This window comes from Oryzibacter oryziterrae, from assembly GCF_021864535.1.
In the GTDB taxonomy this organism is placed as follows: Bacteria; Pseudomonadota; Alphaproteobacteria; order Rhizobiales; family Pleomorphomonadaceae; genus Pleomorphomonas; species Pleomorphomonas oryziterrae.
In genome coordinates this window covers 1-57,671 of the sequence record NZ_JAKJIC010000006.1, presented here as the reverse complement: position 1 = coordinate 57,671, position 57,671 = coordinate 1, and the positions used below count along the sequence as shown (strand labels likewise).

Sequence of the window (57,671 nt, the reverse complement as noted above, 5' to 3'; positions counted from 1 at the left end):
GGAAATGGCGGACATCGGGGGTAACGAGCACAACAGGGGCAGACATACTCAATTCCTTCAAGCGGGGCGCCAGTTTCAGCAGGCCGGCAGCGCTTCGTCAAGCCAGCCCGAAGGGTGAAGTGTGCGGCACAAGATGTCGTCTTGAGTCCCGTTGCGACTTCGGCTTTTATTGCGGCGGGAGAGTGACCAGCAAAACGCGAAATGATTGCGATGCAAAGACTCCGGCTTCAACGGGCCGGGGCGCTCTGGCCAGACGTTCAAAGGAGGGGGAACAGCACATGGATCGTCGTTCATTCATCAAGAAGGCCGGTATGGTAACCACCGGCGCCGCCGTCGGCACCGCGCCGCTCGCAGCGCCCGCGCTGGCCGAGGACATGCCCACCATCAAGTGGCGCCTGACCTCCAGCTTTCCGAAGACGCTGGACACCATCTTCGGCGCCGCCGAAGTGATGGCCAAGGCCGTGTCGGATGCCACCGGCGGCAAGTTCCAGATCCAGGTGTTCCCGGCCGGCGAACTGGTGCCCGGCCCGCAGGCGCTCGACGCCGTGCAGAATGACACCGTGGAGTGCTGCCACACCGCCTCCTACTATTATGTGGGCAAGGACCCGACCTTCGCCTTCGGCACCGCGCTGCCCTTCGGCCTCAACGCCCGCCAGCAGAATGCCTGGATCTACGAGGGCGGCGGCCAGCAGCTGCTCGACGAGTTCTATGGCAATTACGGCGTGGTCTCCATGCTCGGCGGCAACACCGGCACGCAGATGGGCGGCTGGTTCCGCAAGGAGATCAGCACCGTGGCCGACCTCAACGGCCTGAAGATGCGCATCGGCGGCATGGGCGGCAAGATCCTGGCCGCGCTCGGCGCCGTGCCGCAGCAGATCCCCGGCGGCGACATCTATCCGGCGCTGGAAAAGGGCACCATCGACGCCACCGAATGGGTCGGCCCCTATGACGACGAGAAGCTCGGCTTCTATCAGGTCGCCAAGTTCTACTATTACCCGGGCTTCTGGGAAGGTTCGGCCTCGCTGCACTTCATGTTCAACAAGGCCAAGTTCGACGCCCTGCCGGAAAGCTACAAGGCCATCCTCAATGCTGCGGCCGCGCTGGCCAACGCTGTCATGCAGGCCAAGTATGACGTGAAGAACAACACGGCCATCCGCTCGCTGGTGGCCAAGGGCGTGCAGCTGCGCCCCTTCAGCCGCGAGATCCTGGATGCCGCCTACGACGCGTCGTTCAAGATCTATGACGACCTGTCCAGCACCAATGCCAACTTCAAGAAGATCTATGAACCCTGGAAGCAGTTCCGCACGGAAACCTACCAGTGGTTCCGCGTGGCGGAATACAACTACGACTCCTATGTCTACGCCCAGCAGGCCGCCGGCAAGTAAGCCGGACGCGTCCACGGATCTGAAGACAGGCCACGAAACGAGCCGGCCCGGAGCAATCCGGGCCGGTTTGCCGTTCAGGGCTTGGGTGGGGCGCCGAAATCCGGGGCGGGCAAGCCGGATGGAGGCGTTGTCGGGGCGGACGGAGCGGGTGCGCCAAAATCAGGTGCCGGCAGGCCGGACGGCGGCGCCGCCGGAGCCGCGGGCGCAGGCGCTCCGAAATCCGGCGCGGGCGTTCCGAAGCTCGGCGCTGCCGCTCCGCCCGGCGGCGCAAAGGGATTGGCCCCGGCTCCGCCACCAAAGGGATTGGACCCGGCGCCGCCGGCCGGCGTCGGAAGATCGATGCGAACCGTCGCCGGGTCGACCAGCGGCGCGTTGGACTTGTAGTCGACGATGCCCGGGAAGGCGATCACCAGCGCCACCATCAGGATCTGGATCAGCACGAAGGGAATGGCCCCGTAATAGATCTGCATCGTGGTGACCGGGTTGATCATCTTGCCCGTCACCTTGTCCGGATAGGCCCGCTCCGGCGCCACCGAACGCAGATAGAACAGGGCAAAGCCGAAAGGCGGATGCATGAACGACGTCTGCATGTTGACGCCCAGGAGCACGCCGAACCAGATGAGATCGATCCCGAGCTTGTCGGCAACCGGCGCCAGCAAGGGAACGATGATGAAGGCCAGTTCGAAGAAATCGAGGAAGAAGGCCAGAAAGAAGACGATGACGTTGACGACGATCAGGAAGCCCAGCTGCCCGCCGGGAATGGCGGTCAACAGATGCTCGACCCAGACGTGGCCGTTGATGCCGTAGAAGGTGAGCGAAAAGACGCGCGCCCCCAGCAGGATGAACACCACGAAAGCCGACAGCCGCGCCGTGGTGTCGAGCGCCTGCCGGATCATCGTCATGTTGAGGCGCCGATTGACGAGCGCCAGCAGCAACGCGCCGGCGCCGCCCATGGCCCCGCCTTCGGTGGGCGTGGCAAGACCGATGAAGATGGTGCCGAGCACAAGAAAGATCAGGACCAGCGGCGGCACCAGCGTGGTGACCACCTTGAAGAGCAGCTTCATGCCCCTGAGCGTCCGCGCCTCCGGCGGCAGCGCCGGCACATAGTGGGGACGGAAGATCGAGACGAGGAGAATGAAGCCGGCGTAGAAGCCGGTGAGCACCAGACCGGGAATGAAGGCGCCCTTGTACATGTCGCCGACCGAACGGCCAAGCTGGTCGGCCAGAACGATGAGCACCAGGCTCGGCGGGATGATCTGCGCCAGCGTGCCCGAGGCGGCGATGGTACCGGCGGCGATGCGGCGGTCATAGCCATAACGCAGCATGATTGGCAGGGAGATCAGCCCCATGGAAATGACCGACGCGGCGACCACGCCGGTGGTGGCCGCAAGCAGCGCGCCGACGAAGATCACCGCATAGGCGAGACCACCGCGCACCGGCCCGAACAGCTGGCCGATGGTGTCGAGCAGATCCTCCGCCATGCCGGATCGCTCGAGGATCAACCCCATGAAGGTGAAGAAGGGGATCGCCAGCAGCGTTTCATTGCCCATGGTCGCCCAGATGCGATCGGGCATGGCCTGGAACAGATTGGGCGACAACAGGTCGAGCTCGATGCCGACGACGCCGAAGAAGAAGCCGCAGGCGGCCAGGGCGAAGGCAACGGGATAGCCCAGCAACATGAACAGGACGAGCGCCGCAAACATGATCGGCGCGAGATTTTCAGCCAGGAATGCAAGCATCGGGATGGTCTCACCGGCGGTTGGCTGGAAGATGATTTCCGAGCGACAATGGAAGCGGGGCCTGAAAGGTCAGGTCGACGGCCGCTTAGTGGGACTTGATCTGGTCGCGCAGGGGATCCGGCCCATCGCCGGTCAGGAAGGCGATCCGCTTGATCAGTTCAGAGACCCCTTGCAATCCGAGCAGGGTGAAGCCAGCCGGGATCAGCGCCCAGGCCGGCCAGAACAACAGCCCCCCCTCGTTGGGCGAGGTTTCGCCGGAGTGGAACTTGTCGACCACGACCGGCCACACGAGATCGACCGTGATGACGCAGAAGGGCAGGAGAAAGACCAGCGTGCCGAAGATCTCGATCAGGATCTGCGTCCGGCGCGAAAGACGACCGTAGATGAGGTCGATGCGCACATGCTCTCCGCGCAGCAGCGCATAGCCGGCGCAGAGCAGGAAGACAGCGGAGAACAGATACCACTGCAGTTCGAGATAGGCGTTGGAGCTGATCGAGAAAAGCTTCCGCATCAGCGCATTGCCGACGCTGACGAAGATGGCGACCAGCAAGAGCCACTTCGCAAGACGGTTCACTTGTGTGTTCAGGAGATCAATGCCCCTGCACAGCTGCAACAGCCCCCTCATCCCTGCCTCCCCCCGCTTTTTCTGACCGGAACCTCCTCACGGCGCCGGCCTTTGTCTGGATCTTACGGCACAATGCAATCAAAATCACGTAGTCTCCCGTAGTAGAGCCGGCAAAGTCGGTCCTTTGATCGCACATCCAGACACCGCGGCAGGTTGACGCAAGTGTGCGCTGCTGGGGCCGAAGTGCGGCAAGCCGATGCGCCACGAGGCGTCGGGTCCGCCCCTGCAACCGCGGCAGGATGCAATCCTGCGGGGAAATATTGGGTTGAATGATGCTATACATGGCAAATATATCGCAAAAGGCATGTGTAGTTTGGCAATCGCATTGTGAGATTTTATAGATGAATGGCACATACTGTCGCCAGACCTGCGAATTCCACGCAACGAAACAACTTTCAACAGCCAAGCTATTTCAATTGAGGTAAATTTCATGTAGCATATAGATACATGGCGTGTATAAATCAACTATTGAGTGCAATTTTGCAATCGATAGGCCGGAAATGAGCTGACGTACAACCTTGACGACCCTGGACTCGGATCAGAAATTTTTACGACCTAACGATAGTGACGCGCGCATTCTGATCGTCGAGGGCAGCCAAAACGACTTGCGCGTGATTTATCGGTTGCTATCACAATCCCCGATATCCCTGGCCATATCAACAGCGTCCAACGCGGCAGAGGCCATGGAGCAGATCGATCGTGGCCAGACCGACAAGTCGTCCAGCCCCGACCTTGTGATTCTCGACTTCGACCTGCCCGGGTCCGACGCCCCTCGCCTGCTCACCCAGATGCGGCGCGATCCCCGTCACAAGGCCCTGCCCGTGGTGGTTCTGACCCGTGGCACCGATCCAGGCGCCATCCGGCGCGCCTATGACTTCGGGGCCAATGCCGTGATCTCCAAGCCGGAAACGCAGGAAGGCATGGGCGAAATCGTTCGCACCATCGTCGACTTCTGGTTCAAGGTCGCCGACCGCTATCTCCTGGACTGAGCCCGATCCCCTCCGAAGCACTCTTGCGAGCGCGCCTAACTCCGCCTATCTCGGCAGGATGAAAGTCGTTTCCGGCTTTTGCCTGACCCTGGGATGACGCGCGCGATGGACATGACGGCCCCTGCCAAGACCCACGCCCTGCCGGCGGGACACCCGCCCGTAGCCTTTGGACGCATCGGCGTGTTGCTGGTCAACCTCGGAACGCCCGACGGCACCGACAAGAAATCCATGCGCCGCTATCTCGAGGAGTTCCTGACGGACCGCCGCGTCATCGAGGTGCCGCGCTGGAAGTGGTATCCGGTGCTCTACGGGATCATTCTCAATGTCCGCCCGGCCAGGAAGGGCAAGGACTACGACACCATCTGGAACCGCGAGCGCAACGAGAGCCCGCTCAGGACCTTCACCCGCTCGCAGGCCGAACAGTTGCAGGGCCGACTCGCCGACCTCGCGGGCGTCGAGGTGGACTGGGCCATGCGCTACGGCAATCCCTCCATCGCCGAACGCATGGACGCGCTGAAGGCCAAGGGCTGCGAACGCATCCTCGTCTATCCGCTCTATCCGCAATATGCGGCAGCAACCACGGCGACCGTCAACGACAAGGTCTTCGAATATCTCCTTAAGCAGCGCTGGCAGCCGGCCCTGCGCACCGTGCCGCCCTATCACGACGACCCCGCCTATATCGACGCCGTCGCCGGGTCGATCGAGAGCCATCTTGCCACGCTCGACTGGGAGCCGGAGGTGGTGCTGACCTCGTTCCACGGCATCCCCCAGAGCTATTTTGCCAAGGGCGACCCATACTATTGCCATTGCCAGAAGACGGCACGGCTGCTGCGCGAACGGCTCGGCTGGGACAAGGACAAGCTCAAGATCACCTTCCAGTCGCGCTTCGGGCCGGAGGAATGGCTGCAGCCCTATACCGACAAGACCGTCGAGGCGCTGGCCAGGTCCGGCGTCAAGCGCATCGCCGTGGCGACCCCCGGCTTCGTGTCGGACTGCCTGGAAACGCTTGAAGAGATCGCCGGCGAGAATGCCGAGATCTTCCGTCACGCCGGCGGCGAGAAGTTCAGCCACATCCCCTGCCTCAACGACAGTGCGCCGGGCGTCGACGTGATCGAGGCCGTGGTGCGCCGCGAGCTCAAGGGCTGGGTCTGACCAAACCTTTCGAATGTTCTAAGCCGGCGGACCGAGGCGTTCGCCAGCTTTTTCCGTCAAGGCCGGGCCGCACGCCCGGCCTTTTTGCTTCCCGGCCAAGGAAAAGTCTCAGTCAAACGCGCCGATTGATCCGGCAAGATACGGAATTTTCGCGGCAATCTTGACTATGACCGTCGCACTCTATGTAATGACAACTCTATGGTCCGGCATGAAATGGCACCAGGCGCCGCCGTTGACCTTTTTTCCCGCAATTCCCGTTGACCTGAAAGACGTGGAGATGAACCGGCACCCGGGGTGCCGATTAAGGAGAGGTTTGAATGAACGCATGGACCGTGCATGGCACGATTTCCGGTCCCATCGTAATGATCGGTTTTGGATCCATTGGGCGCGGCACGCTGCCGCTCATCGAACGGCATCTCGACTTCGACCGATCACGCTTTGTGGTGATTGACCCAAGCGACAAGGGCAAGGACATTCTGGCCTATCACGGTATCAAGTTCATCCAGGCCGCTGTGACCGAAGAGAACTACCGCGAACTGCTGACCCCGCTGCTCACCGAAGGCGGTGGCCAGGGCTTCTGCATCAACCTCTCGGTCGACACCTCCTCGCTCGACATCATGAAGCTCTGCCGGGAGATCGGCTCGCTCTACATCGATACCGTGGTCGAGCCCTGGGAAGGTTTCTATTTCGACAAGGACGCCCACCCGAGCGACCGCACCAACTACGCCCTGCGTGAAGCCGTGCGCGCCGAGAAGCGCAGTAATCCCGGCGGTTCGACGGCGGTGTCCTGCTGCGGCGCCAATCCGGGCATGGTCAGCTGGTTCGTCAAGGTGGCGCTCACCAACCTCGCCGACGACATGGGGCTTGCCTATGACAAGCCGAAGAACCGCGCCGACTGGGCCGCGCTGATGCAGCGCGTCGGCGTCAAGGGCATCCACATTGCCGAGCGCGACACTCAGCGCACGCGCATTCCCCATTCCATGCACGTGTTCCGCAACACCTGGTCGGTGGACGGCTTCGTCTCCGAAGGATTGCAGCCGGCCGAGCTTGGCTGGGGCACGTTCGAGACCTGGGAGCCGGACACCGCCCGCCATCACGACGCCGGTTGTCAGGCCGCCATCTACCTGCTGCAGGCCGGCGCCAACACGCGCGTGCGCACCTGGTGCCCGACGCCCGGTCCGCAGTTCGGCTTCCTGGTGACCCACAATGAGGCCATCTCCATCTCCGACTATTACACCGTCGGCGAGGGCGCCAAGCCGGCCTACCGTCCCACCTGCCACTATGCCTATCACCCGGCCAATGTGGCGGTGCTGTCGCTGCATGAAATGTTCGGCCAGGGCGGCCAGATGCAGGCCGACACCCATGTTCTCTCCGAAAAGGACATTGTCGACGGTTCGGATGAACTGGGCGTGCTGCTGTTCGGCCACGAGAAGAACGCCTACTGGTACGGCTCGCAGCTCTCCATCGACGAGGCGCGCAAGCTCGCCCCCTATCAGAATGCCACCGGCCTGCAGGTCACCTCGGCCGTGCTGGCGGGCATCGTCTGGGCGCTGGAAAACCCCGACGCCGGCATCGTCGAGACCGACGAGATGGACCACGAGCGCTGCCTCGAGGTGCAGATGCCCTATCTCGGGCCGGTGAAGGGCTATTACACCGACTGGACCCCGCTCGAAGGGCGCCCGGGCTTCTTCCCCGAGGACATCGACGAGGCCTCGCCCTGGAGCTTCCGCAACATCCTGGTGCGCTGAGTTGCGAAGGATCGAGAGCTGCGGCGCGCGCCGCAGCTCTCCCATCTCGAACGTCTCATGCCCCTGATGCAGATCAGAAATTCGAACCGGATGCAACGAGCCGATGCGTCAGCATCTTGGCGCTGAGCATCATGTCTGCGACGGGGTGAAACGGGCGACCAGTTCGTGCGCGTCGCCGGGATAGATGAGCGAGACGGCGGTGACCGGCTGCTCGGCCCGCCAGGTATGGCGATCGATCACCAGACAGGCGGTGCCCTCGGGCAGGTCCAGCGCGGCGGCGGCCCTGGCGTCGGCGCCGACGGCGCGGATGCGATGTTCGGCCTCCGTCCAGGGCACCTGCCGCATCAGCCAGGTGCCGGGGGGCGCATCGTCGAAGGTCTCGTCCGCCGCCTCGGGAACGACAGAGAGGTTGATCAGCCGGCTTTCGAGACAGAAGGGCCGGCCACCGGCAAAATGCCGGCATTCGATGTCCAGCACCTGATCGCTGATCCCGACATCGAGACGCTTGCGGTCGGCGCTCAGCGCCCGGCGGCGGCTGCGCTTGGTCAGCTCGAAATGATAGGGCAGCCCACGGCTCGACACTTCCGCCTTGATGTCGTGGATGTCGATCACCACCGCCTGCGAATGCGGCCGGGTGACAAAACTGCCGGCCTTGCGCCGACGCTCGATCAGGCCGGATTTGGCAAGCTCCGTGAGCACCTTGTTGACGGTCATGCGCGAGCAGCCATAGAGCGCGGTCAGCTCGTGCTCGAAGGGAATGCGGTGGCCGGGCGGCCAATCACCGGAAAAGATATGCTGTTCGATCTCGGCCCGAATTTGCTGATGCAGCGACATGGACACTCGCCAGATTGCATCCGGGCTCTGCCGGACGATCGAAACAGGGTGGATCGAATTTGATCCCGTGAAGGCGCTGACTGTCAACCGCCGGTGCAGGGATTTTCCGCACCCCGGCCGTCAGGCGCTAAGAACAGCCTGCAGGGTTTGCCTAAAACGGGCTTCGATCGCCGGCCGGGCCACATGCCGCCCGCCCTCGACGCATTTGCGACCGCGGGCATAGACGCAATCCACAAGGCCGTTGCCGGCCGAGAAGATCCAGCCATCGACAAGCGCATCGCCGCCGCGCCCCACCACGGCGGGATGATCGGCGCGCAGCGTGACGAAGTCAGCCGGTGCCCCGATCGCAAGACCCGCCTCGACGCCGAGCGCACGGGCGCCGCCGGCGAGCGCCGCATCGAACAGCTGGCGTCCGGTGGAGCCTTCGCGAAGCGACATGACGTTGCGTGCCCGGGCGGCGAGACGCTGCGAATATTCGAACATCCGCAGTTCACCGGCGACAGATAGCTCAACATTGGAATCCGAGCCGATGCCCCAGGCACCGCCGGCACCGGCAAAGGCAGCGCCGGAGAAGATGCCGTCACCGAGATTGGCCTCGGTGATCGGGCAAAGGCCGGCCACCGCGCCGCTTCTGGCAAGGCGCGCCGTCTCGTCCGCGGTCATGTGGGTGGCGTGCACCAGGCACCAGCGGGGATCGACCGCCGCATGATCGAGGAGCCACTCGACCGGGCGGGCGCCCGTGGCGGTCAGACAGGCCTCGACCTCGCCCGTCTGTTCGGCAATGTGGATATGGACAGGGCCCGAACCGGCCAGGTCCGTCAGCGCTGCCAGTTCCTCGGCCGTCACGGCGCGCAGGCTGTGCGGGGCAAGGCCCACCGCGCCGCCGGGAAGCGCGGCCACATGTCGTCGGGCACCATCGAGCAGGGCGGCAAAGCCATCGAGATCGTTGAGGAACCGCCGTTGACCGGACGCCGGTGCGGCCCCGCCGAAGTTCGAATGGGCATAGAAGACCGGCAACAGGGTGAGGCCGATGCCTGCCGCGCCGGCGGCAGCGGCAATGCGGGCGGCCATTTCGGCCGGATCGGCATAGGCGCGGCCGTCGAGATCGTGATGCAGATAGTGGAACTCGCCGACCCGCGTGAAGCCGGCTTCGAGCATCTCGATGTAGAGTTCGGCCGCCACCGCCTCGACCTGCTCGGGCGAGAGCGTCAGGGCGAAGCGATACATCACCTCGCGCCAGCTCCAGAAGGAATCGCGCGAGGCACCGCGCGTCTCGGCAAGACCGGCCATGCCGCGCTGGAAAGCGTGGCTGTGCAGGTTGGGCATGCCGGGGACGACAACGGCGTGGCAGATGTCGCCAGCCAGCGCTTCGCCGGTCTCAAGGGCCGAGATCAGGCCGTTCTCGACGCGGATGCGCAGGTTTTCGCGCCAGCCGTCCGGTGTCAGCGCCGCCTTTGCGTGGATCGTCGTCATGCCCCAAGCCTTCCCCTGCCGACAGGCCGGATGCCCGGAGCGGATGCGCTCGGGCGTCCTCTTGCATTTGTCGATATTATGTCTATACATTTGTGTATGTCTAGACATAAAATGGCGCCGGACAGGACGAGGACCGCACCATGGCGACGAAGACACCGGACAGGCTGATCGTGAACGCACGCCTCGCCACCCTGGCGGGGCCGGATGGCCTTGGCATCGTCGAAGACGGCGCCATCGCCATGGCCGACGGCCGCATCGTCTATGCCGGCCCCGAGGCCGATCTGCCGGGAAGTTTGCGCGGCTCAGCCGAGGTGATCGACGTCGGCGGGCGCTGGGTGACGCCGGGCCTCATCGACTGCCACACCCATCTGGTCCACGCCGGCGACCGCGCCCATGAGTTCGAACTTCGCCTCGCCGGCGCCACCTATGAGGAGATCGCCCGCGCTGGCGGCGGCATCGTCTCCTCGGTGAAGGCGCTTCGGGCAGCCTCGGAGGCCGAGCTGATGGCCGAGAGCCTTCCGCGGCTCGACGCACTGATCGCCGAGGGCGTCACCACCGTCGAGATCAAGTCGGGCTACGGCCTCGACCTCGAGAACGAAGCCAAGACGCTGCGCGTAGCGCGCGAACTCGGCGAAATTCGCCCAGTGGGCATCCGCACCACGTTTCTCGGCGCACACGCGCTGCCGCCGGAATTTGCCGGCAACAAGGCCGGCTATGTGGAGAGCGTCATCAAGGACATGCTGCCGGCACTGGCCGACGAAGGCCTTGTCGACGCCGTCGACGGCTTCTGCGAAACGATCGCCTTTTCGCCCGAGGACATGGAGCGCGTCTTCGCCGCCGCAGAACAACGCGGGCTCAAGGTGAAGCTGCACGCCGACCAGCTGTCCAACCTCGGCGGTGCCGGTCTTGCCGCCCGTCACGGGGCGCTATCGGCCGACCATCTCGAATATACCGATGAGGCAGGCGCCGCCGCCATGGCCGCCGCCGGCACCGTCGCCGTGCTGCTGCCGGGCGCCTTCTATTTCATCCACGAGACCAGGAAGCCGCCGGTGGACCTGTTCCGCCGCGCCGGCGTCAAGCTGGCGCTGGCCACCGACATGAACCCCGGCACCTCGCCGCTCACCTCGCTGCTGCTGACCATGAACATGGGCGCAACGCTGTTCGGCCTGACGGTGGAGGAGTGCTTGCGCGCCGTCACCACCAACGCCGCCCACGCCCTCGGCCTCCACACGGAGACCGGAACCATCGAGGCCGGCAAATGGGCCGATCTCGCCGTCTGGTCCGTCAACCGCCCGGCGGAACTCGTCTACCGCATGGGCTTCAACCCGCTTCACCGTCGCTTCTGGAGAGGTCAATGACCGCGATCCGTCTCATCCCCGGCCAGGCAACGCTCGCCGACTGGCGCGCCATCTATCAGGGCGCCGTGCCCACGCTCGATCCGTCCTGCCGTGCGGCCGTGGCGGCGAGTGCGGCGGCCGTCGACCGCATCCTCGCCAAGGGCGAGCCGGTCTATGGCATCAACACCGGCTTCGGCAAGCTGGCGAGCGTGCGCATCGCCGCCGAAGACCTCGAAACGCTCCAGCGCAATATCGTGCTGTCGCATGCCGCCGGCACCGGCGCGCCGCTGTCCGCCGCTATCACCCGGCTGATGATGGCGCTGAAGCTTGCGAGCCTCGCCCAGGGGGCCTCGGGCATCCGCCCGGCGACGCTGGACCTGCTGGAAGCCATGCTCGCCCGCGACGTGATCCCGCTGGTGCCCGAGCAGGGATCGGTGGGCGCCTCGGGCGATCTGGCGCCGCTGTCGCATATGACCGCCGTGATGATCGGCGTCGGCGAGGCGCTGCATCAGGGCAAGCGGCTGAGCGCCGTGGACGCCCTCACCGCGGCCGGGCTCGCCCCGATCACGCTCGGTGCCAAGGAAGGTCTGGCGCTGCTCAACGGCACGCAATTCTCCACCGCCAACGCGCTGGCCGGCCTGTTCGAGGCGGAGATCGTCTTCCAGTCGGCGCTGGTCACCGGCGCGCTGTCGACCGACGCGGCGCGCGGTTCCGACGCGCCCTTCGATCCGCGCATCCACGCCCTGCGCCGCCATCGCGGCCAGATCGAAACCGCCGCGGCGCTGCGTGGCCTGATGACGGGCAGCGCCATCCGCGCCTCCCACGTCGAAGGCGACGACCGGGTGCAGGATCCCTATTGCCTGCGCTGCCAGCCGCAGGTGATGGGCGCCGCGCTCGACGTGCTGCGCCAGGCGGCGGCGACGCTGGAGATCGAGGCAAACGGCGTCTCCGACAATCCCTTGATCTTTGCCGAGGACGACACCGCGCTGTCGGGCGGCAACTTCCACGCCGAACCCGTCGCCTTTGCCGCCGACATGATCGCGCTGGCGCTGTGCGAGATCGGCTCGATCGCCGAGCGGCGCATCGCCATGCTGGTCGACCCGGCGCTGTCGGGCCTGCCGGCCTTCCTGACGCCCAAGCCGGGCCTCAACTCCGGCTTCATGATCCCGCAGGTGACGGCGGCGGCGCTGGTGTCGGAGAACAAGCAGCGCGCCTATCCGGCCTCGGTGGATTCCATCCCCACCTCGGCCAATCAGGAAGACCATGTGTCCATGGCCGCCCACGGCGCCCGCCGCCTCGCCGCCATGGCCGCCAATGTGCGCGCCGTCATCGGCATCGAGCTGCTCGCCGCCGCGCAGGGCTGCGGCTTCCACGCGCCGTTGGCAACCTCGGCGCCGCTCGGCGCGGTGATCGCACGGCTCCGCCAGGACGTGCCGCGTCTGGAAGACGACCGGCATTTCCATCCGGACATGGAAGCGGCCATCGCGCTGGTGGCATCGGGCGAGCTGCCCAGGCTGGTGGCGGGCTGCACCCTGCCGGCCATTGCGGGAGAGGTGGCATGACCGGCGCCTGGCTCACCGTCCGCCGTGGCAATGCACCGCTGGTCGTCAGCCTGCCGCATACGGGCACCGATCTCCGCGACCTGGAACCGCGCCTCGTCTCGCCCTGGCTGGCGCGCAAGGACGCCGACTGGTGGATCGACCGCCTCTATGATTTTGCCGCCGAGCTCGACGCCACCATCGTGCACACGGCGATCTCGCGCACGGTGATCGACGTCAACCGCGATCCCAGCGGCGTCTCGCTCTATCCGGGGCAGGCGACCACCGAGCTCTGCCCGACCACCACCTTCGACGGCGAACCGCTCTACCGCGACGGGCAGGCCCCGGACGCCGAGGAGATCGAGGCCCGCCGGCTCGCCTATCACGCGCCCTATCACGCCGCGCTGCGGGCGGAGATCGAGCGTCTCAGGGCCATCCATCCCACCGTGGTGCTCTACGACTGCCATTCGATCCGCTCGGAGATCCCGCGCCTCTTCGAGGGGCCGCTGCCCAACTTCAACATCGGCACCAACAGCGGCAAGGCCGCCGATGCCGCGCTGACGGCCGCGATCGCAGCGCTGGCCACGGGACCGAACTGGACAGCCGTCACCAACGGCCGCTTCAAGGGCGGCATCATCACCCGTGCCTTCGGCACCCCGGAGAGCGGCGTGCACGCGGTGCAGATGGAACTTGCCTGCCGCACCTACGTGAACGAGCCCGTCGGCCCGGTGAGCGAGGCCAACTGGCCGCTACCCTACGATCCCGCCTACGCCGAACCGATCCGCGCCACGCTGCGCCAGATCCTCAACACCTGCATCCTGTTCGCCGCCGCGCGGCGCTGACCTGTCCGGGAGGAACAAGCCATGACCCGTATCGACAATGACCGCGTCATCCGCGCCGACCGGGGCACCACGCTCTCGGCCAAGAGCTGGCTGACCGAAGCGCCGTTGCGCATGCTGATGAACAATCTCGACCCCGACGTGGCCGAGCGCCCCGGCGAGCTGGTGGTCTACGGCGGCATCGGCCGCGCCGCCCGCGACTGGGAGAGCTATGACCGCATCGTCGCGACGCTGAAGCGGCTCGAGGCCGATCAGACACTGCTGGTGCAGTCGGGCAAGCCGGTAGGCGTGTTCCGCACCCATGCCGACGCGCCGCGCGTGCTGATCGCCAACTCCAACCTGGTGCCGCACTGGGCCACCTGGGACAAGTTCCACGAACTCGACCGCAAGGGCCTGATGATGTACGGCCAGATGACGGCCGGCTCCTGGATCTACATCGGCAGCCAGGGCATCGTGCAGGGCACCTACGAGACCTTCGTGGAAATGGGCCGTCGCCACTTCGGCGGCAGCCTCGCCGGCAAGTGGATCCTGACCGCCGGGCTCGGCGGCATGGGCGGCGCCCAGCCGCTCGCCGCCACCATGGCCGGCGCCGCCTGCCTTGCCATTGAATGCCAGCCGAGCCGCATCGACATGCGCCTGCGCACCGGCTACGTCGACGTGCAGGCCAAGGATCTCGACGACGCGCTCGCCATCATCGCCCGCGCCACCGCCGACAGACAAGCCATCTCCGTCGCCCTGCTCGGCAATGCCGCGGAAATCCTGCCCGAACTGGTCCGTCGCGGCGTCCGCCCCGACTGCGTCACCGACCAGACCTCGGCCCATGACCCGATCAACGGCTACCTGCCGATCGGCTGGACGCTGGGCGAGTGGGAAGACAAGCGCGCCTCCGATCCCAAGGCGGTGGAAAAGGCCGCCCGCGCCTCCATGGCCGTGCATGTGCGCGCCATGCTGGACTTCTGGAACGCCGGCATCCCCACCGTCGACTACGGCAACAACATCCGCCAGATGGCCTTCGAGGAAGGCGTGACCGACGCCTTCGCTTTCCCCGGCTTCGTGCCGGCCTATATCCGCCCGCTGTTCTGCCGCGGCATCGGCCCGTTCCGCTGGGCGGCGCTGTCGGGCGATCCGGAAGACATCGCCCGCACCGACGCCAAGGTGAAGGAGCTGATCCCCGACGATGCGCATCTGCACAACTGGCTCGACATGGCGGCCAAGCGCATCCATTTCCAGGGCCTGCCGGCGCGCATCTGCTGGGTCGGCCTCGGCGACCGCCACCGACTCGGCCTTGCCTTCAACGAGATGGTGCGCACAGGCGAACTGTCTGCCCCCGTGGTCATCGGCCGCGATCACCTCGATTCGGGCTCCGTCGCCTCGCCCAACCGCGAGACGGAAGCCATGGCCGACGGCTCGGACGCGGTGTCCGACTGGCCGCTGCTCAACGCGCTGCTCAACTGCGCCTCGGGCGCGACCTGGGTCAGCCTGCATCATGGCGGCGGCGTTGGCATGGGCTTCTCGCAGCATTCGGGCATGGTGATCGTCTGCGACGGCTCAGACGCCGCCGACCAGCGCCTCGCCCGCGTGCTGTGGAACGACCCGGCCACCGGCGTCATGCGCCACGCCGACGCCGGCTATGACATCGCCCGCGACTGGGCGCGCGAGAAGGGCCTCGACCTGCCGGGCATCCTGGGATGAGCGCCATCAGGCTGATCCGCCATCGCGACCTGAAACCCACGCCCTGGAAGAACGGCGGCGGCGAGACGCGCGAGATCGCCGCCTTTCCGCCGGGCGCGGGGCTTGAGGACTTCGTGTGGCGGATCAGCATGGCGACGGTGGCCTCGGACGGCCCCTTCTCAGCGTTCCCCGGCATCGACCGCGTGCTGACGGTGGTGGACGGCGACGGCATCGATCTGATGGTTGATGGCATCAGCCGGACACTGACGCCCAACGACCCACCCTTCGCCTTCGCCGGCGACGCCCCCGCCGCCGCCCGCCTGATCGGCAGTGTGGTCACCGACATCAACGTGATGACACGGCGGGGCCGCTGCACGGCGCGCGTGAGCGTGCTGTCAGGGCAGGAGGCGCTGGTGACCAGCCAAGACGAGGTGGTGATCCTGCTGAGCCGCTCGGACGGTCTGGAGGTGATCGCCGAAGGCCAGCAATTGAGGCTCGACCGCTTCGACAGCCTGATCGGAGGCGCCGGCACCTATCGCCTCGAGGCGGGCAGCAAGGCGGCCGACGCGCTCGTCATCGAGCTGAAAATAGCCGACTAAGCTTCAAGTTCCTCCGCCTGCTGCGATCCGGCGCGGATCGCCTTCAGCACATCCTTCTGCAGGGCGATGAAATCGGCCGTGGAGATCACATCCTGGGTGCGCGGACGCGCGAGGCCCACATGGAAGGACGCCGAAATGCGGCCCGGATGCAGGCTCATGGCCAGAATGCGATCGGAGAGATAGACGGCCTCTTCCACGTCATGGGTGACAAAGAGCACGGTGAGCCGGTGCTCTTCCCAGATGCGGGTGAGCAGTTCCTGCATCTGGTGGCGAGTCAGCGCGTCGAGCGCACCGAAGGGCTCGTCCATCAGCAGCATCTTCGGGCGATAGGACAGTGCGCGGGCAATGGCGACGCGCTGCTTCATGCCGCCGGACAGCTGCGCCGGATAGGCGTCGGCAAAGCGGGTGAGTTTGACCAGCTCGATATGTTCGCGGGCGATGTCGCGGCATTCGCCCGCCGACTTGCCGGCCGCCTTCAGGGCGAACTCCACATTCTCGATCGCCGTCAGCCAGGGCAGGAGCGTATAGGACTGGAACACCACGCCGCGGTCGAGACCGGGGCCGGTGATCGGCGCGCCGTCGATCAGCACCACGCCGTCGTCGAAGTCCTGCAGTCCCGCGACGATGGAGAGAAGCGTGCTCTTGCCGCAGCCGGACGCGCCCACCAGCGAGACGAATTCATTGTCGGCGAGCTCGACGTTGATGTCGGCCAGAACCTGCACCGGTCCGGACTTGGACGGAAACCACTTTTCGAGACCGGTGATGGAGAGCTTGGGAGCGGCCATGTCAGCGCCTCGCCGCGTAGCGGAACAGCACCCGCTCCAGCGCCTTCATCGACTGATCGGTGATCAGCCCGAGAATGCCGAGGAACAGGATGTAGCCAATGATGGTCTGGGTCTGGAAATAGCGTTGCGAAACGGTGATGCGATAGCCAAGGCCCGAGGTGGCCGCCACCAGTTCTGCCAGCACCAGCCAGGTCCAGGCCCAGCCGAGCGAGATGCGCAGCGTGTCCCAGATGCCCGGCAGCGACGACGGCAGCACGATGCGGGTGAGGATCTTGAACTCGCTGAGGCCCAGCGTGCGGCCGAGACCGACGAAGTCGGGCGGCACGCGCTTCACATTGTCCATCACCATCAGCACCTGCTGGAAGAAGGTACCGATCCAGATGATGACGAATTTCTGGATGTCGGACGTGCCGGCCCACAGGATGGTGAGCGGCACGAAGGCGACCACCGGCATATAGCGGACGAAATCGACAAAGGGTTCGATCGCCGCTTCCCAGGGGCGGAAGCAGCCGATCAGCACGCCCACCGGGATCGCCATGGCGGAGGCGAGCAGGAAGCCCACCATCATGCGATAGAGGCTGGCGCCCGCATCGACCCACAGCGTGCCGTCGGCGGCAAGCGCCACCATCTTGACCCAGACGGCGTCCGGACCGGGCAGGAAGATCGGCTTGATGAGCCCCGACGCGGTCGAGGCCCACCAGAGGAGCACGAAGGCGGCAAAGACAGTGCCGGCAATGCCGACATAGGCGCGGCGGCTGAGGCCCTCACCGATCCGGAAGGCACTCCGGCGGCGCTTCACCGCCGGCTTGCCGTTGACCTTGACGTCCGCCATCTGTCTTGCCCCTTAGCCCGGCTTACTTGGACGCTGCGTCGACGAAGGACGGGTCGATGATCGCTTCCGGCGCGAGATCGGCATCGATCAGCTTGGCCTGCTTGGCAGCCTTCAGCACGTCAGCGTAGGTCTTGGTCTTGAAGTCGCCGGCGAAAGCCTTGGCCGCCTCGGCCGCCGAGTAATACTGCACGCCGTCGAAAGCGGTGGCGAGATCCTCGGGCGTGGCACCGACGGCTTCCGAGATGATGGCCCGGTCTTCCTTGGTGTTGGCCTTGTAGTCGGCCAACGCCGCATCCCAGGCCTTCAGCATGGCGAGCACCTGGCCCGGACGCTCCTTCAGCACCTCTTCGCGCACGACGAAGACGTCGGAGATCAGGCCCGGGTTGGCACCGGCGGTGTAGAGCAGCTTGATGTCGGCATTCTGCGCCTTGGCCACCGAGATATAGGGCTCATAGGTGACGGCGACCGGCACCTGACCGGCGATCAGCGCGCTGCCGGCGTCGGAGGCGGGCATCGGCACCTTCTCGATGTCGTCGATGGTCAGGCCGGCGCTGGCGAGCGCATAGTTGATGAGGATGTCGGAGGTGGTGCCTTCCTCGAAGGCCACCTTCTTGCCCTTGAGATCGGCAACGGTGGCGACGTCCTTGCCGGCGAGCACGGCGTCGGCAGTGAGCGAGAAATCCAGCAACGACACGATCTTCACCGGCAGGCCGGCCGCGACCATGCCGATGGCGGTGTGGGTGGCGATGTTGGCGCCGTCAAGCTCGCCCGAGGCCAGCGCGGCGTTGATGTCCTTGTCCTGCGTGAAGTTGACGATCTGAGCATCGGCAAGACCGGCCTTGGCGAACAGGCCCTTCTTGGCGGCCACATGCCACTGACCATAGCCGAGCCAGGGCTCGATGCCGATCTTGAAGGTGCCCGGCTCCGGCGTCGCCGGAATGTCGCCGGCCAGCGCCGGAGCGAGACCGAGGGCGAGGGCCACCGCCGCACCGGCGGCAAGCAGGGAGGCACGGCGAGACATCAGGCTGGCAATCATCTTCGTCCCTTTCATCGGCAGACGGCGTAAGATCTGACCCTCAACCGCTGAAGATGCGGCCCCACGAAGGGAGGAGGGAAGACCACGTGGCATCAGGATTTATGTATAGACTTGAGGGCAAAGCCATCGCAATGCATTTTTCTGCGGCATGATGGAAATTTCGGCACTTCGGCATCCGCACTCAAGCTGGAGGAGAAACCCTCACCCGAAGGTGAGGGCCATATTTTGAAGGCCATGGGCCGGATCAAGTCAACTGCCGCAAGGTATGCCGGCGGCAGCGGCAGAAGCGATGTCCACTCGCATCCCTTGCATGTCGTCACGCGCCCGGATCAATGGCTGCAAGGAAGGCCGTCAGGTCGTCCTCGGCTCCATCAGCCGGTTCGGAGCCGGCCATCACGGCCACCGAGAAGGCGATCGCCGAGGAGGTGGCGTCATGGGTGGCGGCACCGGCGCGCAGGTTCATCACCAGCGTGGGACAGAGAAAGAGCGCGAGCCGGATGACCCGCTGCCATTCGGCGGGCAACAGGCCGCGATCCCTCAAGGCGGCGAGAAGCGGCTTCCACACCAGCTCGCCCTTGGTCCGCAAGAGAGCCCGCCGCAAGGGCGAAAGGCGCCAGCTGGTATCGAGGGCGAGCACGCCGTCGGCATATGCAGCACACGCCGTGTGATGACGGCCCAGCTCAGCGGGATCGTAGAGCCAGAGCGGATGGGCGAGGCAATTGTGGAAGGTGGCCTTCACTTCGGCGAGCAGCGCCGGCACATGTTCGCCGGCAAAGGCCGGATCGAAGAAGGACAACACCGCCCGCCCGTCGCGCCGGCCGAACCACACATTGGCGTTGTGCGCGTCGCCATGGGCGGTGAGACCGCCGCAATTGGCAAGACGGGCGGGATCGAGACGATCGAGCGCCTCGGCGAAAAGCTCGCCGATGGACCGCGCATAGGCGACGCCGTTGACGACGATGCGGGCGGCGGCAAAGCGGTCCCACGCCAGCTGCACGCCGGGAAGTTCGACGGTCTGGCCGAGATAGAAGCTGCGATAGCGCCCGCCGGGACGGACTCCGGTGACCGGATCGACAAGGCGATCGTGGAACAATCGGTGGATCGGTTCGGCGGCCACCTGGCGCGCCGTCACCGGATGCAGCGTGTCGAGATAGACCCGCGCGATGATGCGATCGAGATCTGCCTGCGCCGCGATCGCCTCCGCCTCGGCCGCAGCATCGGGCTGAAGATCGAGCGCGCGCAGCACGTCCGACAGGCGCGGATCGCTGCGCCGGCGATAGACGAGGATCTGCTCGCCGGGCAGCGCCGACATGTGCACCGGCTGATCGACCGGCAGGCCGGCGCGGGCGAGGATGTCGGCACGATAATATTCGCCCGACATGGCCTCCTCGCCCTCCTCCTGGTGGAACTTGAAGAAGAAGGCCTCGCCGCCGGCGCGAAAGAAGCCATTCAGCGAATTGAGACTGTACTGGTCGGCGTTGAGCGCCACCTCTTCGGCCATCAGGCCGAAGAGGTCGTGCAGGAGAGCGGCCAGCAACCGGCAGGCCGCAGGCTCGTCAGTGCGGGCAAGGCGACGGATTTCCGCCGTGCGGCTATCGGTTTGGCTCATGGAAAGGACCTTGCCTCAAGTGTCGATGTCATCCCTTGAGGTAGGGATCGCGCATGTCCGACACGGCGTTGTAATGCGAGGAGAAGCCCTCGTATTGTGCCAGCGTGCGGGCGTGGCGGGCATAGTCGGGATAGGCGCCGGCCGTGACATAGCCGACCGACGAGCGCTTCATGAAGTCGTTGACCGACAGCGGCCCCCAGGTGCGCGCCCAGCGGCTGGTGGGCAGCACGGCATTGGGACCGAGGCCGAAGTTGGCGATCGAGCAGGGCGTATAGGGGCCCATCAGGATCTCCGAGGCGTCGGTGATCTGGCCGAGGTGGCTGAAGGGATCGGTGGAGAGGATCTCGAGATGCTCCGGCGCATAGTCGTTGACGAAGCGGATGCTTTCTTCGACGGACGGGGTCAGCACGATGCCGCCATAGGGTCCGCCGAGCACGGTCTGCGAGAAGGCGACGCGTTGCTCGGTCATCTTGGCCCAATGCTGCGGCAGAGCGGCGAGCGCTTCTTCCGCCACGCGGCGCGAATGGGTGACGAGATAGGCCGAGGAATCCGGGCCATGCTCGGCCTCGATCAGCAGATCGAGCGCGGCGAGGCCGCCATGCACCGTGTCGTCGGCGAAGATGAGCGATTCCGACGGGCCCGCCGGCAAGCCGGCGTCGATGATTCCGGACAGGAGCCGCTTGGCGGCCACCACCCAGGGGCTGCCGGGGCCGACGATCTTGAGCGCCGGCTTGACCGTCTCCGTCCCGAAGGTCACGGCCGCCACCGCCTGGGCACCGCCGACCTTGTAGACGGTCTCCACACCGGCAAGGCGCGCAGCCACCAGCGTTGCGGCATCGACGCCGCCATCGGGCGTCGGCGGGGTAACGATGGAGAGGTTGGGCACGCCGGCCACCACCGCCGGCACGGCGGTCATCATGGTCACAGAGGGGAAGGCACCCTTGCCGCGCGGAATGTAGAGCGCCACCGACTTGATCGGCGTGAAGCGGTCGCCGGCAAAGCCGCCGGGGCGCGTCTCCTTGAGCCACATGGGTTCGGGCTTCTGCTCTTCATGGAAGACGCGGATATTGTCGATGCCGAAGCGGATCGCCTCGATCACCTCCGGCGCCACCGCCTTGAAGGCGGCGCCGAACTCGGCTTCGGAGGCTTTGAGCCTGGAGGCATCGAGATCGGCCTTGTCGAGATCGCGGGCAAAGCGCACCAGCGCGGCGTCGCCCTCGCTCTTCACCGCCTCGATGATCGGCTTCACCCTGTCGATGAAGGAGGTGAGATCGGCCTCGGAGCGCTTGAACAGCGCCTCGCGGGCGGCGACATCGAGCGTGGCGAGTTCGTGAAAGGACACTTTCGTCATGGGATTTTCCCTTGTTCGGCACCGCGGAGTGCCGGGATCAACGTGAAGGTCAGATGGACGCCAGATAGCCGCCGTCGACGGCAAGGCACTGGCCGGTGATATAGGCAGAGGCATCGCCCACCAGGAAGACGGCGATGCCGGCGAGATCCTCGAGCGCGCCGAAGCGGCCCTGCGGGATCTTGGCGAGCATGGCCGCCCGCCAGTCGTCGGAGCGATAGAAGACGTCGGTCATGTCGGTGTGGAAATAGCCCGGCGCGATGGCGTTGACGCGAATGCCGCGCGGGCTCCACTCGGTGGACAGCGCCCGCGTCATGCCCAGAAGGCCGGTCTTGGAGGCGCCGTAGGGCACGGCGGTGGGAATGCCCACATAGCTCGTCAGCGAGCACAAATTGACGATGGAGCCGCGGCCGCCTGCGATCATCACCTTGGCCGCCGCCTGCGCCACGAAGAAGGCGCCCTTGAGATTGGTGTCGACGATGCGATCCCACAGCGCCTCGGTCACGTCGAGCGAAGGGCTGACCTCTTCATAGCCGGCATTGTTGATGAGGATGTCGAGGCCGCCGAGCGCGGTGGCCGCCTCCGCCACTGCCGCACCGACGCGACCCGTATCCTGGACGTCGAGGCCGACGGCGACCGCCCGACCGCCGGCTGCGCGAATGTCGCCGGCCACGGCGTCGAGATCGGCGAGACTGCGCGCGGCAATGGCCACATCGGCCCCGGCTTCCGCCAGAGCAAGCGCAAGGGCGCGGCCGATGCCGCGACTGGCGCCGGTTACAAGCGCCCGCCGCCCCGCCAGAGAGAAATTCACGCCCATGCCTCACCTCCCGGGTCGCCGGACCTGCGGCGACCTCCGCCATCGGCCACGCAAGCGAACCGCCCAGCCTGCGCAAAAAAGCATCATGTATAGACATGATGCAGGATCGGAACAGCTGCCGTCAACCCTGTCAATGCAGCATGAAGCTTGTTCGATGATCGACGCCCTCGGGCCGGTGAAGCCGAGCCCCGACCATGTTATGCTGCCGCCGCTTGCCGCCAACGGAGGATGCCATGATTGCCAAGCTTGTCCGCGTGAGCCAAACCACCGCGCTCGCCGCCCTCCTGCTCGGCGCCACCGGTGGCGCCAGCGCCATGGCCGCCAGTTCATCGGTCATCCCGGGTACGAAGTGCCCGAACTTCCCGGCCAACAGCTGGTGGCATGCCGACATCAGCGCCCTGCCCCGCCACGCCAAGTCCAACGCCTGGATGGCGCACATGTCTTCAGGCCGCAAGCTGCATCCCGACTTCGGCCCGAGCTACGGCGAACTGACCGTGCCCTATGGCATTCCCATCACCGTGGTGAGTGCCAGCCACGCCAAGGTGAAGGTGACCTTCGGCTATGCCGACCAGAGCGACGCCATCCCCTACCCCCTGGGAGCGGACACCAAGGTGGAGGGCGGCCAATGGACATCGGGCGACCGGCATACCATCGTCGTCGACAAGGACACCTGCCGCCTCTACGAGACCTGGGCCACCAACAAATCGGGCAGCAAATGGTCGGCCGGCAGCGGCGCCAGCTGGTTGCTGACCTCCAACACCCTGCGCCGCAAGGGCTGGACCTCGGCCGACGCCGCCGGCCTGCCCATCCTGCCGGGTCTGCTGCGCTATGACGAAGTGAAGGCGCTGAAGATCGACCATGCGATCCGCTTCACCACCGACGTGAGCGACCGCAGTTTCCTCTGGCCGGCCCGGCATCAGGCCGGCGGCGTCTCGGACAGCAACTATCCGCCCATGGGCGCGCGCTTCCGCCTGAAAGCCTCCTTCACGATCGACCCGAAGCTGCGGCCCGACACCAGGGCCATCCTGAAGGCCTTCAAAACCTACGGTCTGGTGCTGGCCGACAACGGCTCGTCCTGGTTCTTCCAGGGCACTGCCGACACCCGCTGGCCGGAGGCCCTGCTCGACGAACTGAAGTCCATCCCCGCATCGGCCTTCGAAGCGGTGGACACCTCCTCGCTGAAGGTCAGCGACGGCAGCATGCAGGTGAAGCCGTGAGCCAACTGGCCATGTTCAACAAAATTGCGGACTGTTGAACATAACCTTGGGCAAGCGGCAGCTCAGCGTCCGCCTTACCCCCGCCAGAGCAGCACGTCGCGCTCACCCGGCACGTCCAGCTCGCTCGGGAAGTCCGGGTAGACGAAGCTCTTCCCGTCCTTTTCGAAGGTGACGCGGCCGGTGGCACGGTCCCAGGCGGTGATGTGTTCGCGCCGCGCCTTGCCGACGGGACTGTCGAGCGTGAAGCGGATGGCGTTGATCCAGCTTGGGGTCGAGGCCGTCAGGGCGTCCTGCAGGGCAAGGATGCGGTCGAGCGTCAGGCGATAGGGCGCCGAATGGTGGATCGGCTCGGGCAGGTAGACCGACAGCGTGCGGACGCGGGCGTCGTCGAGATCTTCGACGAGGCGGCGGAGCACGTCCACGTGGTCGTTGACGCCGCGCAGCAGCGGGAAATGATTGTAGAGGCGGATGCGACGGGCGGCGAGGCGACTGAGTACCTCTCGCACGTCATCGCAGACCTCGTAAGGATGGGCGAAGTGGAAGACGAGACGCACGTCGGCTTCCGCCAGAAGGTCGATCTTGGCCGGATCGCCGAAGATCTTCGGCGCAAAGGCCAGCGTGCGGCTGTGGATGCGGATCGAGCGGATCTGCGGCAGTGCCCTGAGGCGGCGGAAGATCAGTTCCAGGTCGCGCAGCGGCAGGGTCAGCGGATCACCGCCCGACAGGATCACTTCGCTGACCTCGGGCTTGCTGCCGAGATAGGCAACGAGATGATCGAGCTCGCGGACGACGACGGCCCGCTCGTCGGCATGGGCGTCGGTCAGCACGTCCTGGCGGAAGCAATATTGGCAATGGCCGGCACAGACCGAGGTGGGCATGAACAGCACCCGGTCGGCATATTTGTGGATGATGGTCTGCGAGCCCGGCACCGGCATGTTGGAGCGGTCGTCGACCCAGTCGGCCACTTCGTGACCCGCGCGGGCGGTGAAGCGATCGCGCGTCGGGCGCACCATGCGATGGAGCGGCCCTTCGGTATGCCCGAGGGCGGCAAGTTCCTGATCGAGCTTCAGCTGGTAGAAGGCCGGCACCTTGATCGGCAGCAGCCGATCACGCGCGGCAAGCTCGCCATAGCGGGCGTCGAGCAACGCCTGCTCGGCCGGCGTCGTGCGGCCGGAAGGCTGACCGGTGGCAACGGCGCTCATGGACTCACCCCGCGAGATCAACGAGGCCGGCCGCGCCAGTGTCGCAACCGAAGGCGAGTTCCAGGCCGTCGCGGCTCCAGGCGAGCGCAGTGACCTGCGCGCCATTGGGGCGGTGCAGCAGCACCTCCTCGCGATCGGAGAAGCGCGACAGCAGGATCATGCCGTCCTCGTGGCCGAGCGCGACGATCTCCTCGCCGGGATGACAGGCAACCGCGGTGACCATTTCCTGGCGGCCGCCGAGTTCAAGCGGCGCCTTGCCCATCGGGCCGTCCTTGTAATGGAACGGCCAGAGCACCGAGACGCCGGCGCCCGAGGTGGCAAGGAAGCGACCCTTCACCGACCAGGACACAGACTTGACCTTGGCCGGATAGCCGGTCATGCGCATGTGCTGACCGTCGCGAAGGCGCCAGCCGTGCAGCGCCATTTCCTGCATGGTGGTGATCACGTTGGCACCGTCCGGCGACAGGGTGACGCCCACATGCGAGCCCTTCCATTCGAGTTCCTGCGGCTCGGCAGCCGTGCCGGGGAACCACAGCCCGACGCCGTTGTAGCCGGCGATGGCCACCCGCAAGCCCTTGGGGAAGAAGGCGAGACCGCCGACAGCGCGCGGGCGCGTCAGCTCGTGGCTGCGGCCGTTGCCCTCGATCACCCAGACCGTCCGGCCCGAGGCGAAGGCGACCGCACCATTGGGGCCGGCAGCGATCTGGTCGATCCACTTGCGGCCCTTCTCGGCCAGCACGGTGCTGGTACCCTCCGCGTCCGTCCGGACAACCTTGCCGTCGTCGCCACCGGTGAACACGGCCTTGCCGTCATCGGACGCCACCGCCGCGAGAATGCCGCCCGCATGCGGCCGCACCACCTTGCCCGCCGTGCCGAGCGCGATGGCACCGTCTCCGCAGGCGAAGACGGGCACATTGCCGAGATAGCCGGTCCAGACGACATAACCGGTGAGCGAAAGCGGAGTGGTGGAAGGCACGAGCGGCGAAGTCCTTGGGGCTAAGTTGAAAGGGCCTGTCAGGCCATGCAGGCCTGGAAGCCGGCTTCGAGCGCGGCCTTGTCGAGATGGCGGCCGATGAAGACGAGGCGGCTCTCGCGCGGCTCGCCGTCCTTCCAGGCGCGCTGCAGATCGCCCTCGACGATCATGTGCACGCCCTGCACCACATAGCGCAGCGGCTCGTCCTTGAAGGACAGGATGCCCTTGAGGCGCAGGATGTTCGGCCCCTGCGCCTGCGTGGTCTCGGTGATCCAGGCGAGGATCTTGTTGGGATCGAGCGTGCCGCCCTTGAGCGACACCGAGGTGACGTCGGTGGCATGCGTCGTCACATGGCCATGGTGATGGTGGTGATCATGGTCGTGGTGATGGTGATGGTGATCATGATCGCAATCGGGACCGCAGACATGCTCGTCTTCCGGCTCGAGGAAATGCGGGTCGAGTTCCAGCACGCGCTGCAGGTCGAAGGAACCGCGATCGAGAATGGCGTCGAGCGCCACCTGCGAGCGGGTGGTCTTGTGGATGGTGCAATAGGGATTGAGCTGGCGGATGGTCAGCTCCACCTCGCGCAGTTCCTCGGGCGTCACCAGATCGGTCTTGTTGAGCACGACCACGTCGGCGAAGGCCACCTGGTCCTCGGCTTCCGGCGCATCACCGAGGCGATCGAGGAAATGCTTGGCGTCCACCAGCGTCACCACGGCGTCGAGGCGGCTCATCTTGCGCACTTCCTCATCCATGAAGAAGGTCTGCGCCACCGGAACCGGGTCGGCGATGCCGGTGGTCTCGACAAGGATGGCGTCAAAGGAGCCGCGGCGCTTGGCGAGATTTTCGACCACGCGGATGAGGTCGCCACGCACGGTGCAGCAGATGCAGCCGTTGTTCATCTCGAAGACTTCCTCGTCGGTGTCGACGATGAGGTCGTTGTCGATGCCGATTTCACCGAACTCGTTGACGATCACGGCATAGCGCTTGCCGTGGTCCTCGGTGAGGATCCGGTTGAGCAACGTCGTCTTGCCGGCGCCGAGATATCCGGTGAGGACAGTGACCGGAATGGGGGCGGCGGACGTGGGTGCGGACATGAGGATCTCTCCAGAAAGGGCGCGCGGCGGCTCTCCTAACACGTCGCAGAGAAAGTTGCACGCGAGGAGAAAATCGAGCCGGAACCGTAAAAACGTTGCCCCCCTAAATAAGTGTCATAATTCCATGTGAAAAGGGGCCGCATAAAGTTGTGATCTGAGCGCCGGGCGGTAGACTAGTACGGCGCTTGGGCTGCAGAACTCGCTCCACCGGAGAAGGCCATGACATTCAATCACCGCAAGAGCGTCACCTACCGCCTGGTCCAGGCGGCCCGTGTCCAGCGCACGCGGGCTGCGGTGCATCTGAGCCGCATCGGATTGCACCCGGGACAGGAAGCGGTGCTCAAGGCACTCGCCGACAAGGACGGGCAGTCCATGTCGGAGCTCGCCGCCGAACTGGCCGTGCAGCCGCCCACCGTGACCAAGATGATATCACGCCTTGGAATCCAGGGCCTGCTGGTGCGCCAGACCTCGGCCGCCGACGGACGCCTTGCCCGCGTCTACCTCACCGAAGCCGGACGTGAGCGCGCCACTCAGGTGGATGCCATCTGGAAGAAGGTGGAAAAGGAAGCGCTGGCCGGACTTGAGGACAAGGACCGCAAGCGCCTCAAGAAGCTCCTGCGCCAGATCGAGAAGAACCTCGCCCCGGCTTCGGCTGCCGTGCAGCAGGCCGACGACGACGAGGAAGATGTGGCTCTGGTGACGCCGGAAGCCCCGGCCCAGACGGCGACCAAGGTTGAAGCCGTCACCGAGGAAGTGGCCGCCGGCGAGTGATTGCCGTCTATTGAGGCAGTTGGAGGCCCCCGAAGGGCTTCCAACGGACGCCTCGAGTGGAATAGGGTCCGGCAGCCGACACAAGACCTTGCCCTCGTCCCAGGACGAGGCGGTCAGAACTCGCCCCGCTCCAACACAAGACGCCGTCCCGCCGCTTCGCCGGATCGGGCCGGCCCCTGCCGAATGACAGCCCAGCTCCGCGCCATCTTCCTGTTCGTCCTGGCCTTTGGCCTCTTCGCCGTCCTTGACGCTTCGGCCAAATATGCCGGCCGCCACCTGCCGGTGCTCGAAGTGGTCTGGTTCCGCTACGCCCTGCATTTCCTGCTGGCGGCGCTGATCCTCAACCCGATCGCCTCGCCGCTGTCCTGGCGCATGCGCCATCCGGTGCTGCAGATCCTGCGTGCCCTGTCGCTCGCGGCAATGACCTGCTGCAACTTCCTGGCCCTCAGGGACCTGCAGCTGGCGCAGACTGTCTCCATCTATTTCCTCAACCCGCTGATCATCTCCGGCCTGTCGGCGCTGCTGCTGGGCGAGGCCATCGAGCTCAAGCGGCTCCTGGCCATCCTCACCGGTTTCGGCGGCGTGTTGCTGGTGACCCGACCAGGTCTTGGCGGCTTTCAGCCGGCCATGTTCTTTGCCCTGGGTTCGACCGGCTTCAGCGCCATCTACAACATGATGACCCGGCATCTGGCCCTGCGCGAAACGCCGGGATCGATGATCCTGATTCTGGCGGGTATCCCGACGCTCGCGCTCACCCCCGCCCTGCCCTTCGTCTGGCAGACGCCAGACAGCGCGACGCTCTGGGGCCTGCTGATCGTGGTCGGTGCCATGGGGGGCCTCGGCCATTTCCTGGTGATCCTGGCCCATCGGCACGCGAGCGCCGCCACGCTCGCCCCTTACAGCTACTCGCAAATCGTCTGGATGATCGGGCTCGGCTATCTCGCCTTCGGCGACACTCCGGACCTGTGGACCCTGGCCGGCGGCGCCGTGGTCAGCCTCTCGGGGCTTTACCTTCTGCTTCGGGAAACCCGGCAGCGCGTCAAGGCGACGGCAACGCCAGCCTGATCGTGCAACCTGCGGCTGGCGGTCCTGGAAAAAGCGTCGCCGCGAGCACAGATTATTACGGACACGCGGCTTTCCTTGTTGACCTCAGGGCGTGAATTGCCGCATCTCAGTCAAAACGATCAAACACACACTGGACGACAGATGAGTACCAACAGCAAGGACGACCTTCGTCGATTTCGACGCCGGCGCGTGACGCTCAGCCAGCTGGCGGCGCAGCTCGAAGTGTCGACGGCGACCGTCTCGCTCGCCTTGCGTGACAATCCCGCAGTGTCGGCGGAAACGCGCAAGAAGGTTCAGGCGCTCGCCGCCGAGATGGGCTACATCTACAATCGTCAGGCTGCCTCCCTCCGTACCGCCCGCACCGACATCATCGGCGTGGTGGTGCATGACGTGCTGAACCCCTATTTCGCCGAAGTGTTCCGCGCCGTGGAGCAGGAACTGGAAAACCAGGGCTTCACGATCCTGATCTGCAACCACCGCGACGAACTGGCCCGCCAGAAGAACTTCGTGCAGGTTCTGCAGCAGCAGAATGCCGACGGCCTGGTGATCTGTCCCTCGGTCGGCACCACCGCCGCCGATATCGACGCCATCGTCCGCACCGGCACACCGGTCACCATCATCTGCCGCGACGTCGACGGCGCCAGCGTGCCGAGCGTGCGCGGCGACGACGTGACGGGCATGTACGAGATCACCCGCCTGCTCATCGACAAGGGCCACAAGGCCATCGCCTTCGTCGGCGGCATCCGCCACACCTCGTCGGGCCGCGATCGCCACGCCGGCTTCATGAAGGCCATGAACGAGACCGGCCTGACGCCGGTGGCGGACATTCCAGAACTGATGACGCAGGGCGACGGCCGCCGCGCGGCCGAGCAACTGGCCGCACTCGACCCCAGGCCGACCGCCGTCGTCTGCTTCAACGACATCCTGGCCTTCGGCCTGATGTCGGGCTTCTCCAAGTTCAACATCCGCCCCGGCATCGACATTGCCGTGACGGGCTATGACGATGTCGACGGCTCCGAAAGCTGGGCACCGTCGCTCACCACCGTCAAGAACGGGTCCGAAGCCATCGGCAAGGAAGCCGCCCGCGCCATCCTGGCGCAAATCGTCGGTGACGATATCCCCTTCGACTACAAGCTCATCCCGCCGCAGATCGAGGTCCGGGATTCGAGCGGCTGACCGGCCGCAATCCCGATCGTCGCTGCATCATCCTCCCCACGCCGGAAGCTCCCATGATCGACTCCGAAGCCCTTCTCGCTGTTCTCCGTCGCGCGCCTGTCGTTCCCGTCCTGATCATTGACCGCCTCGAGGACGCCCGCCCGCTCGGCGCAGCCCTAGTGCGCGGCGGACTGCCCGCGCTGGAAGTGACCATGCGCACCCCGGTGGCGCTCGATGCCATCCGCGCCATGTCCGACATCGAAGGGGGCGTGGTCGGTGCCGGCACGGTGCTCGACGCGGCCCAGGCCCGCGATGCTGTTGCCGCCGGCGCCAAGTTCCTCGTCAGCCCCGGCGCGACGCCGGCCCTGCTGGATGCGGCGCTGGAACTTGGCGTGCCGCTGCTGCCCGGTTGCGCCAATGCTTCCGACGTCATGGTCGCCCGTGAGAAGGGCTATCGCGTGGTGAAGTTCTTCCCCGCCGGCCCGGCCGGTGGCCCCAACTATCTGAAGGCGCTCGCCTCGCCGCTCGCGGAAATGCTGTTCTGCCCGACCGGTGGCGTCAGCCTCGAAAACGCCCGCGACTATCTCAAGCTGCCCAACGTGATCTGCGTCGGCGGCTCCTGGGTCGCTCCGGGTGATGCGGTCAAGTCGGGAGACTGGGCACGGATCGAAACCCTTGCCCGCGAGGCCGCGGCCCTCAAGCCTTGAGGGCCTGCTCTTCCTGCTCGGCGAAATAGACGGTTTCCACCTGTTCGGGCGGCATTGGCCGCGCGAACAGGTAGCCCTGTCCGAAATCGGCGCCGAAATGCCTGAGCATGTCGCGCTGCGCCGGCGTCTCGATGCCCTCGGCGATCACGGCAACGCCGAGATCATGGGCCAGCGCGGTGATGCCGCGCACGATGGCCCGGCTTTCGCGCTGATCGGTCAGGTTGGAGACGAAGGAGCGGTCGATCTTCAGCAGATCCACCGGGAACTCCTTGAGATGGGTGAGTGAGGCAAAGCCGGTGCCGAAATCATCCAGCGCGATCTTGATGCCGCTGTTGGCAAGACTGACCAGCGTTGACTGCACATTGTCGGCCGCCTTGGACAGCAGCACGTTCTCGGTGACTTCCACCATCAGCGCCGAGCTGCGCAAGCCGTGCCGCTGCAGCGTGCCGAGAATCAGTTCAGACAGGTCGCCCCGGCGGAACTGGCTGGTGGAAACATTGATGGCGATGTGATCATAGGCAAAGCCGAGCGCTTCCCAGCGCGCCGCCTGCTCGACCGCCTGGGCAATCACCAGATCGCCGATGGCCTGGCCAAGCTGCGGATCCTCAAGCGCCGCACCGAAGAAGCCGGGTGAGGCCACGTAACCATCCGGCCGCCGCCAGCGCAGCAGCGCCTCGAAGCCGGTGAGCACACCGGTGCGCAGCGACAGCTTGGGCTGATAGTAGAGAATGAGCTCATTCTTCTCGATGGCGATGCGGATCGCCCTGAGGATCGAGTGGCGCAGCTCCAGTTCGTCACGCATCGAGCGGTCGAACAACACATAGCGATTGCGCCCGGCGCCCTTGGCCTCGTAGAGGGCGATATCGGCGTCCTTGAGGAGCTGATCGGCGCTGTTGCCGACCTCGCCGACCACGACACCGACGGAAATCGTCACGGGAATGGATTCGGCTTCATAGGCGATCGGCGCGATCAGCTCCCGCATCATCGCCTCGGCCATCGCCTGCATCTCGGCTTCGTCGACCGCTTCCGGCACCAGGAGAGCGAACTCGTCACCGCCAAGCCGGCCGACGACGCCCCTGCGCCCCACCGCCTGCGACAGGCGCCGTCCCACCTCGGCCAGCAACACGTCACCGGCGTGATGGCCGAGCGTATCGTTCACCGCCTTGAAGTGATCGACGTCGACCATGAACAGCGCAACCTTGCGGCCGACGTTGCGTCCATCGGCGAGAAGGGATTTTTCAAGCCGCTCCTGGAAGACACCGCGATTGATCAGGCCGGTAACCAGATCATGGGTGGCAATGAAGCTGACCTCTTCCTCGGTCTCCCGCTGCAGCGTTATGTCCTGGATCGTCCCGACCAGACGCACCACCTGGCCGCGCCGGCTCTCCGCCTCGCAGATGCAGCGGATCCAGCGCGCATGCCCCTTGGCGGTGGAGATCGGAATCTCCATCTCGAAGCCACCACCTTCGGTACAGACCTTGCGATACATGTCGCGCACTTCTTCGCGCACATCCTGGCGATAGAAGGCTGGCACCTCATGAAACTGCGGCCCGGGCTGTCCGGGGTCGAGTTCGAGAATGCGGTAGACTTCGCCTGACCAGGTCATGGCATTGAGGCGCAGATCATATTCCCAGCCGCCGATGCGGGCGAGGCGGGAGGTCTGCTCGAGCAGGACGCGCTGCTTGCCGAGTTCCCATTTCTGTGCGGCGATCTCGGCATTCTTCTTGGCCTTGCGGGCCTTGTCCTGCACGCGCTCGATGCGCGCAAGCCGCAGCTGCAGGCGATCAACGATGGCCGAGTGCAGCAGGCGCAGCCGACGGAGCGTTTCCTCGTCATAATCGCGCGGCTGCAAGCTCATGGCCGAGAGGGCGCCGATGATCACGCCCTTGCGCACCTGGATCGGCAGGCAAACGACAGAGCGAACCGGATTGGCGCACATGGCAATCGGGTGGTTGTCGTAGGTCGGTTCAGCCTTGGTATCGGGGATGATCAGCGGCACACCGGTCTCGACGACGACGGCGCTGAAGGCGCTTGTCCGCGGCACCTCTGCAAGGTCGTAGCCGCACATGGACTTGAACCAGACACGGTCGCGATCAACGAAACTGATGCAAGCGATCTCGCCGCCGACGAAAGATCGGGCCAACTCGCAGAAGCCGTCGAACTCCGGCTCCCGCGGCGTGTCCAGGATCTGATATCTGTAGAGTTCGCGCAGGCGAAGCTCTTCTTGCGCTTCCGTCAACGGCATACCGGTACCTCTTGTATGCAAGGAGTACCATAAGACGTAAAAATCAGGTTGAGATTGCGGTCTTGGTTTCAAATTGGTCGTGCATATGCGCAGATCCCCCCATCAAGGTTAGCAACCAGTAGACAAACGCCCCGGTTGGACATGGCCAACCGGGGCGCAAGCTTCTGCATGACAATCAATGGAAAAGGACTGCCCTTTGGCCGCCGATCACTTCTCGGCAAAGGCCTTTTCGATCACATATTCGCCCGGCCGGCTGCCGGAGCCCTCGTTGAAGCCGGAAGCTTCCATCAGCTTGACCATGTCGGCCAGCATGACTTCCGAGCCGCAGATCATGACGCGATCGGTGGCCGGCGACAGCGGCGGCAGGCCGAGGTCGCGGGCAATGGTACCGTCCGCCAGCATGGTGGTGACGCGGCCATTGTGCACGAAGGGCTCGCGCGTGACGGTGGGATAGTAGACGAGCTTGCCGGCGACGATCTCGCCGAGGATCTCGTCGGCCAGAACCTGCTCGTAGACCTGCTTGCCGTAAGCCAGTTCATTGATCTGGCGGCACCCGTGGATCAGCACCACCTTGTTGAAGCGCTCGTAGACGGCCGGATCGCGGATCACCGAGGCGAAGGGCGCAAGGCCGGTACCGGTGGACACCAGAAACAGGTTCTCGCCGGGCAGCAGGCTGTCCTGCACCAGCGTGCCCGTCGGCTTGTGGCCGACCCAGATGTCATCGCCGATCTGGATATGCTGCAGGCGCGAGGTGAGCGGGCCGCTCTGCACCTTGATCGAGTAGAACTCGAGGTAGTCCTCGTAGTTGGCCGAGGCGATCGAGTAGGCGCGCACCAGGAGCTTGCCGTCCACCTTGAGGCCGATCATCACGAACTGGCCGTTCTCGAAGCGGAAGCTCTTCTCGCGCGTGGTCCTGAACGAAAACAGGCGATCGGTCCAGTGGGTGACCTCAAGGACCTTCTCGACATCAAAGGCGGCCATATTCGTCTCCGGCTCGTCAAAAAATCACACACGATCTCCAGCAGATTGCTCGGCAAGGCCAGAGAGGAATTTCCGAAAAATGCGCCGCATGGGGTATGATTTTCCAAAGCAGGAAAACCGGTCCCGTGCTTCGGTCGACGCTCTATCGGATCAATGCCTACGCAATTTCGCGGGCGGGGCCGATAAGCCCAATAAAAATGCGGCTGTCAATCCGTAGACAGCCGCATTTCGGTATTTTCTAATGTACAAACTTTCCTGAAGGATCAGGCAGCGCGGCGCTTGACCGAGAGCGTGCCGACACCCTGTGCCACGGCCACGGCCAGCACGGCCTTCAGCGCGTCGCCCAGCAGGAAGGGCAGGAAGCCGAACTCGACGGCCTTGTCCCAGCCGATCAGGGCGGCGAGCCAGGGCAGGCCGAGCGCGTAGATGGCGACTTCACCGACAACGACGGCGCCGAGGGCACGCACCACACCACCGCGGCTCGCGACCAGGGCCGTCAGCACGGCGGCAGCGAAGAAGCCGGCGAGATAGCCGACGGTGGCCGGCTTGGCGATCAGCGTGAATATGTTACCGAACTGCTGGAACACCGGCAGACCAACAGCCCCTTCCAGGAGATAGGCACCGAGCGTCGCAGCGGCCAGGCGCGGCCCGTAGAGCAGGCCGACCAGCAGGACGGCGAAGGTCTGCATGGTCATGGGAACGGGGATCATCGGTACGGTGATCTGCGCGGCGGCGGCGATGAACAGCGAACCGACGACGACGGCGGCAGCCTTGATGCCAAGCGAAGACTGCGCCAGCGAGCGCGTGAAGGTCGAGGACGAAAGAGGCGCAACGGCGTTCAAGGGTGTGTCCTTTCACATCTGGGCACGGGGCGGGCTGAGCCCGCATTCATGTGGCGCTTCCCGGCCAGCCCGCGCGCCCCGCGGCACCCGCGTGAGCTCGCCGGCGACCGCAAAGGCGCCAGACCGACGCCGACATGACCATCGCATGCGCGATCCGTCAAGATGGCCGTTAGGCACATTCCCTTAGCAAACAGGCTTTTCCCGCGGAAATCCGGCGCATTTGCCGCAGCCCACGTGATCATGCGGACCTGCCATGCACGCTTAGCCAAAAAAATAATCGAAAAGGGGTTCCCCTTTGCCGGGCACTTCGCTATACACCGCCTCGACGCCGCAAGACACGGCGCTTGACGCGGGGTGGAGCAGCCCGGTAGCTCGTCAGGCTCATAACCTGAAGGCCGCAGGTTCAAATCCTGCCCCCGCAACCAAATACAAAAACCTCGTTGCCTCGCGGCAGCGGGGTTTTTTGTTTTGGGCAGCGCGGCCTTGGGTCGTCTTGCGTTTGCGCCCTCCGTCACGCAGAGGCGTCCGGTTCGCTGTGGCGGACCGGAGCAGGAAAGCGGACGCGTGGCAGGCCCTGGCTCTATCTCGGCGGCTGGATACAATCGCGCCGCAAATCAGCGAGATTGCCGTTGCGGGAACAAGGTCGTCCCCAGTTCTCCGACATCGCCACGTCGGGAGCGACCACGACGGAACTCGCGACGCGAACTTCCGGGCCATCGCCGTAAGGCGAGGACACGGAGGCGAAGGCCACCGCCAGGGCAACGCCGCCGGCGCAGATGTCGGTCCGTGTTCCGCCTCGGCGGCCCATCGCTTCAGGCCGGGTCGATGACATGTGAGCATCGCCAAGCCCTCTGACGTGTGGTGTCGGCGTTCAACCGGCCGGCAAGGGATGGGCTTCCGCCCCATGCCTCAATGCCAATTCACCGAACAGCTCGTGGACACGTTTCCATAGTTGTTCTTGTAGCTGCACAAAGTGCCCCCGGCTTCTGCTGTTGCGCTGTTGTCATTGGCGATGAAGGAGTCGCCGAGGGTGATGAAGGCATTTTGCGCATAGGCATCGACGCTCGCATTGCCACCTCGGGAATTTCCTCCGGCCTTGATCCGCAGCAGATCGAGCGAAGCGATGCTGCCTCCGGCGCCGCCAATGGCGAGGAACCCGGCCAGTCGATTGTTGACAGAGGTGGTGCCGGTCGCCGACGCCGAGATCGCGACCTTGCTCGCCGCGACGACAAGACCGTGCGCCCCGTTTTCGGTGAGCAGTCCGCCCTCCACGAACGCCGTCGGCATCGGCGTGATTGACCGCAGGACGATGCCGGAATCGGTGAAGCCGCGTGCGTCGCAGTTGCGTATGGTGATGCGTCGGCCGCTTTCCCACACAATACCCTGCAGGGCGCGGCCATAGCCATCCAGCGTCAACCCGTCCAGGGTCACCACGGCATCAGAACCGGCGTTGACGGTGACCGCAACCTTGCCGCTGGACGCAGAGATGAGGGCGATACCGTCACTCCCGTTGCGAATGGTGATGGCCTTGGTGATCGACACGGCGCCATAGGAACCGGCGTCCCGGATGATGATCTGTCCACCGTCGGTGGACGCATTATGGGCATATTGCAGCGTGGCACAGGGGCTTTTCACTGCCCCGCAACCGGTCTGATCCTTGCCCGCGTTGGCCACATATTTCGTCGTGGCACTGGTGGTGGCAGCGATCGTTGAGTCACCGGCGCCGGCCGCGTGCGACGGCTGCGCCAACAACAGGCCGACCAGCGTCGCGGCCAGACAGAGGATCCAGAAGCCCCCTGGTCTCCATGGTGTTGATACCGGTTGCATATTCTGGCTTGGCAAGGTGGTCATTCGGGGGACTCCAAAATGAAGATCGACCTCTGGACGGAGACGGCCAGTCCGATCGTGAACGGCCCCTTTCCAAATTCCGCACTTTCCTGCGGCGCTGCCGACCGAAAGGCCGAGGGGTGCTCAAACTCTCGAATCCGGTGCGATTTCTTGTCGACCTGACGAATCCGTCAGGTCGAAGGGCGCTCTAGTATTGCAATTTTGTATCGTCAATCAGGCCGAGGAGTATTCGGCTCCGGCAAGTCTTGCAGCAAGAGGTCGTTTGTTCGAGGTCACTTGCAGTGACATTCGGCTCAGGTTCATCCCGTTGGCCAGCCAAGAACCTGCTGCCGCTGTGCCGCAGAAGCCTCGTCTTCAAGAGGAAAACATCTGGAACGCCTGGTCACATCACCCGAACGGGTAATGATGTGGAAATATGCAGGCAACACGATTTCATTTTGCTACAGTGTTGCCTCGGCTCACTGCAATCCATGTCGCGGATGTCCCTATGAGGTTTTCGGAAAGAGAAGTTCACGACATCTCCGATGTCATTGGGTCCATTTATGAGACGGTGGTCGACGCCGACCGCTGGCCCGAGGTCGTCGAAACGGTCTGCCGGTATCTGGAAGGCAAGGCATCCAGAATCTACTGGCGCGACGCCAGCAGTTCAAAGACGCAAACCTTCTATTCCTGGGGGTTTGACCCCGATTTCCTCAAGGTCTACCCCGAGAAATACCTCACCATGAACCCCATCTACCCGGCCTCGATCTTCGTGAAGCCGGGCGAGGTGTTCGCCAGCCATGATCTTGTGCCGGCGCCTGAGTTTCAGGCCAGCCGCTTCTTCAAGGAATGGGTTGCCCCCCAGGGCTTTCTCGACGCGGCGATCTTCAACATCGAGCGCTATCAGGCAAGCGCAGCGGCCTTCACGGTCATCACCGGACAGGACTATGGCCCGGTCGACGACAAGCTCCGCAGCCGTCTCGGAATCCTGGCGCCGCACCTGCAACGGGCGGTGTTGATCGGCCGGGAAATGAACAGGCAGAGCCTTGAGGCGCGCTCACTGGAGGCTGCGCTGGATCTGGTTGAAGCCGGCGTCTTCCTGCTCGATCACACCGGCCGTGTCGCCTGGTTCAACGCTGCAGCCGCGGACCTCATCGAAAAGGGCGACATGGTCCGAAACGGCGCGTCGGGCCTGTCGCTTGCGGGCCAGCAGGCTGACAGGCAGCTGCGCGAGGCACTTTCCACCTCGCAAGGCGAGCAAGACGACCTGTTGCTGAGGCGCCCGGCGGTCATCAAGATGACGGACGGCGAAGGTGGCGACTGGTTCGGCTGCCTGATGCGCCTGCAACCGCACACCCACACCCAGCAAGCCTTCGAGAAGGTCGAGCGATCCGCCCATTCCGCCTTCTTCGTGCGCCGGGCCGAAGTGGTTGCCACCTCGGGCGTCGAAGCCTGTGCCAAGCTCCATGGCCTGACGCCGGGCGAAATCAAGGTCCTCAACGCCGTGATCGAAACCGACACGGTCGCCGAAATCGCCGACGAGCTCGGACTGTCGATCAACACCGTGAAGAAGCACCTCTCCTCGATCTTCGGCAAGTTCGGCGTCTCCCGCCGCTCTGCCCTGATCAAGGCCGTGATGGCTGCACAGGGGATGTGACCGCAACCGGCCGCGCAACGCTGCCCCTTGGGAACGCGGCAACAGCTCGGCCAGGAGCCCTCCCCCGCCTGTTTCCCAGGGAACTGCGCGCCGTCGGCGGATCCGGCAGATTTCTCCTCACAGCGAACGCATGACGCGTCGCCTGCAGGACGAGGAGAAACCCAAATGGCTATCGACGGCACCAACAACGCGGACACCCTGGTTGACACCACCGGCGACGATCTCATTCGCGCCTTTTCCGGCAATGACAGCATCACCATCACCTCCGGCGCCGACTCCGTGCTCGCCGGCCTCGGCAACGACACCATCTTCGACCGCGGCCAGACCACCGAGAGCGCCGACACCGCCGACACCTTCGAGGGCGGCGACGGCATCGACACCATCAACTACAGCCAGGCCGCTGCCGGCGTTGTGGTGAACCTGACCACCGGCTTCGGCGGTGGTTCGGCGAACAGCGCCTCCTTCGGTGACCGCTACACCTCCATCGAGAACATCGTGGGCTCGGCCTTCGACGACCGTCTGGCCGGTTCGGCCATCGCCAACACGATCTCCGGCGGCGACGGCAATGACACGATCTCCGGTGGCGCCGGTGGCGACATTCTCAACGGCGACGCCGGCGTGGACACCGTCAATGGCGATGCGGGCAACGACTTCGTCTTTGGTGGCGCGGGAAACGACGTCATCAATGGTGGATCGGGCGCAGACAGGGTGTTCGGCGGCGACGGAGCCGATCTTGTGTCTGGCGGCACTGGCTCTGACCGGCTGTTCGGCAATGCCGGCGACGACCGCCTGAACGGCGGTGAGGGCGGCGATGCGATCGACGGTGGCGACGGCATCGACACCGTCACCTTCGACGTCACGTCCGCGGCCCTCACGGTCAATCTCGCCACCGGCACCGGCCTCGGCGGCCAGGCAGCTGGTGACACCTATGCCAATGTCGAGAATGTGGAAGGCCAGAACGGCAACGACACGATCACGGGCAATACCGGCAGCAATGTCCTCTCCGGAGCTGCGGGCAACGATACCCTGAACGGCCAGAGCGGGGCCGACACGCTCAATGGCGGGACCGGCGACGACACGCTGGACGGCGGCCGTGGCGCCGACACGCTCAACGGCGGCGACGGCAACGATACGATCACCGACAGCGGCATCAGCGCCAGCGAAGCCGACACCATCAACGGCGAAGCGGGCAACGACACCATCAACTCCGGCTTCGGCAACGACACCGTCGACGGTGGGGACGGCAGCGACGTCATCAACGGCGGCAGCGGCAATGACATCATCACCGACACGGGCACCGACTTGAACAGCGTGCTGGTGCGTGTCAACGACAGGATCGACGGCGGTGCCGGCAACGACACCATCAATGCCGGCAAGGGCAATGACATCGTCCATGGCGGTATCGGCGACGATACGCTGAGCGGCGGAGCAGGCAGCGACACCATCGACGGTGGGGACGGCATCGACATCCTGATCGGCGGCAGCGGCAAGGACATCATGACGGGCGGCAATGGCGCCGACATCTTCCGCTATCTCGCCGAGACCGACAGCCTGACGGGGGCGAGCAACACGCTGGACGTGATCACCGACTTTGTGCACAACACCGACAAGATCGACCTGTCCGCCCTCGACGCCAACACTGCCACGGCCGGCACCAACGAGGCCTTCCATCTGGTTCCGGTGCTGGACGCCGACCCGACCGGCGAGATCAAGGTGAGCTTCGACAGCTCGACCAACACCACCTTCGTGCAGGTCTATACCGACGCCGATGGCATCGCCGACCTGACGATCTCGCTGACCGGCAACGTCGGTCTGACCGCCACGGACTTCGTCCTCTGACACCAGGGGCCGACAGACGGCAATCCTCCGACCGGAGCCCCCGGCCGGAGGATTGATGCGTTGCGTAAAATCCCTGCCTGCCATGTGTGTTCCAGGCGGAACAGCGTTGAGACGGTGGGGCAGGCAGGATGGCTGCAGCATCCTTGAAGGGAGTTTCCCATGAGCCACGCCCGATCCCCCCTCGCCTCCGCCTTCCGCGCCTGCCGTCCGGCCCTGGTGACAACCGCCGTTTTCTCGGCAGCCATCAACCTCCTGACCTTCACCGGCCCGCTCTACATGCTGTCGGTCTATGACCGCGTGATCCCCTCGCGACACCAGGGCACGCTGCTGGCGCTGTCTCTGATCGCACTCGCCGCCTTCGTGCTCTATGGGGCGCTGGAGCTGGTGCGCTCCCGCATCCTGATCCGCACCGGCGTGGTGTTCGATCGGCATCTGGCCGAACCGCTGGCCTTGCGCCTGCTGGCTGCTCCCGGCACCGATCGCAGCGGCCAGCCCTTGCGCGACCTCGACAACCTGCGAGACTTTCTCACCGGCGCCGCACCCATCGTCTTCTGCGACGCGCCGTGGACGCCCCTCTTCGTGCTGCTCGCCTTCTCCCTGCACGCCTGGCTCGGCTGGGCAGCCCTGGCAGGCATCGCCGGCTATGCCGTGATGGCTCTGGCCAGCGAGCTCGCCACCCGCAAGCCGCTCGGTACGGCCATGGAGGCCACGCTGGCGGCGGCCCGGATCAGCAGCGAGGCCTTCGGACGCCGCGACGTGCTGGCAGCCATGGGCATGACGGGCCGCTTCGCCAGCCGCTGGAGCGCCGCCCATGACGCCGTAGTCTCCGCCCAAGCGAGCGCCAGCGATCGCGCGGCCCACATCTCGGCCCTGTCGCGCAGCTATCGCGTGGCGCTGCAAAGCGGCATGCTGGGCCTCGGTGCCTGGCTGGCGATCCACGAACAGATTTCGGTGGGCGCAATGTTCGCCGCCAACATGCTGATGTCACGCGCGCTTTCGCCGGTGGAACATGCCGTGCAGCACTGGAAGAGCCTCGTCACGGCCCGCGCAACAGTGCGCAGGATCGCCGCCGCCCTGGGGGCACAGGCCGAAGCAACGACCCCCATGGACCTGCCCGCTCCCCAGGGCACGCTGAGCGTCGAGGGCCTCGTGGTCCGGCTTGCCCCGACGGCAAAGGCCACCCTGGCGGGCATCGGCTTTCGTCTCGAGCCCGGCGAGATGCTCACCGTGGTCGGTGCCTCCGGGGCCGGCAAGTCGACCCTGCTGCGCACGCTGGTCAAGGCCCAGAGCCTCACGGCCGGCACGGTGCGGCTCGACGGCGCCGCGCTTGATCACTATCGCCCGGAGGCGCTCGGCAAGGCGGTCGGCTATCTGCCGCAGGACATCGAGCTCTTCGCCGGCTCGGTTGCCGACAACATCGCCCGCTTCGGCACGGTGGAAGCCGACAAGGTGGTCGCCGCCGCCCGCATGGCCGGTGTGCATGAGATGATCCTGCGCCTGCCCTCGGGCTATGACACCGACATCGGCCCCGGCGGATCGACCCTGTCGGGTGGCCAGCGCCAGCGCATCGCGCTCGCCCGCGCCCTCTATGACCTGCCGGCGCTGATCGTGCTCGACGAGCCCAACTCCAACCTCGACCTCAACGGCGAGGCGGCGCTCGCCGAGGCCCTGCGGGCGGCGCGGGCGGCCGGTTCGACGGTGGTGGTTTCGAGCCACAAGCCGGCGCTGGTGGACATGGCCGACAAGCTCCTGGTGCTGGCCGATGGTGCCCAGCAGCTGTTCGGCCCGCGCCAGGAGGTGCTCGCCCGCATGACACCCCGCGCCGTGCGCGCCGCCTGACGGCCTGTTCCCGGCGGAACTGCACCTGCCTCGCCATTGCCCGATGATCGCCGCATGAATGTCCGGAACAGGGGAACAGACCAAATGCGCGACACCTCCTTCAACGCCTCGATACGGTCACTCGCTCTCTCGGGTGGCTTGCTGGTTGGCCTGGGCCTCGGCGGCTTTGCCGCCTTCGCCGTCCGCGTCGAGATGCCCTCAGCCGTGGTCGCCGGCGGCACGGTGGAGCCGCAGGGGCAGCGCAAGCAGGTCCAGCATCTCGAAGGCGGGCTGATCGCGGAGATCGCCGTGCGCGACGGCGACCGGGTCAAGGCCGGGGATCTGCTGGTGCGCCTCGACACCACACGCATTGCCGCAACCCTGGCGTCGCTCAAGGGCCAGATGGCCGAACAGACCGCCATCGCCGCCCGCCTGCAAGCCGAACTGAACCTCGATCGCGGTGTCACCTTTCCGGCAGAACTTCTGGCCGATCCGACCGCCACCGCCCTCATCGACAGCCAGCGCTCCCTGTTCGCGGCGCGGCTCGCCGCCTTCGACAGCGAGATGGCGCTCGCCAAGGCCAAGACGGCTCAACTGACCGCCGCGGCCAGCGGCCTTGCCGCCCAGGCCAGCGCCGCCCAGACGCAACTGGATAGCCGGCTAAGCGAGAGGGCCGGACTTGAAGGTCTCGCCGCCAAGGGCTTCGTCGCACGGGCCAAGCTCGAGGAGCAGGGCCGGGAAATCGCGCGCCTCGAAGGCCTTGCCGGCGGGCTCAAGGCGCAGGTTGCAGCCAATGCCGCGGCCCAGGCCGAAGTGGCGCTTCAGATCACCCAGGTGACGGAAGCCTATCGCAAGGCCGCCTCCGATGCCCTGGCCGACACCGTGCCCCGCAGATCGGATCTGGCCGAGCGCATCAGCGTGGCCGAGGACGCGCTCGCCCGCACGCAGGTGCGCGCCCCCGTGGACGGCGTGGTCCAGGCCTCCCGCTTCGTGACCAAGGGCGGCGTGGTCGGCGCCGGCGAGCCGCTGCTGGACATCGTGCCGGTGTCGGACAGGCTGGTCGTGCAGGCCCGCATTCCCGTGACCGACGTGGATGACCTCAAGGGCATCGAGACCGCCGAACTGCGCTTCCCCGCCTTCCATGACCGCGCCATGCCGCGCATTCCCGGCCGCATCGCCCGCATATCGGCCGATGCGGTGACCGACGACGTCGCGCGCACCACCTATTACAGCGCCGAGATCGACGTCAGCCTGACCGACCTGCCGCCGCGCCTTGCCGGGCGCCTGCAGCCGGGCATGCCCGCCGAAGTGATCGTCATCACCCGGGCGCGCTCGCTGGTCGACTATCTGCTCGACCCCTGGCGGCAGATGATGCAGGTGGCGATGACCGAAAGCTGATGCGCTTTCCAAGCCCTGCCGGTTTGATCTACGATACCGACCAGTCCCGCGCGAAAGGCCGATGCCGCGATGCCCTTGACCCGACGCCTGTTTCTCGGCGCCCTCGCCTCAGCGGGCATCGGCTCGCTGCTTCTTGCCTTGTGCGCCTGTATCCTGGCCGCCCCGCTCTTCGACAACTGGCGCGAAGCTGCCTTCGACGAACTGGTCCAAGTGGCGCCGCCCGTCTCGGGTCAGGTGGTGGTGGTGGAGATCGACGACGCGAGCCTTGCGCATTTCGGCCCCTGGCCCTGGGCGCGCACCCGGCTCGCAGCGTTGCTGACGCGCATCGCCGACGCCAGGCCACGGGCGGTCGGCATCGACATCCTGCTCGCAGGCCCGGACCGCTACGGCCGCGAAGCGCTCGGCCAACAGCTGGGTGACGAGGCCCACGCCCTCTATGGCGCCCTGCCCGATGGCGATGGTCGCCTGACCAAGGCGATCGGGGCTGCACCGACGGTGCTCTCCGCGCTTCTCGCCGATCAGGCAACGGCGTCCCCGCCTCAGGTGCCCATCCTGTTGCAGGGCGAACCGCCGAAACTGGTGCCCTGGACCTCGGCCGGGGCCGTTCAGCCACTGGAGGTGCTGTCCTCCGTGGCGGCGGGAATGGGCGTCGGCTCGCTCTCGGGAGACGAACGCGGCGTCGTGCGACAGGTCCCGCTCTTTGCCCTCGCCGCCTCGGTGCCCGTTCCGGGGCTGGCGGCGGAAACCCTGCGCGTGGCCGAACAGGCCGGCAGCTTCATCCTCATTGGTGAAGGCCCCTCACTTGCCATCGGCGGGCACGCAATCCCGCTCACGCCCGACAGCCAGCTGCGCTTCCGCCCGTCGCCGTCGAGCCACTGGGGCGAGCGCAGCCTGTCGGCCGAGGCGATCCTGGACGGCGAGGTGCCGCCGCAACGGCTTGCGGGCAAGATCGTGCTCCTCGGCGGCAGCGCCCCGGCGCTCGGTGCGCTCAGAGCCACCGCCGCGAGCCCGGTGGCCCCCTCGGTGCAGATCGAGGCCGACGCGCTGGAAACCATACTGTCGGAACGCGTACCGCTGCGTCCGTCCCGGGCAGGTTGGATCGAAGGAGCCGCCTTCGTGCTGCTGGCGCTGGCCGGCGCCCTGAGCGGCGCCAGCCTGACGCCGCTGCGCGCCCTTGCCGTGACAGCCGGATCGTCCCTGGCCTGGACCGGGGCAACCATCGCCGTCTTCAGACAGTGGGACTGGCTTGTGGACTCGGTTCTGCCACCGCTCGCGGCGCTCGTCAGCCTGATCGCCGCGGCCGCCCATGCGGCGATCGTCCAGCGCCGCCAGGCGGCGGGCATCCGCCGGCGTTTCGAGCAGCATCTCGCACCCGAACTCGTGGCGCGGATCGTCGAAAGACCAGATCTCGTGCGCTTTTCCGGCGAAAGACGCGAGGTGACGGCGCTCTTCACCGACATCGAAGGCTTCACGGCCCTGACCGAACGGCTCGATGCCGAGCGGCTGGTCGCCCTGCTGGATGCCTATTTCTCCGGGATCGCCGACATCGTGGTGCGGCACGGCGGCATGATCGACAAATTCGTCGGCGATGCGGCCCATTGCCTGTTCAATGCGCCGCTGGACCTGCCCGACCATCCGCGGCAGGCGCTCACAGCCGCACAGGAGATCATTGCCTTCAGCCGTACCTTCGCCGCCCGCACCGACGTGGCCGCGGCGGGCCTCGGGCGCACGCGCATCGGCCTTGAATGCGGCGATGCGGTGGTCGGCGACGTCGGCATGGGCTCCAAGCTCGATTACACCGCCCACGGCACGGCGGTGAACATGGCAGCCCGTCTCGAAGCCATCAACAAGGACTTCGGCACGGACATCTGCATCGGCCCGAATGCCGGCGCGCGTCTTGCCGACGCGGAGCTTCGCGCCCTCGGCCCCGTGGAGCTGCGCGGGCTCGGCCCGGTGCAGGTCTTCACCGTCGCACCTTGAGCGCCTTCACCGACGCCAGACCTCAGCCGAGCACGCTCGCAAAGGCCTTTTCGACGCGGGCCGCACCCCATTTCTGCACGGCGCTGGGCTTGCCGCCCTTCACGGGAAAATCCACCCCGTCGCCGGCCTTCAGGACGCGCCGGGCTCCAGCCGCCGCCACATGCACCTCGCCACGCTCGCAGAAGACGGCGAACACGCCCTTGCTGGGACCGGCAAAGAAGCGCGTGCCGCGTACGCCGATCTGGCCGAAGGCAGACAGCAGCTTGATGTCGGTCTTGGGCAGGCTGTCGTCGCGATCGAACACCAGGGCGCCGTCGCCAAGGATCAGGCGCCCGCCGGTCGCAGCGACGAAACGATCGATCTTGAGCCGCGTCTTGGCGCCGAGGAAGATGTCCGAGCCGCCTTCGAGGGCGAGCGCCGCACGCGATGCCACATCCGTCCAGACGAGATCCCCGAGCAGGATGTCCGAACCGGCCTGCAGCGGCCGCAGCGCGCCGCTTTCGGCGAAGACGCCGCCGGACGCCTTGCGTACGTCGCCAACCGAGCGCAGCCCCTCCTCGGCCAGGCCGATCGAGGGCGTGGCCATCGCGGCCGCCGCCAGCAACAGGGCAAACCTGCGCCGATCGAGGCGCCCCGCATCAAAGTCCTGCATGATAGGTCCCCCACCTCAACGCGGTCTCACAAACCGCCTCAAACTGCACGTCCTGCCCCTCGCGCGCCAGGAAGGCATTGTCCGCAACATCGGCGAGTTCTGCGCCGAGCCAATCCAGCGCCGGATCATCCGATGCGGGCGCATGATGGGCAAGTGCAATCTTTGCGGCACCCATGCGCATCCCAAGCGACACCGCCTCCTGCCAGGTGGAGTGGCCGATGCCGCTCTGACGCGCGCCGATCGGTTCGCCGGCATCGAGAATGGCCAGATCCACGCCGCGCCCGAGGTCGATCAGCTGCGCATCGAGGCGCGGATCGCCGGCCTGGTGGTCCAGGGCATAGAGAACGGACCGGCCGCCAAGCTCCACGCGGAAGGCCGTGCAGCCGCCCGGATGGTTGCTGTCGACCAGATTCACCTCGATGGACGGGCTGGGCCGAAAGCGCCGACCGGGGCGGAGATCGACGCAATCGAGCGTCGGCGCCAGCACCTCGGGGCCGACCGGAAAGAAGGGCGCCGCCATCAGCCCGGCGACCATCCGCCGCGTGCCGCCGGCAACCGCGCTGGCGAGGACGACGTCCTTCGCACCCGTGCGCAGCGGCTGGAAGAAAGGCAGACCGGCCACATGGTCATAATGGGCGTGTCCAATCAGAACCGTCAGATGCTCGGGCGGCGCAAGCGCGATCTGGCGCCCCAGGGAGGGCGCGCCGGTGCCGAGATCGAGCACCACCATCTCATCGCCGAGGCGCAGGCTGACGCAGCTTGTGGCGCCGCCATAGGCACTGAAGTCAGCGCCGGACACCGGCCGGCTCCCGCGGACGCCGTGGAAGGCGATGTGAACTGAACTGTCCATCCGATCCTCATCTCTCGGGCGCGGGGCCTGACCCGCAACCTCCTGGAACCGGATTTAGCGCCTCGAGGCCGGCGGACGCTGTTCCCGAGGAAACAGCAGGTCTCACTCCTCGAAGGCGTCGGCTATGCGCGCAAGCGCCTCGGGGTCGCAGAACAGGCGGTCGGACGTCCGCTTGATCGCCCCCTCCTTTTCGAGGAAGCCGAGCGCCACGTTGAGCTTGGGCCGGCTGGCGCCGATCAGGCGCGCCATGTCGGTCTGCGACAGGCCTATCTCGAGCGGCACGCGCTTGCCCGCCGGCGCCGTCTGGCCGTCCAGCCGATCGAGCAGATAGCGTGCAAGCCGCACCTCGATCCGATGGAGCGCAATGCCTTCCAACTGCGCCGTGGTGGCGCGCAGGCGGCGACAGAGCAGCGCGATCACCGAGCGGGCAAGACCCTTGCGCGTCTCGAACAACCCGGACAGGTCGGCGGCGGTGATCACATAGGCCAGGGCGTCGGTCAGCACCACCGCATCGGCGGATCGCTCGCCCCCGTCCAACACCGCGATCTCGCCGACGAGATCTCCGCGCCGGGCGACGCGCACATTGAGCTCACGCCCGCCGGCCGTTGCCAGCGTCATGCGCACCTGGCCATCGGCGAGGAGATAGGCGCGATCGCCCGCGTCTCCGGCCTGGAACAAGGTGCGCCCGGCCTCGAAGCGGGTGAGGCGGAAGCAGGCGGCAACGGCATTCCGGTCATCATCCGTGAGCTCGCCGAACAGTTCGGTGCCCCGGAGCAACTCGTCGAGATCGTCGGACGTGTCCAATCTGGCGCTCCCCCTGCAGTTGGCGACCGCGGGAGTGTTTCAGAATTTCGCCTGAAGCGAAAGAGTGCGCAACGCGCCCCCGCAACAACAGGCTGTCGGCTCAGAACACATGGAAGTCGGTGCCGTGCAGCTCCGGAATGCCCATCAGCTGGATGAACTCCACCTTGGCCCGCGCCCCGGTGCCGTCGATATCGAAGCTGATGACGCCGGTGTCGGTGTCATAGAGGATTGTCGGCTTGGTGTTGCGAACGACCGGATTGGCGCCGGCGACAAAGGTGCCGCTGTCCAGGAAGTCTCCAACGCGCAGGGAGCCGAAGGCGGTGCCGTGCTTGAGCTGGATGGTGTCGCCCTGTGCCGGGTTGAAGTCGTCGATCTGGTCGCCCGAGTCGAAGGTGGCCTTGCTGAAGACGAACTTGTCGGCGCCGGCGCCGCCGATCAGCTCGTCATTGCCATTGCCGCCCTCGATGGTGTCATTGCCGGCGCCGGCATCGATGCCGTCATTGCCGCCCACACCCTTGAGGTTGTTGGCGCCCGTGGTTCCGAAGATTAGGTCGTCCCGCTCTGAGCCGACAGCATTCTCGATGCTGGACAGATGTTCGATGCGGGTCGTGCCCGTCGCCACCTGACCGCTCTGCAGATCGATGGTGACGGCGGTGCCGCCCAGGGTGAAATCTTCATGGCGATGGGCATAGGAGATGGTGTCGGTGCCGAAGCCGCCGTTGATGACATTCTGCCAGCCCACCGAGATGAAGGTGTCGTTCTGGTTTCCGCCGTAAAAGGTGCTCTGGAAGGTCGCGAAGATGAAGGTGTCGTTGCCGTCGTGGCCGAACACCACGTCGCTTTCGTTGAAGGCGGTGAAGCCATCGCTGACATAGGTGTCGTTGCCGCTACCGAGCTTGATGACATTGTTGCCCTCGTAGCGGTTGAGCACCTGGTCGTTGCCAGAACCGGCATCGACGATGTGACCGCCGCCGAGATCGTCGCTGCGCAACAGCTTGATCACGTCGTCGCCGCCCTTGGCGCGAATGTCGAAGTTGCCGGACTGGCTGGCGCCCACCGTGATCTGGTCCGCGCCGTTGGTGCCGTTGACGATGGTGAAGGCCATGGTGTGTCTCCTGTCTGTGGAGCCGATCGGGGGCTCATCTGCAGGCAGGATGCCCTTTCCAGCGGGCGGGCGCTGTTCCCGAGGGAACGAGACGACGAAGGGCGGACGGGCATTGTCCTGTGACAGCCGCGCATTCGGAGCGGACTTGAACGATGGGCTGTGGCATAGGGAGGGTTGGTTCACAGAGCGATTCCATGCCGCAGGGTCAACATCCCATTCACGCCCTCTTTGAAACGGGCTCAGAGCACGCGCCGCTGGCGGTGCTGAAGCGCGTCTACGGCTATTCGGCCTTTCGCGGCCGCCAGGGCGAGGTCATCGACCAGGTGATGGCGGGCGGCGACGCCGTGGTGCTGTTTCCCACCGGTGCCGGCAAGTCGCTGTGCTTCCAGATCCCGGCCCTCTGCCGCGACGGCATCGGCATCGTCGTCTCGCCGCTGATCGCGCTGATGCGCGACCAGGTGGAGGCGCTCAAACAGCTCGGCATCCGCGCCGCCGCGCTCAATTCCACGCTGACGCGCGAGGAGTTCGTCGAGGTGCGCCGCGCCATCGCCGCCGGCACGCTCGATCTGCTCTATGTGACGCCCGAACGCATCGTCACCCCGGCCTTCCGCGACATGATCGGCACAGCGACCATCGCCCTGTTTGCCATCGACGAGGCCCATTGCGTCTCCCAATGGGGGCACGACTTCCGGCCCGAATACCGCGAGCTCGGCCAGCTGGCGACGCTGTACCCCGGGGTGCCAAGGCTGGCGCTGACGGCGACTGCCGATCCCTATACGCGCGACGACATCATCGATCGGCTGGGGCTCCACGACGCCAGGGTGTTCACCACCTCCTTCGACCGACCCAACATCACCTACGAGATCGTCGAGCGCGACCAGCCGCGCCAGCAGTTGCTGCGCTTCCTGAGCCGGCACAAGGGCGAAAGCGGCATCGTCTACTGCCTGTCGCGCGCCAAGGTGGAGGACACCGCCGGCTGGCTCAACGAGCACGGCATTCGCGCGCGCGCCTATCACGCGGGGATGGACCGGACCGCGCGCGACGCCAATCAGGACGCCTTCCTGAAGGAGGAAAGCCTCTGCCTCGTCGCCACCGTTGCCTTCGGCATGGGTATCGACAAGCCGAATGTGCGCTATGTCGCCCATCTCGACCTGCCCGGCTCGGTGGAGGCCTATTACCAGGAGACGGGCCGCGCCGGACGCGACGGTCTGCCGTCGGAAGCCTGGATGGCCTATGGCATGGCCGACGTGATCCAGCGTGGCCGCATGATCGACGAGAGCGGCTCGGAGCCGGACATCAAGCGGGTCGAACGCTCCAAGCTCAACGCGCTCCTGGCCATCTGCGAAACGCCGGGCTGCCGGCGGCAGGCCATTCTCGCCCATTTCGGCGAGTCCCACGCGGGCGGCTGCGGCAACTGCGACACCTGCCTGAAACCCGTCGAGACCTGGGACGGCACCGACGCCGCCATCAAGGCGCTGGCGGCCATCTACCGCACCGGCGAGCGTTTCGGCACCGGCCATCTCATCGATGTGCTCCTGGGCGCAACCAACGACAAGACCACACGCTTCGGCCACACGGACATGCCGGTCTTCGGCGCCGGCAAGGATCTGCCGGCCAAGACCTGGCAATCGGTCTACCGCCAGCTGCTGGCCGCAGGCCTCGTCAGCGTCGACCATGCCGCCTATGGAGCCCTGAGGCTCGAAGCCGACGCCAAGGCGGTGTTCCGACGCGAGCGCGAGGTGCGTTTCCGCAAGGATCGCCCCACCACCGGCAAGGCCGCGCGCGAGACCTCGTCGCGTGCCGCAAGTGCGCGCGCCACGCTGGACGGTGCCGATCTCGAACTCTTCGAGCTGCTGCGTGCCACCCGCACCACCATCGCCAAGGACCTGGGCGTGCCGCCCTATGTGGTCTTCCCCGACACGACGCTCGTGGCCATGGCCACCGAGCGTCCGACGGATCTCGACGAGATGCTCGGCATCTCCGGCGTCGGGCAATCCAAGCTCGAACGCTACGGCGAGGCCTTTCTCGAGGTGATTCTCGAACACACATAACAGGCTAGTGGAGCGAATTTTACATTTGCTCGGCGCTTTGTTTCAGGCGGATGCAAATGTCAGAATCGAACCACTAGGGCTGGACCGGCGTGAGCGCTCTTGCGGGGGTGTCTCGCGTAGCTTCAGATGCTAGCTTGACCGGTCACAAAAAGAACACGAGGACGGCTCCGATGATGACCCCAGGCAACCGGATCATGCTGCTGACAGGCGCCAGCCGCGGCATCGGTCACGCCACCGTCAAGCTCTTCATGGAGCGCGGCTGGCGCATCCTGACGGTCTCCCGCCATCCCTTCTCGGAAGAGTGCAAGTGGCCGGGCGCCCGCGAAAGCCACATCCAGGCCGACCTCGCCGATCTCGACAGCATCGAGGACATGATTGCCGATGTGCGCTCGCGCCTGCCCGACGGCAAGCTGCACGCGCTGGTCAACAACGCCGGCATATCGCCCAAGGCGCCCGACGGCGGCAAGCTGGGCGTGGAAGCCACCGACGCCCGCACCTGGACCCATGTGCTCAACGTCAACCTGGTGTCCACCGCGCTGATTGCCCGCGGTCTCCTGCCGGAGCTGGAGGCAGCCAAGGGGTCGATCGTCAACGTCACCTCGATCGTCGGCTCGCGCGTGCATCCCTTCGCCGGCGTCGCCTATGCTGCTTCCAAGGCCGGTCTCGCCACGCTGACACGCGAGCTCGCCCATGAGTTCGGCCCGCGTGGCGTGCGGGCCAACGCCATCGCGCCCGGCGAGATCGGCACGTCCATCCTCTCGCCCGGCACCGACGAGTTTGTGGCCAAGCAGGTGCCGCTCAAACGCCTCGGCGAACCGCGCGAAGTGGCCGAGACCATCCATTTCCTCTGCAGCGAGGACTCCGCCTACATCAACGGCGCCGAAATCCACATCAACGGCGGCCAGCACGTCTGAGCGGAGGCCCGCACTGAGCCTCGTGACGCCAAGGGGGCGGAGAAATTCTCCGCCCCTTTGGCATTGCTGTGCTGAAAGTTCACGCGTGGACGGCTTGTTCCGCCGCCTCGTCGGCATCGAGGAAGCCGCCGGTCTGGCGGGCCCAGAGGCGCGCATAGAGGCCGCCGCTTGCCACCAGTTCGGCATGGCTGCCGGTTTCGACCACGCGTCCCTTGTCCATCACCAGGAGACGATCCATGCGGGCGATGGTGGACAGGCGGTGGGCGATGGCGATCACCGTCTTGCCTTCCATCAGCGCGCCGAGGCTCTCCTGGATCGCCGCTTCCACATCGCTGTCGAGCGCCGATGTCGCCTCGTCCAGTACCAGGATCGGCGCGTTCTTCAGCAGCACGCGTGCGATGGCGATGCGCTGCCGCTGGCCGCCGGACAGCTTGACGCCGCGTTCACCCACATGGGCATCGAAGCCGCGCCGGCCCCGGTTGTCGACGAGATCGGGGATGAAGGACATGGCATGCGCCATCTCCGCCGCCCGGATCATCTCCTCGTCGCTCGCATCCGGACGACCGTATTTGATGTTGTCGCGGATCGACCGGTGCAGCAGGGAGGTATCCTGCGTCACCACGCCGACCGCCGCACGCAAGCTGTCCTGCGACAGGCTGGCGATATCCTGCCCGTCGATGCGGATCACGCCGCCCTCGAGGTCGTAAAGACGCAGGAAGACGTTGACCAGCGTCGACTTGCCGGCACCCGAAGGACCGACCACGCCGATCTTCTCGCCCGGCCGGATGGCCAGCGTTACCCCTTCGAGGGCGCCGCTGCGCCGGCCATAGTGGAAGCGCACATTGTCGAACTCGACGGCACCGCCGGAGATCGCCAGCTTGCGGGCATTGCCCGCATCGACGACCGTATGCGGCCGGGCAATGGTGTTCATGCCGTCCTGCACCGTACCGATGTTCTCGAAGATGCCGGTCACCTCCCACATGATCCAGCCGGACATGTTGTTGATGCGCACCACGAGACCGCCGACCAGCGCCACTTCACCGGTGCTGACGACGCCGATCGACCAAAGCCACACCGCCATCAGGCCCGTGACCACCATCAACAGCGCATTGATGGCATTGAGCGTCATGGTCATGGAGGTGATCAGCCGCTGCTGGGCATAGAACACCGACGTATGGTCTTCGAGCGCCTCGCGGGCGAAGTCATCCTCGCGTTCGGCATGGGCAAACAGCTTGACCGTGTGGATGTTGGTGTAGCTGTCCACCACGCGCCCGGTCAGAAGCGACCGCGCCTCCGACATTTCCTCCGATTTGCGCGAGACACGCGGGATGAAGTGCCGGAGAACGAAGAGATAGGCGATGATCCAGACGACGAGCGGCGCGGCCAGCCTGAGATCGGCCTCGGCGAACAGCACCAGGGCCGACACCGTGTAGAGCAACACGAACCACACCGCGTCGGACGCCTGCGTCAGCGACTCGCGCAGCGACGGGCCGGTCTGGATCACCTTGTTGGCGACGCGACCGGCAAAGTCGTTGTTGAAGAAGCCGATCGACTGGCGCAGCACATAACGATGCGTCTGCCAGCGGATGAGGTTGGTGACGCCGGGCGCAATGGTCTGGTGGATCAGCAGATCATGCAGGCTGTTGAACACCGGCCGCCCGACCAGGATCACCGCCGCCATCCAGGCAAACTCCCAGCCATAATCCTGCAGCAGCTGCCCCGGCTTGGCCACGCCGAGAATGTCGACGATGCGGCCGATATAGCGGAAGATGGCAACCTCGATCAGGGCCACGAACAGACCGACCAGCATCAGCGCGGCGAAGGTCGGCCAGACCTGCCGCAGATAATGCCAATAGAAGGCCGACACCTTGGCCGGCGGTTGTTCACCGGTCCCCGGCGTATAGGGATCGATCAGACGTTCAAAGAAGGCAAACATGACGACATCCATGCAACCCGCCGCGTGGCATGACGCGGACAGCCGGGCTGACTTGAGGGGAAAGAAAGGGCAAGCGTTTCCTCAGCCGCGCGACTGCGACCGGGACGGGATGGACACGACACGAGGGTCGAGGCTTAGAAGCGGATTGATTCCATCGGCTGCGCTCCTTCTTGAAAAGGCCCGAACTGGCGGGAGCGAGGGGAGGTTAGCAAAAGCCCTGAAGCTTGCAACCCGCCTGCGGCAAGGCTCGACATTGTCGCAGCATCCATGGCATAAATGTCACAACTCATTCTAAACAATAATGAATCACCCTGGACGCGCTTATGATTGAGCTGGCTCTCTATCAACCGGATATCGCCCAGAACACGGGCACGCTGATCCGCCTTGCCGCCTGCATGGGAGTGCGACTGCACGTGATCGAGCCGACGGGATTCGATATGTCCGACCGCAACTTGCGCCGCGCCGGCATGGATTATCTGGAACTGGCAACCGTGGTCAGACACATGGGCTGGACGGCCTTTTCCGACTGGCGCGCGTCGGAGGGCCGCCGGCTGGTCTTGGCGACAACGCGGGCCTCGACCTCCTTCCTCGCCGAAACCTATCGCAGCGACGACATCCTGCTGATGGGCCGCGAATCGGCCGGGGTTCCCGACAGCGTGCACGCCGCCGCCGGCCTGAGGATCCGCATTCCCATGATGCCGGGCACGCGCTCACTCAACCTTGCGGTTTCCGCCTCGATGATCCTCAGCGAGGCCTTGCGCCAGACCGACGGCTTTCCGCCTGTGACCGATCAGCCGGCCTGATGGCAGCAATCAGACATTTGCGTTGGACGGGCGCCAGCCGCGATGCGAGCCTTGCCGCAAGAAGGAGACATCCATGCAACTCGTCATCGGCAACAAGGCTTATTCGTCCTGGTCCCTGCGTCCCTGGCTGCTGCTGAAGCAGTTCGGCATCGACTTCGAGGAGGTCCTGGTGCCGCTCTACCAGGCCGACACGGCGGCACGGCTGGCCCCCTTGTCGCCGTCGGGCAAGGTTCCCTGCCTGATCGATGGCGACGTGACGGTGTGGGACTCGCTTGCCATTGCCGAATACCTCGCCGAGCGCTTTGCCGACCTGCCGATCTGGCCCGTGGATCGCAAGGCACGCGCCTTCGCCCGCTCCATCTGTGCCGAAATGCACGCCGGCTTCGGCGCCCTGCGCCAGCACTACACCTGCAACTTCCGCCGCACCTATGCCTGGAAGGAGCGGGGCGGCGCGGCCGCCCTTGCCGATGGCGCGCGGATCATCGCCATCTGGCAGGAGGCGCGCAGCCGCTTCGGTTCTGACGGCCCGTTCCTCTTCGGCGCGTTCTCCGCGGCCGACGCCATGTACGCGCCCGTGGTCGCCCGCTTCACCACCTATTCCTGGCCGCTGCCTGACGTCGCCGCCGCCTATGCCAGGACGATCCGTGACCTCCCCGCCTATCAGGACTGGCTCGCCGCCGGCGCGACCGAGCCCTGGTTCATTGCCGACTACGAATACGCCGACTGACCGGCAGGGCCGTCCGGATCCGTTGGTTTGCTGTCTATCCGCTGAGGGAGACGGCGGAGCCGGACACAAGGCGTCTTGGCAAGCCCCGCAGGCATGGCGTAAGACCCTTGGCCATGTTTCCGTTTCGGACTGGAGTCCTCAATGTCGTCACCGGCCGCTGCCTTGCAACAGACAACACTCCCTGACGACATCGAGGCCAAGAAGGCTGCTGCATCCACCTGGTTCCGCGAACTGCGCGGGCGCATCTGCACGGCCTTCGAGGCGATCGAGGACGACCTCAGCGGTCCGCTCGCCGATCGTCAGCCCGGGCGCTTCATGCGGACGGCCTGGAAACGCACCGATCACAGCGGCGCACCGGGCGGCGGCGGAGAGATGAGCCTGATGCACGGCCGCGTCTTCGAGAAGGTCGGCGTGCACATCTCCACGGTTCACGGCGAGTTCGCCCCCGAGTTCCGTGCCCAGATCCCCGGCGCCACCGAGGACCCGCGCTTTTGGGCCAGCGGCATTTCGCTGATCGCCCACATGCACAATCCGCATGTGCCGGCCGTGCACATGAACACCCGCATGGTCGTCACCAGCCGCCAGTGGTTCGGCGGCGGCGCCGACCTCACCCCCGTGCTGGACCGCCGCCGCACCCAGGACGATCCCGATACCCTGGCCTTCCACGCGGCGATGCAGTCGGCCTGCGATGCCCATTCGCAGGTGGACTATGCCAACTACAAGCGGTGGTGCGACGAGTATTTCTTCCTGAAACACCGCAACGAACCGCGCGGGATCGGCGGCATTTTCTACGATTATCTTCATTCGGATGCCGGCTGGGACGCCGACATGGCCTTCACGCGCGACGTGGGTCTCGCCTTCCTCGACGTCTATCCACGCCTTGTGCGCGCCAACATGGAGAAACCCTGGTCCGACGCCGAACGCGAGGAACAGCTGATCCGCCGCGGTCGCTATGTCGAGTTCAACCTGCTCTACGATCGAGGGACCATCTTCGGCCTGAAGACCGGGGGCAACATTGACAGCATTCTCTCCTCCATGCCGCCCGTGGTGAAATGGCCGTGACGAGGCGTTAGCTCGGGGCCGCCCTGAACCAAGATCAAGCCATGTCCAACGAGTGCAACACGCCGGGCTCTCCGGATCGACAAGAGGATCGCCCGCGGCTCTGCATCGTCGGGCCATCGCATGTCGTGCGCTGGGAACACCTGCTTGCCATCGGCTCCCTACCGCCGCCGGGCTGTGAGGTCAGCTTCGTCCATTCGACCGGCGCGCCGCTCTGGGACCGCGAGGTGTTCGAGGCAACCGCCGATGTAGCCGCAAGAACGGACTCCCGTATCGTCCTGATCATCGGCGACTTCCGCTTCGGCAACAGCATCGTCCGCGACAATCTGCAACCGCGGTATGGCGACCTGTTCTCGGGCTATTCTCACATCACCAGCGAACTGATCGGTGCCAGGAGCGATCTCGAAGTGCGGCTAAGGGCCGAATACGCCTTGCTTTTATGGCGCAAGACCTATGGCGAGAGGTTGCGCATGGTCTACTGGACGCAGGCGATGCGTTCGGTCGTCGACGGTCTGGCCGGCAAACACCTCAACCCCCAAGGGGTTTCCACCCACCCTCTGTGGCCACTCGATCGCTACGCGCGCACGGGCGATCCCATCGTTCCCGATCTTTCCGCCGTGCTGCAGCGGCGGCCTGAGCGATATGCCAAGCTGATCGTCGACAACGACCTGCACCCTTCGGCAATCGGCTATTCGCTCCTGGAAAAGCTCGGCCTGGATATGCCCTTCGCAGAGGCGATCGAGCGCGCGGAACGCGAAAGTCAGGGCAGGCTCATGGCCTGTCTCGCCGAAGCGGCGCGCGAGCCGATCATGATCATCGGCGAAGGCGGATCCTTGGCCCCGTTCACGGCGCATTTCAGCGCTGCCGACTTGCAACTGCTCGAAAGGGCGCAAATCCTGCTCCGTCCCGAACTCTCCATGAGCTGTTTTGAAGACGCCTTGCGAGTGGGCATTCGAAAGGTCACGGTGGTCACCAATCGCGGCCCGCATCAGCCCGATCCGGCGGCCAAGGGTCTGAAGGAGCTTGGTGAAACCTTGGCGCTGCTGGCGCCTTTCGAGATCTCCATCCTGCCGCTGCAGGCCATCGATTCCGCGCTTGGTACAACGCCGAAGAAGCGCATGGATCTGCAAGCAGAAGGCGTCGGCGAAGTGGCGGATTGGCTGGAACAGCAAGCGCGTTTGACCTGCCGCCTGGCAGTGCGCGCCGAAGTCTTTTCCGACAGCGAACTGCCCCACTGGTTCCAGCCGCATCCCAAGTCGCAGCTGACCCCGCTTGGCGCCTATGGCATCCTGCTCTGCCTGCTGCAGGGACAGGATCTCCAGCCAGCCCGCGTCAATTCAAGGGCAAGAGCGATCATTCGCGGATATTGAATCGGAAGACGCGCGCCAGGCCGTTGGGGCTGCCGTCGGCCTTGCCCTTCGAACGCTCGGCTGCCCATTTTCAGCGGGGATTTGACCTCTTCCCGGCTCGTCCTTGGGCCTTGGTGCGGGGGCATTTCTCCCGCCTCGCTATGCCCCAGAACGTACAAACGCCCCGTGTCATTTCTGGCACGGGGCGTTTGTGTTTTTGTGTGTGATTGTATTTGTGATGAGCTTTTATCGTGTGGTTTGTGTTCTTGCGTTTTGCAGGCCTGGCGGCGA

The 57,671-nt window shown here is 65.6% G+C and carries 48 protein-coding genes and 1 tRNA gene (1 of these 49 running past the window's edge); 26 read left to right on the top strand and 23 right to left on the bottom strand.

The genetic code is table 11. The annotated features are described in order from the left end of the window. Positions 1–73, bottom strand: partial view of a gamma-glutamyl-gamma-aminobutyrate hydrolase family protein gene (locus L2I41_RS08245; RefSeq protein WP_390634041.1) — the 5' portion only. It extends 704 nt beyond the left edge of the window; 73 of the gene's 777 nt are visible here — the first part of the coding sequence; the start codon lies at positions 71–73; its stop codon lies off the left edge, out of view. Positions 74–278: 205 nt separating this feature from the next. On the opposite strand from L2I41_RS08245, the gene L2I41_RS08240 reads away from it, so the two are divergent. Then, complete coding sequence (locus L2I41_RS08240) at positions 279–1,385, top strand: TRAP transporter substrate-binding protein (protein WP_237153059.1); 1,107 nt, start codon at positions 279–281, stop codon at positions 1,383–1,385. A gap of 74 nt (positions 1,386–1,459) precedes the next feature. Here the strand turns inward: L2I41_RS08240 and L2I41_RS08235 are convergent, their stop codons facing one another. Then, the gene (locus L2I41_RS08235) at positions 1,460–3,124 is read right to left on the bottom strand and encodes a TRAP transporter large permease (protein WP_237153058.1); all 1,665 of its coding nucleotides are present in this window, start codon (positions 3,122–3,124) and stop codon (positions 1,460–1,462) included. 85 nt (positions 3,125–3,209) lie between these two features. Further along, entirely contained in the window at positions 3,210–3,749 is a 540-nt protein-coding gene (locus tag L2I41_RS08230) for a TRAP transporter small permease subunit (protein WP_237153057.1), read from the bottom strand. A 518-nt stretch (positions 3,750–4,267) separates the two neighbouring features. Between L2I41_RS08230 and L2I41_RS08225 the strand changes: the two genes are divergently transcribed. The 3 genes from L2I41_RS08225 to L2I41_RS08215 all read left to right on the top strand — a co-directional run bounded on the left by L2I41_RS08225 (position 4,268) and on the right by L2I41_RS08215 (position 7,638). Continuing rightward, complete coding sequence (locus L2I41_RS08225) at positions 4,268–4,738, top strand: response regulator (RefSeq protein WP_255720135.1); 471 nt, start codon at positions 4,268–4,270, stop codon at positions 4,736–4,738. A 93-nt stretch (positions 4,739–4,831) separates the two neighbouring features. Then, entirely contained in the window at positions 4,832–5,890 is a 1,059-nt protein-coding gene (gene hemH / locus L2I41_RS08220) for a ferrochelatase (RefSeq protein ID WP_237153055.1), read from the top strand. Between the two features lie 317 nt (positions 5,891–6,207). Then, entirely contained in the window at positions 6,208–7,638 is a 1,431-nt protein-coding gene (locus L2I41_RS08215) for a homospermidine synthase (RefSeq protein WP_237153054.1), read from the top strand. A 129-nt stretch (positions 7,639–7,767) separates the two neighbouring features. Here L2I41_RS08215 and hutC read toward each other — a convergent pair whose 3' ends face one another. Next, positions 7,768–8,472: a histidine utilization transcriptional repressor HutC gene (hutC, locus tag L2I41_RS08210; RefSeq protein WP_237153053.1), complete on the bottom strand. Its 705-nt coding sequence runs from the start codon at positions 8,470–8,472 to the stop codon at positions 7,768–7,770. A gap of 120 nt (positions 8,473–8,592) precedes the next feature. Then, entirely contained in the window at positions 8,593–9,945 is a 1,353-nt protein-coding gene (locus L2I41_RS08205) for a formimidoylglutamate deiminase (protein WP_237153052.1), read from the bottom strand. Positions 9,946–10,085: 140 nt separating this feature from the next. On the opposite strand from L2I41_RS08205, the gene hutI reads away from it, so the two are divergent. From hutI to L2I41_RS08180, 5 genes are read left to right on the top strand one after another with little or no spacing between them, the layout of a single operon-like run. After that, positions 10,086–11,303 (top strand): imidazolonepropionase, encoded by a 1,218-nt coding sequence (hutI, locus tag L2I41_RS08200; protein WP_237153051.1) that lies wholly within the window; start codon positions 10,086–10,088, stop codon positions 11,301–11,303. Next, entirely contained in the window at positions 11,300–12,844 is a 1,545-nt protein-coding gene (gene hutH / locus L2I41_RS08195) for a histidine ammonia-lyase (protein WP_237153050.1), read from the top strand. The genes hutI and hutH overlap by 4 nt, the downstream gene beginning before the upstream one ends. Then, positions 12,841–13,662, top strand: coding sequence for an N-formylglutamate deformylase (gene hutG / locus L2I41_RS08190; protein WP_237153049.1), 822 nt, complete (start codon positions 12,841–12,843; stop codon positions 13,660–13,662). Before hutH ends, hutG begins: the two co-directional genes overlap by 4 nt. Before the next feature lie 21 nt (positions 13,663–13,683). Then, positions 13,684–15,351 carry a urocanate hydratase gene (gene hutU, locus L2I41_RS08185; protein ID WP_237153048.1) on the top strand — a complete coding sequence of 556 codons (1,668 nt, stop codon included), beginning with the start codon at positions 13,684–13,686 and terminating at the stop codon, positions 15,349–15,351. After that, positions 15,348–15,929 (top strand): HutD/Ves family protein, encoded by a 582-nt coding sequence (locus tag L2I41_RS08180; RefSeq protein ID WP_237153047.1) that lies wholly within the window; start codon positions 15,348–15,350, stop codon positions 15,927–15,929. Before hutU ends, L2I41_RS08180 begins: the two co-directional genes overlap by 4 nt. On the opposite strand, the gene L2I41_RS08175 is transcribed toward L2I41_RS08180, so the two are convergent. From L2I41_RS08175 to L2I41_RS08150, 6 genes are all read right to left on the bottom strand, one after another. Further along, the gene (locus L2I41_RS08175) at positions 15,926–16,714 is read right to left on the bottom strand and encodes an ABC transporter ATP-binding protein (protein WP_237153046.1); all 789 of its coding nucleotides are present in this window, start codon (positions 16,712–16,714) and stop codon (positions 15,926–15,928) included. The two genes, L2I41_RS08180 and L2I41_RS08175, sit on opposite strands and share 4 nt — an antisense overlap. Before the next feature lies 1 nt (position 16,715). Continuing rightward, complete coding sequence (locus L2I41_RS08170; RefSeq protein WP_237153045.1) at positions 16,716–17,546, bottom strand: ABC transporter permease; 831 nt, start codon at positions 17,544–17,546, stop codon at positions 16,716–16,718. 22 nt (positions 17,547–17,568) lie between these two features. Then, complete coding sequence (locus L2I41_RS08165; RefSeq protein WP_237153044.1) at positions 17,569–18,567, bottom strand: ABC transporter substrate-binding protein; 999 nt, start codon at positions 18,565–18,567, stop codon at positions 17,569–17,571. A gap of 331 nt (positions 18,568–18,898) precedes the next feature. Then, positions 18,899–20,191: a hypothetical protein gene (locus L2I41_RS08160; protein WP_237153043.1), complete on the bottom strand. Its 1,293-nt coding sequence runs from the start codon at positions 20,189–20,191 to the stop codon at positions 18,899–18,901. 28 nt (positions 20,192–20,219) lie between these two features. Continuing rightward, complete coding sequence (gene hisD / locus L2I41_RS08155; protein ID WP_237153042.1) at positions 20,220–21,542, bottom strand: histidinol dehydrogenase; 1,323 nt, start codon at positions 21,540–21,542, stop codon at positions 20,220–20,222. A 49-nt stretch (positions 21,543–21,591) separates the two neighbouring features. Further along, positions 21,592–22,356, bottom strand: a complete 765-nt coding sequence (locus L2I41_RS08150) for an SDR family NAD(P)-dependent oxidoreductase (RefSeq protein ID WP_237153041.1) — start codon at positions 22,354–22,356, stop codon at positions 21,592–21,594. 233 nt (positions 22,357–22,589) lie between these two features. On the opposite strand from L2I41_RS08150, the gene L2I41_RS08145 reads away from it, so the two are divergent. Continuing rightward, on the top strand, positions 22,590–23,573 hold the full coding sequence (locus L2I41_RS08145; protein WP_237153040.1) for a hypothetical protein: 984 nt from the start codon (positions 22,590–22,592) through the stop codon (positions 23,571–23,573). Positions 23,574–23,647: 74 nt separating this feature from the next. Here the strand turns inward: L2I41_RS08145 and L2I41_RS08140 are convergent, their stop codons facing one another. The 3 genes from L2I41_RS08140 to L2I41_RS08130 are packed head-to-tail and all read right to left on the bottom strand — an operon-like array spanning position 23,648 to position 26,845. Further along, positions 23,648–24,775, bottom strand: coding sequence for a radical SAM protein (locus tag L2I41_RS08140; RefSeq protein ID WP_237153039.1), 1,128 nt, complete (start codon positions 24,773–24,775; stop codon positions 23,648–23,650). A gap of 4 nt (positions 24,776–24,779) precedes the next feature. Beyond that, positions 24,780–25,751 carry a WD40 repeat domain-containing protein gene (locus L2I41_RS08135; RefSeq protein WP_237153038.1) on the bottom strand — a complete coding sequence of 324 codons (972 nt, stop codon included), beginning with the start codon at positions 25,749–25,751 and terminating at the stop codon, positions 24,780–24,782. Between the two features lie 38 nt (positions 25,752–25,789). Continuing rightward, a complete protein-coding gene (locus L2I41_RS08130; RefSeq protein WP_237153037.1) occupies positions 25,790–26,845 on the bottom strand; it encodes a CobW family GTP-binding protein in 1,056 nt (351 codons plus the stop codon). 219 nt (positions 26,846–27,064) lie between these two features. Here L2I41_RS08130 and L2I41_RS08125 point away from each other — a divergent pair, with 219 nt between their 5' ends. From L2I41_RS08125 to eda, 4 genes are all read left to right on the top strand, one after another. Continuing rightward, positions 27,065–27,616, top strand: coding sequence for a MarR family winged helix-turn-helix transcriptional regulator (locus tag L2I41_RS08125; protein WP_237153036.1), 552 nt, complete (start codon positions 27,065–27,067; stop codon positions 27,614–27,616). A gap of 183 nt (positions 27,617–27,799) precedes the next feature. Beyond that, positions 27,800–28,681 (top strand): DMT family transporter, encoded by an 882-nt coding sequence (locus L2I41_RS08120; protein WP_237153035.1) that lies wholly within the window; start codon positions 27,800–27,802, stop codon positions 28,679–28,681. Positions 28,682–28,822: 141 nt separating this feature from the next. After that, positions 28,823–29,857: a LacI family DNA-binding transcriptional regulator gene (locus tag L2I41_RS08115; RefSeq protein WP_237153034.1), complete on the top strand. Its 1,035-nt coding sequence runs from the start codon at positions 28,823–28,825 to the stop codon at positions 29,855–29,857. Positions 29,858–29,910: 53 nt separating this feature from the next. Next, positions 29,911–30,543, top strand: coding sequence for a bifunctional 4-hydroxy-2-oxoglutarate aldolase/2-dehydro-3-deoxy-phosphogluconate aldolase (gene eda / locus L2I41_RS08110; protein WP_237153033.1), 633 nt, complete (start codon positions 29,911–29,913; stop codon positions 30,541–30,543). On the opposite strand, the gene L2I41_RS08105 is transcribed toward eda, so the two are convergent. From L2I41_RS08105 to L2I41_RS08095, 3 genes are all read right to left on the bottom strand, one after another. Further along, positions 30,533–32,788, bottom strand: coding sequence for a sensor domain-containing phosphodiesterase (locus L2I41_RS08105; RefSeq protein ID WP_237153032.1), 2,256 nt, complete (start codon positions 32,786–32,788; stop codon positions 30,533–30,535). The two genes, eda and L2I41_RS08105, sit on opposite strands and share 11 nt — an antisense overlap. Positions 32,789–32,995: 207 nt before the next feature. Next, positions 32,996–33,769, bottom strand: coding sequence for a ferredoxin--NADP reductase (locus L2I41_RS08100; protein WP_237153031.1), 774 nt, complete (start codon positions 33,767–33,769; stop codon positions 32,996–32,998). 263 nt (positions 33,770–34,032) lie between these two features. After that, positions 34,033–34,611 (bottom strand): biotin transporter BioY, encoded by a 579-nt coding sequence (locus tag L2I41_RS08095; RefSeq protein ID WP_237153030.1) that lies wholly within the window; start codon positions 34,609–34,611, stop codon positions 34,033–34,035. Positions 34,612–34,959: 348 nt separating this feature from the next. On the opposite strand from L2I41_RS08095, the gene L2I41_RS08090 reads away from it, so the two are divergent. Further along, positions 34,960–35,036, top strand: a tRNA-Met gene (locus tag L2I41_RS08090). A gap of 484 nt (positions 35,037–35,520) precedes the next feature. Here L2I41_RS08090 and L2I41_RS08085 read toward each other — a convergent pair. Next, positions 35,521–36,462, bottom strand: a complete 942-nt coding sequence (locus L2I41_RS08085; RefSeq protein WP_237153029.1) for a right-handed parallel beta-helix repeat-containing protein — start codon at positions 36,460–36,462, stop codon at positions 35,521–35,523. A 484-nt stretch (positions 36,463–36,946) separates the two neighbouring features. Here L2I41_RS08085 and L2I41_RS08080 point away from each other — a divergent pair, with 484 nt between their 5' ends. The 5 genes from L2I41_RS08080 to L2I41_RS08060 all read left to right on the top strand — a co-directional run bounded on the left by L2I41_RS08080 (position 36,947) and on the right by L2I41_RS08060 (position 45,130). Further along, on the top strand, positions 36,947–38,095 hold the full coding sequence (locus L2I41_RS08080) for a helix-turn-helix transcriptional regulator (RefSeq protein WP_237153028.1): 1,149 nt from the start codon (positions 36,947–36,949) through the stop codon (positions 38,093–38,095). Between the two features lie 165 nt (positions 38,096–38,260). Next, positions 38,261–39,934 carry a calcium-binding protein gene (locus tag L2I41_RS08075; RefSeq protein WP_237153027.1) on the top strand — a complete coding sequence of 558 codons (1,674 nt, stop codon included), beginning with the start codon at positions 38,261–38,263 and terminating at the stop codon, positions 39,932–39,934. A gap of 159 nt (positions 39,935–40,093) precedes the next feature. After that, the gene (locus tag L2I41_RS08070) at positions 40,094–41,773 is read left to right on the top strand and encodes a type I secretion system permease/ATPase (RefSeq protein WP_237153026.1); all 1,680 of its coding nucleotides are present in this window, start codon (positions 40,094–40,096) and stop codon (positions 41,771–41,773) included. An 84-nt stretch (positions 41,774–41,857) separates the two neighbouring features. Beyond that, positions 41,858–43,150, top strand: coding sequence for an HlyD family type I secretion periplasmic adaptor subunit (locus L2I41_RS08065; RefSeq protein ID WP_237153025.1), 1,293 nt, complete (start codon positions 41,858–41,860; stop codon positions 43,148–43,150). 69 nt (positions 43,151–43,219) lie between these two features. Continuing rightward, positions 43,220–45,130, top strand: a complete 1,911-nt coding sequence (locus L2I41_RS08060; RefSeq protein WP_237153024.1) for a CHASE2 domain-containing protein — start codon at positions 43,220–43,222, stop codon at positions 45,128–45,130. A 22-nt stretch (positions 45,131–45,152) separates the two neighbouring features. On the opposite strand, the gene L2I41_RS08055 is transcribed toward L2I41_RS08060, so the two are convergent. From L2I41_RS08055 to L2I41_RS08040, 4 genes are all read right to left on the bottom strand, one after another. Continuing rightward, positions 45,153–45,782 (bottom strand): FecR domain-containing protein, encoded by a 630-nt coding sequence (locus L2I41_RS08055; RefSeq protein WP_237153023.1) that lies wholly within the window; start codon positions 45,780–45,782, stop codon positions 45,153–45,155. Continuing rightward, positions 45,769–46,632 (bottom strand): MBL fold metallo-hydrolase, encoded by an 864-nt coding sequence (locus L2I41_RS08050; RefSeq protein ID WP_237153022.1) that lies wholly within the window; start codon positions 46,630–46,632, stop codon positions 45,769–45,771. Before L2I41_RS08050 ends, L2I41_RS08055 begins: the two co-directional genes overlap by 14 nt. A gap of 102 nt (positions 46,633–46,734) precedes the next feature. Continuing rightward, positions 46,735–47,436, bottom strand: a complete 702-nt coding sequence (locus L2I41_RS08045; protein WP_237153021.1) for a Crp/Fnr family transcriptional regulator — start codon at positions 47,434–47,436, stop codon at positions 46,735–46,737. Between the two features lie 100 nt (positions 47,437–47,536). Then, complete coding sequence (locus L2I41_RS08040; protein WP_237153020.1) at positions 47,537–48,541, bottom strand: calcium-binding protein; 1,005 nt, start codon at positions 48,539–48,541, stop codon at positions 47,537–47,539. Between the two features lie 194 nt (positions 48,542–48,735). Between L2I41_RS08040 and recQ the strand changes: the two genes are divergently transcribed. Next, complete coding sequence (gene recQ, locus L2I41_RS08035; RefSeq protein WP_237153019.1) at positions 48,736–50,592, top strand: DNA helicase RecQ; 1,857 nt, start codon at positions 48,736–48,738, stop codon at positions 50,590–50,592. Between the two features lie 173 nt (positions 50,593–50,765). Then, the gene (locus tag L2I41_RS08030) at positions 50,766–51,506 is read left to right on the top strand and encodes an SDR family NAD(P)-dependent oxidoreductase (protein WP_390634039.1); all 741 of its coding nucleotides are present in this window, start codon (positions 50,766–50,768) and stop codon (positions 51,504–51,506) included. A 79-nt stretch (positions 51,507–51,585) separates the two neighbouring features. Here L2I41_RS08030 and L2I41_RS08025 read toward each other — a convergent pair whose 3' ends face one another. Next, the gene (locus L2I41_RS08025) at positions 51,586–53,442 is read right to left on the bottom strand and encodes an ABC transporter ATP-binding protein (protein WP_237153018.1); all 1,857 of its coding nucleotides are present in this window, start codon (positions 53,440–53,442) and stop codon (positions 51,586–51,588) included. Positions 53,443–53,765: 323 nt separating this feature from the next. Between L2I41_RS08025 and L2I41_RS08020 the strand changes: the two genes are divergently transcribed. From L2I41_RS08020 to L2I41_RS08005, 4 genes are all read left to right on the top strand, one after another. Next, positions 53,766–54,245, top strand: coding sequence for a tRNA (cytidine(34)-2'-O)-methyltransferase (locus L2I41_RS08020; RefSeq protein WP_237153017.1), 480 nt, complete (start codon positions 53,766–53,768; stop codon positions 54,243–54,245). Positions 54,246–54,318: 73 nt separating this feature from the next. Beyond that, entirely contained in the window at positions 54,319–54,972 is a 654-nt protein-coding gene (locus tag L2I41_RS08015; protein WP_237153016.1) for a glutathione S-transferase family protein, read from the top strand. Positions 54,973–55,113: 141 nt separating this feature from the next. Beyond that, positions 55,114–56,034 carry an oxygen-dependent coproporphyrinogen oxidase gene (hemF, locus tag L2I41_RS08010; RefSeq protein ID WP_237153015.1) on the top strand — a complete coding sequence of 307 codons (921 nt, stop codon included), beginning with the start codon at positions 55,114–55,116 and terminating at the stop codon, positions 56,032–56,034. Between the two features lie 41 nt (positions 56,035–56,075). Beyond that, positions 56,076–57,401, top strand: coding sequence for a hypothetical protein (locus L2I41_RS08005; protein ID WP_237153014.1), 1,326 nt, complete (start codon positions 56,076–56,078; stop codon positions 57,399–57,401). The last annotated feature ends 270 nt before the right edge of the window (positions 57,402–57,671 follow it).

Excerpts from the sequence above, each read along its gene's own strand:
- L2I41_RS08065 (WP_237153025.1), top strand. The coding sequence starts at position 41,858 with ATGCGCGACACCTCCTTCAACGCCTCGATACGGTCACTCGCTCTCTCG.
- L2I41_RS08230 (WP_237153057.1), bottom strand. The coding sequence starts at position 3,749 with ATGAGGGGGCTGTTGCAGCTGTGCAGGGGCATTGATCTCCTGAACACA.
- L2I41_RS08100 (WP_237153031.1), bottom strand. The coding sequence starts at position 33,769 with ATGGCCGCCTTTGATGTCGAGAAGGTCCTTGAGGTCACCCACTGGACC.
- L2I41_RS08040 (WP_237153020.1), bottom strand. The coding sequence starts at position 48,541 with ATGGCCTTCACCATCGTCAACGGCACCAACGGCGCGGACCAGATCACG.
- L2I41_RS08140 (WP_237153039.1), bottom strand. The coding sequence starts at position 24,775 with ATGAGCGCCGTTGCCACCGGTCAGCCTTCCGGCCGCACGACGCCGGCC.
- L2I41_RS08150 (WP_237153041.1), bottom strand. The coding sequence starts at position 22,356 with ATGGGCGTGAATTTCTCTCTGGCGGGGCGGCGGGCGCTTGTAACCGGC.
- L2I41_RS08080 (WP_237153028.1), top strand. The coding sequence starts at position 36,947 with ATGAGGTTTTCGGAAAGAGAAGTTCACGACATCTCCGATGTCATTGGG.
- L2I41_RS08015 (WP_237153016.1), top strand. The coding sequence starts at position 54,319 with ATGCAACTCGTCATCGGCAACAAGGCTTATTCGTCCTGGTCCCTGCGT.
- L2I41_RS08075 (WP_237153027.1), top strand. The coding sequence starts at position 38,261 with ATGGCTATCGACGGCACCAACAACGCGGACACCCTGGTTGACACCACC.
- L2I41_RS08030 (WP_390634039.1), top strand. The coding sequence starts at position 50,766 with ATGACCCCAGGCAACCGGATCATGCTGCTGACAGGCGCCAGCCGCGGC.
- hutH (WP_237153050.1), top strand. The coding sequence starts at position 11,300 with ATGACCGCGATCCGTCTCATCCCCGGCCAGGCAACGCTCGCCGACTGG.
- L2I41_RS08005 (WP_237153014.1), top strand. The coding sequence starts at position 56,076 with ATGTCCAACGAGTGCAACACGCCGGGCTCTCCGGATCGACAAGAGGAT.
- hutU (WP_237153048.1), top strand. The coding sequence starts at position 13,684 with ATGACCCGTATCGACAATGACCGCGTCATCCGCGCCGACCGGGGCACC.
- L2I41_RS08055 (WP_237153023.1), bottom strand. The coding sequence starts at position 45,782 with ATGCAGGACTTTGATGCGGGGCGCCTCGATCGGCGCAGGTTTGCCCTG.
- L2I41_RS08170 (WP_237153045.1), bottom strand. The coding sequence starts at position 17,546 with ATGGCGGACGTCAAGGTCAACGGCAAGCCGGCGGTGAAGCGCCGCCGG.
- L2I41_RS08205 (WP_237153052.1), bottom strand. The coding sequence starts at position 9,945 with ATGACGACGATCCACGCAAAGGCGGCGCTGACACCGGACGGCTGGCGC.
- recQ (WP_237153019.1), top strand. The coding sequence starts at position 48,736 with ATGCCGCAGGGTCAACATCCCATTCACGCCCTCTTTGAAACGGGCTCA.
- L2I41_RS08050 (WP_237153022.1), bottom strand. The coding sequence starts at position 46,632 with ATGGACAGTTCAGTTCACATCGCCTTCCACGGCGTCCGCGGGAGCCGG.
- hemH (WP_237153055.1), top strand. The coding sequence starts at position 4,832 with ATGACGCGCGCGATGGACATGACGGCCCCTGCCAAGACCCACGCCCTG.
- hutG (WP_237153049.1), top strand. The coding sequence starts at position 12,841 with ATGACCGGCGCCTGGCTCACCGTCCGCCGTGGCAATGCACCGCTGGTC.
- hemF (WP_237153015.1), top strand. The coding sequence starts at position 55,114 with ATGTCGTCACCGGCCGCTGCCTTGCAACAGACAACACTCCCTGACGAC.
- L2I41_RS08180 (WP_237153047.1), top strand. The coding sequence starts at position 15,348 with ATGAGCGCCATCAGGCTGATCCGCCATCGCGACCTGAAACCCACGCCC.
- L2I41_RS08160 (WP_237153043.1), bottom strand. The coding sequence starts at position 20,191 with ATGAGCCAAACCGATAGCCGCACGGCGGAAATCCGTCGCCTTGCCCGC.
- L2I41_RS08060 (WP_237153024.1), top strand. The coding sequence starts at position 43,220 with ATGCCCTTGACCCGACGCCTGTTTCTCGGCGCCCTCGCCTCAGCGGGC.
- L2I41_RS08120 (WP_237153035.1), top strand. The coding sequence starts at position 27,800 with ATGACAGCCCAGCTCCGCGCCATCTTCCTGTTCGTCCTGGCCTTTGGC.
- L2I41_RS08235 (WP_237153058.1), bottom strand. The coding sequence starts at position 3,124 with ATGCTTGCATTCCTGGCTGAAAATCTCGCGCCGATCATGTTTGCGGCG.
- L2I41_RS08125 (WP_237153036.1), top strand. The coding sequence starts at position 27,065 with ATGACATTCAATCACCGCAAGAGCGTCACCTACCGCCTGGTCCAGGCG.
- L2I41_RS08085 (WP_237153029.1), bottom strand. The coding sequence starts at position 36,462 with ATGACCACCTTGCCAAGCCAGAATATGCAACCGGTATCAACACCATGG.
- L2I41_RS08105 (WP_237153032.1), bottom strand. The coding sequence starts at position 32,788 with ATGCCGTTGACGGAAGCGCAAGAAGAGCTTCGCCTGCGCGAACTCTAC.
- eda (WP_237153033.1), top strand. The coding sequence starts at position 29,911 with ATGATCGACTCCGAAGCCCTTCTCGCTGTTCTCCGTCGCGCGCCTGTC.
- L2I41_RS08215 (WP_237153054.1), top strand. The coding sequence starts at position 6,208 with ATGAACGCATGGACCGTGCATGGCACGATTTCCGGTCCCATCGTAATG.
- L2I41_RS08130 (WP_237153037.1), bottom strand. The coding sequence starts at position 26,845 with ATGTCCGCACCCACGTCCGCCGCCCCCATTCCGGTCACTGTCCTCACC.
- L2I41_RS08070 (WP_237153026.1), top strand. The coding sequence starts at position 40,094 with ATGAGCCACGCCCGATCCCCCCTCGCCTCCGCCTTCCGCGCCTGCCGT.
- L2I41_RS08115 (WP_237153034.1), top strand. The coding sequence starts at position 28,823 with ATGAGTACCAACAGCAAGGACGACCTTCGTCGATTTCGACGCCGGCGC.
- hutC (WP_237153053.1), bottom strand. The coding sequence starts at position 8,472 with ATGTCGCTGCATCAGCAAATTCGGGCCGAGATCGAACAGCATATCTTT.
- L2I41_RS08175 (WP_237153046.1), bottom strand. The coding sequence starts at position 16,714 with ATGGCCGCTCCCAAGCTCTCCATCACCGGTCTCGAAAAGTGGTTTCCG.
- L2I41_RS08020 (WP_237153017.1), top strand. The coding sequence starts at position 53,766 with ATGATTGAGCTGGCTCTCTATCAACCGGATATCGCCCAGAACACGGGC.
- L2I41_RS08240 (WP_237153059.1), top strand. The coding sequence starts at position 279 with ATGGATCGTCGTTCATTCATCAAGAAGGCCGGTATGGTAACCACCGGC.
- hisD (WP_237153042.1), bottom strand. The coding sequence starts at position 21,542 with ATGACGAAAGTGTCCTTTCACGAACTCGCCACGCTCGATGTCGCCGCC.
- hutI (WP_237153051.1), top strand. The coding sequence starts at position 10,086 with ATGGCGACGAAGACACCGGACAGGCTGATCGTGAACGCACGCCTCGCC.
- L2I41_RS08025 (WP_237153018.1), bottom strand. The coding sequence starts at position 53,442 with ATGTTTGCCTTCTTTGAACGTCTGATCGATCCCTATACGCCGGGGACC.
- L2I41_RS08145 (WP_237153040.1), top strand. The coding sequence starts at position 22,590 with ATGATTGCCAAGCTTGTCCGCGTGAGCCAAACCACCGCGCTCGCCGCC.
- L2I41_RS08165 (WP_237153044.1), bottom strand. The coding sequence starts at position 18,567 with ATGTCTCGCCGTGCCTCCCTGCTTGCCGCCGGTGCGGCGGTGGCCCTC.